51 protein-coding genes, 3 tRNA genes and 3 rRNA genes (2 of these 57 cut by a window edge) are annotated in these 57,671 nt (G+C 45.2%); 34 read left to right on the top strand and 23 right to left on the bottom strand.

The window, feature by feature from the left end; genetic code table 11:
• The 14 genes from mnmG to glmU all read left to right on the top strand — a co-directional run.
• Positions 1-1,709: the 3' portion of a tRNA uridine-5-carboxymethylaminomethyl(34) synthesis enzyme MnmG gene (gene mnmG / locus Vgang_RS12000; protein ID WP_105902960.1), read on the top strand. 187 nt of this gene lie to the left of the window's left edge; 1,709 of the gene's 1,896 nt are visible here — the last part of the coding sequence; the start codon falls outside the window, past its left edge; its stop codon occupies positions 1,707-1,709.
• Positions 1,706-2,359, top strand: coding sequence for a 16S rRNA (guanine(527)-N(7))-methyltransferase RsmG (gene rsmG / locus Vgang_RS11995; protein ID WP_105902959.1), 654 nt, complete (start codon positions 1,706-1,708; stop codon positions 2,357-2,359). The genes mnmG and rsmG overlap by 4 nt, the downstream gene beginning before the upstream one ends.
• A gap of 10 nt (positions 2,360-2,369) precedes the next feature.
• Complete coding sequence (locus tag Vgang_RS11990) at positions 2,370-3,152, top strand: ParA family protein (RefSeq protein ID WP_105902958.1); 783 nt, start codon at positions 2,370-2,372, stop codon at positions 3,150-3,152.
• A 74-nt stretch (positions 3,153-3,226) separates the two neighbouring features.
• Positions 3,227-4,111, top strand: a complete 885-nt coding sequence (locus tag Vgang_RS11985) for a ParB/RepB/Spo0J family partition protein (RefSeq protein ID WP_105902957.1) — start codon at positions 3,227-3,229, stop codon at positions 4,109-4,111.
• A gap of 164 nt (positions 4,112-4,275) precedes the next feature.
• Positions 4,276-4,623 (top strand): ATP synthase subunit I, encoded by a 348-nt coding sequence (locus Vgang_RS11980; RefSeq protein ID WP_105902956.1) that lies wholly within the window; start codon positions 4,276-4,278, stop codon positions 4,621-4,623.
• 12 nt (positions 4,624-4,635) lie between these two features.
• Positions 4,636-5,412 carry a F0F1 ATP synthase subunit A gene (gene atpB, locus Vgang_RS11975; RefSeq protein WP_105902955.1) on the top strand — a complete coding sequence of 259 codons (777 nt, stop codon included), beginning with the start codon at positions 4,636-4,638 and terminating at the stop codon, positions 5,410-5,412.
• A 46-nt stretch (positions 5,413-5,458) separates the two neighbouring features.
• Positions 5,459-5,701 (top strand): F0F1 ATP synthase subunit C, encoded by a 243-nt coding sequence (gene atpE, locus Vgang_RS11970; RefSeq protein ID WP_017024253.1) that lies wholly within the window; start codon positions 5,459-5,461, stop codon positions 5,699-5,701.
• Between the two features lie 49 nt (positions 5,702-5,750).
• Positions 5,751-6,221: a F0F1 ATP synthase subunit B gene (gene atpF / locus Vgang_RS11965; protein ID WP_105902954.1), complete on the top strand. Its 471-nt coding sequence runs from the start codon at positions 5,751-5,753 to the stop codon at positions 6,219-6,221.
• Between the two features lie 15 nt (positions 6,222-6,236).
• Positions 6,237-6,767, top strand: coding sequence for a F0F1 ATP synthase subunit delta (atpH, locus tag Vgang_RS11960; RefSeq protein WP_105902953.1), 531 nt, complete (start codon positions 6,237-6,239; stop codon positions 6,765-6,767).
• A gap of 13 nt (positions 6,768-6,780) precedes the next feature.
• On the top strand, positions 6,781-8,322 hold the full coding sequence (atpA, locus tag Vgang_RS11955; protein ID WP_105902952.1) for a F0F1 ATP synthase subunit alpha: 1,542 nt from the start codon (positions 6,781-6,783) through the stop codon (positions 8,320-8,322).
• 111 nt (positions 8,323-8,433) lie between these two features.
• The gene (gene atpG, locus Vgang_RS11950; protein WP_105902951.1) at positions 8,434-9,300 is read left to right on the top strand and encodes a F0F1 ATP synthase subunit gamma; all 867 of its coding nucleotides are present in this window, start codon (positions 8,434-8,436) and stop codon (positions 9,298-9,300) included.
• A gap of 53 nt (positions 9,301-9,353) precedes the next feature.
• On the top strand, positions 9,354-10,757 hold the full coding sequence (gene atpD, locus Vgang_RS11945; protein WP_105902950.1) for a F0F1 ATP synthase subunit beta: 1,404 nt from the start codon (positions 9,354-9,356) through the stop codon (positions 10,755-10,757).
• A 53-nt stretch (positions 10,758-10,810) separates the two neighbouring features.
• A complete protein-coding gene (locus tag Vgang_RS11940; protein WP_105902949.1) occupies positions 10,811-11,230 on the top strand; it encodes a F0F1 ATP synthase subunit epsilon in 420 nt (139 codons plus the stop codon).
• Positions 11,231-11,454: 224 nt separating this feature from the next.
• Entirely contained in the window at positions 11,455-12,813 is a 1,359-nt protein-coding gene (gene glmU, locus Vgang_RS11935; protein ID WP_105902948.1) for a bifunctional UDP-N-acetylglucosamine diphosphorylase/glucosamine-1-phosphate N-acetyltransferase GlmU, read from the top strand.
• Positions 12,814-12,920: 107 nt separating this feature from the next.
• On the opposite strand, the gene punC is transcribed toward glmU, so the two are convergent.
• Entirely contained in the window at positions 12,921-14,108 is a 1,188-nt protein-coding gene (gene punC / locus Vgang_RS11930; RefSeq protein ID WP_105902947.1) for a purine nucleoside transporter PunC, read from the bottom strand.
• Between the two features lie 142 nt (positions 14,109-14,250).
• On the opposite strand from punC, the gene punR reads away from it, so the two are divergent.
• On the top strand, positions 14,251-15,150 hold the full coding sequence (gene punR, locus Vgang_RS11925) for a DNA-binding transcriptional activator PunR (protein WP_105902946.1): 900 nt from the start codon (positions 14,251-14,253) through the stop codon (positions 15,148-15,150).
• 39 nt (positions 15,151-15,189) lie between these two features.
• On the opposite strand, the gene murQ is transcribed toward punR, so the two are convergent.
• The 6 genes from murQ to ilvG all read right to left on the bottom strand — a co-directional run bounded on the left by murQ (position 15,190) and on the right by ilvG (position 22,562).
• A complete protein-coding gene (murQ, locus tag Vgang_RS11920) occupies positions 15,190-16,089 on the bottom strand; it encodes an N-acetylmuramic acid 6-phosphate etherase (RefSeq protein ID WP_105902945.1) in 900 nt (299 codons plus the stop codon).
• Positions 16,090-16,220: 131 nt separating this feature from the next.
• Positions 16,221-17,771, bottom strand: a complete 1,551-nt coding sequence (gene ilvA, locus Vgang_RS11915) for a threonine ammonia-lyase, biosynthetic (RefSeq protein ID WP_105902944.1) — start codon at positions 17,769-17,771, stop codon at positions 16,221-16,223.
• 6 nt (positions 17,772-17,777) lie between these two features.
• Complete coding sequence (gene ilvD / locus Vgang_RS11910; RefSeq protein ID WP_105902943.1) at positions 17,778-19,619, bottom strand: dihydroxy-acid dehydratase; 1,842 nt, start codon at positions 19,617-19,619, stop codon at positions 17,778-17,780.
• An 83-nt stretch (positions 19,620-19,702) separates the two neighbouring features.
• Entirely contained in the window at positions 19,703-20,641 is a 939-nt protein-coding gene (locus tag Vgang_RS11905; protein WP_105902942.1) for a branched-chain amino acid transaminase, read from the bottom strand.
• Positions 20,642-20,661: 20 nt separating this feature from the next.
• The gene (gene ilvM, locus Vgang_RS11900) at positions 20,662-20,916 is read right to left on the bottom strand and encodes an acetolactate synthase 2 small subunit (protein WP_105902941.1); all 255 of its coding nucleotides are present in this window, start codon (positions 20,914-20,916) and stop codon (positions 20,662-20,664) included.
• A complete protein-coding gene (gene ilvG, locus Vgang_RS11895; RefSeq protein WP_105902940.1) occupies positions 20,916-22,562 on the bottom strand; it encodes an acetolactate synthase 2 catalytic subunit in 1,647 nt (548 codons plus the stop codon). The genes ilvM and ilvG overlap by 1 nt, the downstream gene beginning before the upstream one ends.
• A gap of 472 nt (positions 22,563-23,034) precedes the next feature.
• Between ilvG and Vgang_RS11890 the strand changes: the two genes are divergently transcribed.
• Both Vgang_RS11890 and Vgang_RS11885 read left to right on the top strand, forming a co-directional pair.
• Positions 23,035-24,558, top strand: a complete 1,524-nt coding sequence (locus tag Vgang_RS11890) for a YifB family Mg chelatase-like AAA ATPase (RefSeq protein WP_105902939.1) — start codon at positions 23,035-23,037, stop codon at positions 24,556-24,558.
• A gap of 56 nt (positions 24,559-24,614) precedes the next feature.
• Positions 24,615-25,559: an acyltransferase gene (locus Vgang_RS11885; RefSeq protein ID WP_105902938.1), complete on the top strand. Its 945-nt coding sequence runs from the start codon at positions 24,615-24,617 to the stop codon at positions 25,557-25,559.
• 66 nt (positions 25,560-25,625) lie between these two features.
• Here the strand turns inward: Vgang_RS11885 and Vgang_RS11880 are convergent, their stop codons facing one another.
• The 4 genes from Vgang_RS11880 to Vgang_RS11865 form a co-directional block, all read right to left on the bottom strand.
• On the bottom strand, positions 25,626-26,225 hold the full coding sequence (locus Vgang_RS11880; RefSeq protein WP_105902937.1) for a thiol:disulfide interchange protein DsbA/DsbL: 600 nt from the start codon (positions 26,223-26,225) through the stop codon (positions 25,626-25,628).
• Between the two features lie 52 nt (positions 26,226-26,277).
• Complete coding sequence (locus Vgang_RS11875) at positions 26,278-27,279, bottom strand: serine/threonine protein kinase (RefSeq protein ID WP_105902936.1); 1,002 nt, start codon at positions 27,277-27,279, stop codon at positions 26,278-26,280.
• 52 nt (positions 27,280-27,331) lie between these two features.
• A complete protein-coding gene (ccoG, locus tag Vgang_RS11870) occupies positions 27,332-28,714 on the bottom strand; it encodes a cytochrome c oxidase accessory protein CcoG (RefSeq protein ID WP_105902935.1) in 1,383 nt (460 codons plus the stop codon).
• Between the two features lie 183 nt (positions 28,715-28,897).
• Complete coding sequence (locus Vgang_RS11865) at positions 28,898-29,164, bottom strand: YihD family protein (RefSeq protein WP_105902934.1); 267 nt, start codon at positions 29,162-29,164, stop codon at positions 28,898-28,900.
• A 464-nt stretch (positions 29,165-29,628) separates the two neighbouring features.
• Here Vgang_RS11865 and Vgang_RS11860 point away from each other — a divergent pair, with 464 nt between their 5' ends.
• Both Vgang_RS11860 and trhA read left to right on the top strand, forming a co-directional pair.
• A complete protein-coding gene (locus Vgang_RS11860) occupies positions 29,629-30,414 on the top strand; it encodes a sporulation protein (RefSeq protein WP_105902933.1) in 786 nt (261 codons plus the stop codon).
• Between the two features lie 112 nt (positions 30,415-30,526).
• Complete coding sequence (gene trhA, locus Vgang_RS11855; protein ID WP_105902932.1) at positions 30,527-31,183, top strand: PAQR family membrane homeostasis protein TrhA; 657 nt, start codon at positions 30,527-30,529, stop codon at positions 31,181-31,183.
• A gap of 88 nt (positions 31,184-31,271) precedes the next feature.
• Here trhA and Vgang_RS11850 read toward each other — a convergent pair whose 3' ends face one another.
• The 5 genes from Vgang_RS11850 to def all read right to left on the bottom strand — a co-directional run bounded on the left by Vgang_RS11850 (position 31,272) and on the right by def (position 37,096).
• On the bottom strand, positions 31,272-32,717 hold the full coding sequence (locus tag Vgang_RS11850; protein WP_105902931.1) for a TrkH family potassium uptake protein: 1,446 nt from the start codon (positions 32,715-32,717) through the stop codon (positions 31,272-31,274).
• Positions 32,718-32,734: 17 nt separating this feature from the next.
• Positions 32,735-34,111 carry a Trk system potassium transporter TrkA gene (gene trkA / locus Vgang_RS11845; protein ID WP_105902930.1) on the bottom strand — a complete coding sequence of 459 codons (1,377 nt, stop codon included), beginning with the start codon at positions 34,109-34,111 and terminating at the stop codon, positions 32,735-32,737.
• An 87-nt stretch (positions 34,112-34,198) separates the two neighbouring features.
• A complete protein-coding gene (rsmB, locus tag Vgang_RS11840; protein WP_105902929.1) occupies positions 34,199-35,479 on the bottom strand; it encodes a 16S rRNA (cytosine(967)-C(5))-methyltransferase RsmB in 1,281 nt (426 codons plus the stop codon).
• Positions 35,480-35,563: 84 nt separating this feature from the next.
• On the bottom strand, positions 35,564-36,553 hold the full coding sequence (gene fmt, locus Vgang_RS11835; RefSeq protein WP_105902928.1) for a methionyl-tRNA formyltransferase: 990 nt from the start codon (positions 36,551-36,553) through the stop codon (positions 35,564-35,566).
• A gap of 30 nt (positions 36,554-36,583) precedes the next feature.
• Complete coding sequence (def, locus tag Vgang_RS11830; protein ID WP_211294093.1) at positions 36,584-37,096, bottom strand: peptide deformylase; 513 nt, start codon at positions 37,094-37,096, stop codon at positions 36,584-36,586.
• A gap of 139 nt (positions 37,097-37,235) precedes the next feature.
• Here def and Vgang_RS11825 point away from each other — a divergent pair, with 139 nt between their 5' ends.
• The 4 genes from Vgang_RS11825 to Vgang_RS11810 are packed head-to-tail and all read left to right on the top strand — an operon-like array spanning position 37,236 to position 40,674.
• Complete coding sequence (locus tag Vgang_RS11825; RefSeq protein WP_105903021.1) at positions 37,236-38,336, top strand: LysM peptidoglycan-binding domain-containing protein; 1,101 nt, start codon at positions 37,236-37,238, stop codon at positions 38,334-38,336.
• A complete protein-coding gene (gene dprA / locus Vgang_RS11820) occupies positions 38,333-39,517 on the top strand; it encodes a DNA-processing protein DprA (protein ID WP_105902927.1) in 1,185 nt (394 codons plus the stop codon). The genes Vgang_RS11825 and dprA overlap by 4 nt, the downstream gene beginning before the upstream one ends.
• A 24-nt stretch (positions 39,518-39,541) precedes the next feature.
• Positions 39,542-40,015: a DUF494 family protein gene (locus tag Vgang_RS11815; RefSeq protein WP_211294091.1), complete on the top strand. Its 474-nt coding sequence runs from the start codon at positions 39,542-39,544 to the stop codon at positions 40,013-40,015.
• A gap of 38 nt (positions 40,016-40,053) precedes the next feature.
• On the top strand, positions 40,054-40,674 hold the full coding sequence (locus Vgang_RS11810) for a DNA topoisomerase family protein (protein WP_105902926.1): 621 nt from the start codon (positions 40,054-40,056) through the stop codon (positions 40,672-40,674).
• 67 nt (positions 40,675-40,741) lie between these two features.
• Here Vgang_RS11810 and Vgang_RS11805 read toward each other — a convergent pair whose 3' ends face one another.
• Both Vgang_RS11805 and purE read right to left on the bottom strand, forming a co-directional pair.
• Entirely contained in the window at positions 40,742-41,878 is a 1,137-nt protein-coding gene (locus Vgang_RS11805; protein ID WP_105902925.1) for a 5-(carboxyamino)imidazole ribonucleotide synthase, read from the bottom strand.
• A 5-nt stretch (positions 41,879-41,883) separates the two neighbouring features.
• Positions 41,884-42,369: a 5-(carboxyamino)imidazole ribonucleotide mutase gene (purE, locus tag Vgang_RS11800; protein WP_105902924.1), complete on the bottom strand. Its 486-nt coding sequence runs from the start codon at positions 42,367-42,369 to the stop codon at positions 41,884-41,886.
• 231 nt (positions 42,370-42,600) lie between these two features.
• Here purE and Vgang_RS11795 point away from each other — a divergent pair, with 231 nt between their 5' ends.
• The 4 genes from Vgang_RS11795 to Vgang_RS11780 are packed head-to-tail and all read left to right on the top strand — an operon-like array spanning position 42,601 to position 45,208.
• Positions 42,601-43,158 (top strand): L-threonylcarbamoyladenylate synthase, encoded by a 558-nt coding sequence (locus Vgang_RS11795; protein ID WP_105903019.1) that lies wholly within the window; start codon positions 42,601-42,603, stop codon positions 43,156-43,158.
• An 8-nt stretch (positions 43,159-43,166) separates the two neighbouring features.
• Complete coding sequence (gene hemF, locus Vgang_RS11790; RefSeq protein ID WP_105902923.1) at positions 43,167-44,081, top strand: oxygen-dependent coproporphyrinogen oxidase; 915 nt, start codon at positions 43,167-43,169, stop codon at positions 44,079-44,081.
• 33 nt (positions 44,082-44,114) lie between these two features.
• The gene (gene aroE, locus Vgang_RS11785) at positions 44,115-44,942 is read left to right on the top strand and encodes a shikimate dehydrogenase (protein WP_105902922.1); all 828 of its coding nucleotides are present in this window, start codon (positions 44,115-44,117) and stop codon (positions 44,940-44,942) included.
• Positions 44,943-44,944: 2 nt separating this feature from the next.
• Positions 44,945-45,208, top strand: a complete 264-nt coding sequence (locus Vgang_RS11780) for a DUF1488 family protein (RefSeq protein WP_105902921.1) — start codon at positions 44,945-44,947, stop codon at positions 45,206-45,208.
• A gap of 11 nt (positions 45,209-45,219) precedes the next feature.
• Here Vgang_RS11780 and Vgang_RS11775 read toward each other — a convergent pair whose 3' ends face one another.
• Positions 45,220-45,759, bottom strand: coding sequence for a gamma carbonic anhydrase family protein (locus Vgang_RS11775; RefSeq protein ID WP_105902920.1), 540 nt, complete (start codon positions 45,757-45,759; stop codon positions 45,220-45,222).
• 551 nt (positions 45,760-46,310) lie between these two features.
• Here Vgang_RS11775 and Vgang_RS11770 point away from each other — a divergent pair.
• From Vgang_RS11770 to Vgang_RS11745, 6 genes are all read left to right on the top strand, one after another.
• A 16S ribosomal RNA gene (locus Vgang_RS11770) occupies positions 46,311-47,852 on the top strand.
• A 68-nt stretch (positions 47,853-47,920) separates the two neighbouring features.
• A tRNA-Ile gene (locus tag Vgang_RS11765) sits at positions 47,921-47,997 on the top strand.
• 36 nt (positions 47,998-48,033) lie between these two features.
• Positions 48,034-48,109 (top strand) — tRNA-Ala (locus Vgang_RS11760).
• A gap of 312 nt (positions 48,110-48,421) precedes the next feature.
• Positions 48,422-51,309, top strand: a 23S ribosomal RNA gene (locus Vgang_RS11755).
• A gap of 136 nt (positions 51,310-51,445) precedes the next feature.
• Positions 51,446-51,561 (top strand): 5S ribosomal RNA (gene rrf / locus Vgang_RS11750).
• The 16S, 23S and 5S rRNA genes sit together here with 3 tRNA genes alongside, the layout of an rRNA operon.
• Before the next feature lie 62 nt (positions 51,562-51,623).
• Positions 51,624-51,714 (top strand) — tRNA-Ser (locus Vgang_RS11745).
• A gap of 556 nt (positions 51,715-52,270) precedes the next feature.
• On the opposite strand, the gene Vgang_RS11740 is transcribed toward Vgang_RS11745, so the two are convergent.
• The 4 genes from Vgang_RS11740 to hemC are packed head-to-tail and all read right to left on the bottom strand — an operon-like array spanning position 52,271 to position 56,245.
• A complete protein-coding gene (locus tag Vgang_RS11740) occupies positions 52,271-53,449 on the bottom strand; it encodes a heme biosynthesis HemY N-terminal domain-containing protein (RefSeq protein ID WP_105903711.1) in 1,179 nt (392 codons plus the stop codon).
• On the bottom strand, positions 53,449-54,549 hold the full coding sequence (locus Vgang_RS11735; RefSeq protein ID WP_105903712.1) for a uroporphyrinogen-III C-methyltransferase: 1,101 nt from the start codon (positions 54,547-54,549) through the stop codon (positions 53,449-53,451). Before Vgang_RS11735 ends, Vgang_RS11740 begins: the two co-directional genes overlap by 1 nt.
• The gene (locus Vgang_RS11730) at positions 54,542-55,297 is read right to left on the bottom strand and encodes a uroporphyrinogen-III synthase (protein ID WP_105903713.1); all 756 of its coding nucleotides are present in this window, start codon (positions 55,295-55,297) and stop codon (positions 54,542-54,544) included. The genes Vgang_RS11735 and Vgang_RS11730 overlap by 8 nt, the downstream gene beginning before the upstream one ends.
• Positions 55,298-55,303: 6 nt before the next feature.
• A complete protein-coding gene (gene hemC, locus Vgang_RS11725) occupies positions 55,304-56,245 on the bottom strand; it encodes a hydroxymethylbilane synthase (protein ID WP_105903714.1) in 942 nt (313 codons plus the stop codon).
• Positions 56,246-56,496: 251 nt separating this feature from the next.
• Here hemC and Vgang_RS11720 point away from each other — a divergent pair, with 251 nt between their 5' ends.
• Positions 56,497-57,671, top strand: the beginning of a protein-coding gene (locus Vgang_RS11720) for a class I adenylate cyclase (protein ID WP_105903715.1). It continues 1,366 nt past the right edge of the window; the window shows 1,175 of its 2,541 coding nt (coding positions 1-1,175); its start codon is at positions 56,497-56,499; its stop codon lies beyond the right edge, outside the window.

The following is a 57,671-nucleotide window of genomic DNA, read 5'->3' as shown; positions in this document are numbered from 1 at the left end:
TGGATGCATTGGGTGGCCTTATGGCTCAAGCAATTGATAAAGCCGGTATTCAATTTAGAACCTTAAACGCTTCAAAAGGTCCGGCGGTTCGTGCTACTCGTGCACAAGCGGATCGTCTGTTGTATAAACATGCTGTCCGGACCACATTAGAAAATCAACCGAACCTGACGTTATTCCAGCAAGCGGTGGATGACCTGATCGTTGAGCAAGATCAAGTCACCGGTGTGATCACCCAAATGGGCTTAAAGTTCAAAGCGAAAGCCGTGGTATTAACGGTAGGGACTTTCCTTGGCGGTAAAATTCATATCGGTTTAGAAAACTTTTCTGGCGGCCGAGCTGGCGATCCACCATCGATTGCACTGGCTGATCGTCTCCGTGCCTTACCTTTCAGAGTTGATCGTTTAAAAACGGGTACGCCTCCGCGTATTGATGCTCGTACGGTTGATCTTGAAAGTTTAGAGAAGCAATACGGTGATAACCCGACCCCTGTATTTTCATTCATGGGTAAGCAAAGCGATCATCCTGCTCAAATTCCGTGTTTTATTACTCACACTAATGAGAAAACGCATGATGTTATCCGTGCTAACCTTGATCGTAGCCCAATGTATTCAGGTGTGATTGAAGGTATTGGTCCACGTTATTGCCCATCAATTGAAGATAAAGTGATGCGTTTTGCTGATAAAAACAGCCATCAGATCTTCATTGAACCCGAAGGTTTAACCACCACAGAGTTATACCCGAATGGTATTTCAACCAGTTTGCCGTTTGACGTACAAGTTAAAATTGTTCAATCAATGAAAGGCTTTGAAAACGCGCAAATCATGCGTCCAGGTTACGCGATTGAATACGATTTCTTCGATCCTCGTGATTTGAAGCAAAGCTACGAAACCAAATTTATTTCAGGTTTATTCTTTGCTGGACAAATTAACGGCACTACTGGTTATGAAGAAGCCGCAGCACAAGGTTTAATGGCGGGTTTAAATGCTTCGCTGTTCACTCAAGGCAAAGAAGCCTGGAGCCCACGTCGTGATGAAGCTTACATGGGCGTATTGATTGATGACCTTTCAACCATGGGTACCAAAGAACCGTACCGTATGTTTACTTCTCGCGCAGAATATCGCTTATTGCTACGTGAAGATAACGCAGATTTGCGTTTAACCGCGAAAGGTCGTGAGCTTGGTTTGGTAGATGATGAACGTTGGGCGCGTTTTAACCAAAAAGTAGAAAATATGGAATTGGAACGTCAACGTTTGAAAGAAACGTGGATTAATCCAAAATCAGCTAATGTAGCAGAACTTAATCAACTACTTAAAACACCCATTACGCGTGAAGCAAGTGGTGAGGATCTGCTGCGTCGCCCTGAAATGACTTACGAGAAATTGATCACCTTAGAAAACTTTGCTTCTAGCATGGATGATCCTCAAGCGACTGAGCAAGTGGAGATCCAAGTCAAATATGAAGGCTATATTGAGCGTCAAAAAGAAGAGATCGAAAAATCTTTACGTCATGAAAATACCAAATTACCCGTTGATCTTGATTACAAACAAGTGAAAGGCTTATCTAACGAAGTGGTATTGAAATTAAATAACGCCAAACCGGAAACCATTGGTATTGCATCACGTATTTCAGGTATTACCCCTGCTGCGATTTCCATTTTGTTAGTCCATTTGAAAAAACATGGTCAATTGAAGAAGGGAGATGCTGCGTGAATCCCACTTTAATCAATTCTGCATTGAGAGATAAACTTGATGCTTTATTATCTCAAACAGAACTGGATGTTTCTGAGCAGCAAAGAAATCAGCTTGTTGGCTATGTGGTACTGTTAGACAAATGGAATAAAGCCTATAACCTGACTTCGGTTCGTAACCCGATGGATATGTTAGTCAAACATATCATGGACAGTATTGTGGTGAGCCCTTATTTACCGGGTGACCGTTTTATTGATGTCGGTACAGGTCCCGGGTTGCCAGGTATTCCATTAGCGATTTTAAACCCAAGCGCTCATTTCACGTTGTTGGACAGTTTGGGTAAACGCATTCGTTTTATTAAGCAAGTTTTGCATGAGTTAGGCATAAGTAATGTTGAACCGATGCAAAGCCGAGTAGAAGAATATCAGCCAGAAATTGGCTATGATGCTGTTATCAGCCGCGCTTTTGCTTCTATGATGGATATGGTGGAGTGGTGTTACCATTTACCGAAAGAAGAAAGCGGAGTTTTTCTTGCGCTTAAAGGACAATTGCCTGAAGATGAGATGTCTCAGTTGCCTGATACGCTGACTGTATCGGCAATTCATATTTTGCAAGTTCCTGAATTAGAAGGTGATCGTCACTTAATCGTTTTGGAAAAAAAGGGATTATAACGGGGTTCTCGTGGGGAAAATCATTTCAATTGCAAACCAAAAAGGTGGCGTAGGGAAAACGACAACATGCGTTAACCTCGCGGCTTCTATGGCAGCAACCAAACGTAAGGTCTTGGTCATCGATCTTGATCCGCAAGGTAATGCCACCATGGCAAGCGGAGTGGATAAATACGATCTTGATTACACCGCTTACGACCTGTTAGTAGAGCAAACGCCTTTTGATGAAGTGGTATGTCGTAAAACCCCTGCCGGTTATGATCTTATTGCGGCCAATGGCGACGTTACCGCCGCAGAAATCAAATTGATGGAAGTATTCGCTCGCGAACTGCGTTTAAAAAATGCGTTAGAGCCTATTTGGGAGCAATACGATTACATTTTTATTGATTGCCCACCTTCACTTAACTTATTGACGATTAATGCGATGGCAGCTTCACACTCGGTATTAGTGCCGATGCAATGTGAATACTTTGCCTTAGAAGGTTTAACCGCTTTAATGGACACCATCAGCAAACTTGCTGCGGTGGTTAATCACGATTTAAAAATCGAAGGGATTTTACGGACCATGTTTGATCCGAGAAATCGCTTATCCAATGATGTTTCTGAACAATTGAAGAAACACTTCGGTGATAAAATGTATCGTACCGTGATCCCACGTAATGTGCGTTTGGCCGAGGCACCGAGTCACGGGAAACCCGCGATGTATTATGATAAATATTCAGCTGGTTCAAAAGCTTACTTAGCTTTAGCTGGAGAAATATTACGTCGAGAAGAAGCCAAAGCTGCGATGGTTTAAAGCAGTAATGGTTTAGTGGTTATATCGTTTTAGCGCTCATAAATTATTGATAGAAAAGAAAGGAAAACCCTCAGATGTCTAAACGTGGTTTAGGTAAAGGTCTTGATGCCCTACTTTCGACCAGTTCACTGGCGAGAGAAAAACAACAAAAAGCGGCACAAAGCCAAGCTTTATCTTCTGAAGGCCAACTGGCAGATATTGCCATTTCTCAACTCTCTCCAGGTAAATATCAGCCACGAAAAGATATTCAACCAGAAGCACTGGAAGAATTATCCGCGTCCATCCGTTCTCAAGGTATCATCCAGCCGGTTGTTGTTCGTAAAATTAACGAGTCTCAATTTGAAATCATTGCCGGTGAACGACGTTGGCGTGCGGCTAAATTAGCCGGTTTAACACAAATTCCGTGTGTAGTGAAAAATGTGCAAGATCGCGCGGCGATTGCAATGGCATTGATTGAGAATATTCAACGTGAAAATTTGAATGCGATTGAAGAAGCTCAAGCACTGGAAAGATTACAAAAAGAATTCGAATTAACTCATCAACAAGTGGCCGATGCGATTGGTAAATCTCGCACGGCAGTCACTAATTTACTGCGCCTCAATACGCTTGATGAAGAAGTAAAGCATTGCGTTATATCAAAACAATTGGAAATGGGGCACGCTCGAGCCCTGCTTTCACTGGAATTATGTGATCAAAGTAATGTTGCAAAAATTGTTATTGATAAGAAATTAACCGTTAGACAAACTGAAGCTCTAGTAAAAAAACATTTAGAGCCGGTAGAAGATAAACCGATGCAAGAAGACCTTCCTGCACAAGGATTAGCGGAGCAATTATCTGAGCGATTTGGTACTAAGGTAGTGATTCGCCGTAATGCTAAAGGTAAAGGCAAAATTACTATTGATTTTGAGGACATGGAGCAATTAGCTACTCTCCTTAACACAAACTTAGATAGAAATTAACTCTGTTATAAGAATATCGCTAAACAATTAACAGAATGTAAAAATAATCATTTTACACCTTGCTATGTTCTGTCATATGGACAAAGTAAGGTGTAGTATGTTCTGCGCATACAGCTGAGCTTAAAAAAAGAGCTAAAAAATAAATGTAATTGGGTGTAAATAGAATGTTTTTTTTAGTTTTAACTCAGTTTATTGTGATTGGCGCTTTTAGCTTGATCAGCTCGTATGTTCAGGGAGAGATGGCAGCGAACTCTGCCATTTATGGGGGGCTGGTGTACTGCATCCCGTATATCGTTACTCGTTTGTATTTAGACAAGCCAGGGGCGGATACGGCAGCAAAAGTGATGGCGAAAGCCTATATAAGCTTGGCGTACAAATTTGTGATTACCGGCGCTCTGTTTGTGTATTTTTTTAAATACATGGAAGTGCACCTTATCACCTTCTTTGTGGGCTATATCTTAGCTTTTGTTGTGCAATGCATTATGTCATTTGGTTTTATCAAACGTAATTAGACAGGATATCTAATGGCTGGTACAGGTGAATTAACTCCTCAGGAGTACATCTCACACCATCTACATAACCTTCAAGCAGGTAGCGGATTCTGGACGTTTAATATTGATTCATTGATCGTGTCGTTCGTACTGGGCGCTGCGATGTTATGGGTCTTTTATCGCGTTGGTCAAAAAGCCACTAGCGGCGTGCCAGGCAAGCTTCAATGCTTTGTAGAAATGGTCGTTGAGTTTGTTGATGCCTCAGTAAAAGATATTTTCCATGGAAAGAATGCATTAGTGGCTCCATTAGCGTTAACCGTCTTCGGATGGATTTTCCTAATGAACCTAATGGATCTTATTCCGGTCGATTTTCTTCCTCATACAGCAACACTTCTTGGTATTCCTTACCTACGTGTCGTACCAACGGCTGACGTAAACATCACTATGTCTATGTCACTTGGTGTCTTCATTTTAATCTTGTACTACAGCATTAAGATGAAAGGTATCGGCGGGTTTGCCAAAGAATTGGGCTTACAACCTTTCAACCACTGGGCTTTCATTCCAATTAACCTAGTGCTAGAAGGCGTAACCTTGCTGTCTAAACCAGTCTCTTTAGGTCTGCGTTTATTCGGTAACATGTATGCAGGTGAGTTGATTTTCATTTTGATCGCAGGGCTTCTGCCTTGGTGGTCTCAATGGCTTCTTTCCGTGCCATGGGCGATTTTCCACATTTTAGTAATCACCCTACAGGCATTTATCTTTATGATTTTGACGATAGTGTATCTATCTCAAGCATCAGAAGAACATTAATTAAAAAATTTTTTACATAACATTCAGATAAAACTTGGAGTTATAAATGGAAAACTTAAACATGGATCTGCTGTACATCGCTGCGGCTATCATGATGGGTCTTGCGGCAATCGGTGCGGCAATCGGTATCGGTATGCTAGGTGGTAAATTCCTAGAAGGTGCAGCTCGCCAACCAGATCTTATCCCTCTACTACGTACTCAGTTCTTCATCGTAATGGGCCTTGTGGATGCGATTCCAATGATCGCTGTTGGTCTAGGTCTATATGTGATGTTTGCGGTCGCCGGATAAAATTTAATCCCGGTATTTGTTTTAAATTGCAAACAAAGGAGAGTATGCGGTGAATATTAACGCAACTCTGTTAGGTCAAGCGATAGCGTTTGTGCTATTTGTGTGGTTCTGCATGAAGTATGTGTGGCCACCACTAATGGCAGCAATCGAAAACCGTCAGAAAAATATTGCTGATGGTTTAGCAGCCGCTGACCGCGCAGCTAAAGACTTGAGCCTGGCACAAGCTAATGCTTCAGACAAATTGAAAGAAGCGAAAAAAGCTGCTGCTGAGATCATTGATCAAGCGAACAAACGTAAAAGCCAAATTTTAGAAGAAAGCCAAATTGAAGCTCAAGCTGAGCGTCAAAAGATCCTAGATCAAGGCCGTGCTGAAATTGAAACTGAACGTAATCGCGCTCGTGATGAACTTCGCAAGCAAGTCGCTGTATTAGCGATCGCCGGTGCTGAGAAAATTTTGGAGCGTTCAATCGACGAAAACGCACACCAAGATATTCTTAACGATATTACTGCAAAACTGTAACTAGAGGGGCAGCATATGTCTGATTTGACTACAATCGCACGCCCCTATGCTAAAGCAGCTTTTGAATTTGCGGTCGAGAAAGAAGCACTAGGCCAATGGTCTGAAATGCTTTCTTTCGCTGCCGAAGTCGCAAAAAATGACAGCGTAGTGAGCTTATTGAATAAATCGGTTGCCTCCGATCAATTAGCTGAAATCTTCGTGTCAATTTGTACTGAGTTTGATGAACATGGTCAAAACTTCATTCGAGTTTTGGCTGAGAATGGCCGATTAAAAGCCCTTCCAGAAATTTGCGAAGAATTTTTGATTCTGAAAAAAGAATTAGAAAATCAAGTTGATGTAACAGTGACTTCTGCCAAAGAACTGACTGAAGCACAATGCGCAGATATCGTCAGCAAACTTGAGCAGCGTCTTGAGCGTAAAGTAAAGCTGAATTGCAGTGTAGATGAGACTCTACTTAGTGGAGTTATAATTCGAGCCGGAGACTTAATCATCGATAACTCAACTCGCGGTCGTTTGAACCGTTTGAGTGACGCATTAATGTCTTAATGGGGATTGGAGCATGCAACTTAATTCCACTGAAATTAGCGATCTGATTAAACAGCGCATCGAGAAATTCGACGTTGTTAGTGAAGCTCGCAATGAAGGTACTATCGTTTCTGTAAGCGATGGTATTATCCGCATCCACGGTCTAGCCGATGTGATGCAGGGTGAAATGATTGAACTACCTGGTGGCCGTTATGCACTAGCACTTAACCTTGAGCGTGACTCGGTTGGTGCGGTTGTAATGGGCCCATATTCAGATCTACAAGAAGGCATGAAAGTAACGGGTACAGGCCGTATCCTTGAAGTGCCAGTAGGTCCTGAAATGTTAGGCCGTGTGGTAAACACACTAGGTCAACCAATTGATGGTAAAGGCCCTATCGATGCAAAATTAACTTCTCCAGTAGAAGTAATTGCACCAGGGGTTATCGATCGTAAGTCAGTAGACCAACCAGTACAAACTGGCTATAAGTCTGTTGACTCAATGATCCCAATCGGTCGTGGTCAACGTGAACTTATCATCGGTGACCGTCAGACTGGTAAAACAGCGATGGCGATTGATGCCATCATCAACCAAAAAGATTCTGGTATTTACTCTATCTATGTTGCGATTGGCCAAAAAGCGTCAACTATCGCTAACGTAGTACGTAAATTAGAAGAGCACGGTGCACTAGCAAACACTATCGTGGTTGTGGCATCGGCGTCTGAATCTGCGGCACTTCAATACCTAGCGCCATACTCTGGCTGTGCGATGGGTGAATACTTCCGTGACCGTGGTGAAGATGCACTGATTGTTTATGATGATCTATCTAAACAAGCGGTCGCTTACCGTCAGATCTCTCTACTTCTAAAACGCCCACCTGGCCGTGAAGCTTTCCCTGGTGACGTTTTCTACCTTCACTCTCGTCTACTAGAGCGTGCTGCTCGTGTAAACGAAGAATACGTAGAACGTTTCACTAACGGTGAAGTGAAAGGTAAAACCGGTTCTTTGACAGCATTGCCTATCATTGAAACTCAAGCGGGTGACGTATCTGCATTCGTACCGACTAACGTAATCTCGATTACCGATGGTCAGATCTTCCTACAAACTGAGCTATTTAATGCCGGTGTTCGCCCAGCGGTTGACCCAGGTATTTCGGTATCTCGTGTAGGTGGTTCAGCGCAAACTAAGATCATTAAGAAACTGTCTGGTGGTATTCGTACTGCACTGGCACAGTATCGTGAACTTGCAGCGTTTGCTCAGTTCTCATCTGATCTTGATGCAGCGACTAAGAAGCAGCTAAACCACGGTCAAAAAGTAACTGAGCTGATGAAGCAGAAGCAATACGCTCCATTCTCAGTATTTGATCAGGCACTTGTGATTTTTGCAGCTGAGCGCGGCTATCTTGATGATGTCGAGCTTAACAAGCTAGCGGATTTCGAATCTGCACTACTGTCGTACGCTCATGGTCAATATGCTGATTTCGCAGCTGAAATCAACAAGACGGGTGCTTACAACGATGACATCGAAGCCAAGCTTAAAAAGCTAGTCGATGACTTCAAAGCAACCCAGACCTGGTAATTCGTAGGTGATGTTTTCTATGCTGATTTGTGAGGGTTACAACATGAGTCGACAAGTCACATCACCTTTAGCGAATATCCATTAATGGGCTCTTCATAAACGGAGAAAACGATGGCAGGCGCAAAAGAAATTCGTACCAAAATTGGTAGTGTGAAAAGCACACAAAAAATTACGAAAGCAATGGAAATGGTAGCAGCTTCTAAAATGCGTCGCTCTCAAGACGCAATGGAATCTTCTCGTCCATATGCACAAACAATGCGTAAAGTGATCGGTCACGTAGCCAACGCTAACCTTGAGTATAAGCATCCTTATCTTGAGGAGCGTGAAGCTAAAAAAGTTGGTTATATCATTATTTCTACCGACCGTGGTCTGTGTGGTGGTTTGAACATTAATTTGTTTAAAAAAGCCATTACAGACATGAAAGGTTGGTCTGATAAAGGCGCAAGTGTTGAGCTTGCTGTGATTGGCTCAAAAGCCACGGCCTTTTTCAAAAGTGCAGGCGCTAAAATTTCTGCTCAAATTTCAGGTTTAGGTGATGAGCCTAGTCTTGAAGCTTTGATCGGTAGTGTTGGCGTCATGCTGAAGAAATATGATGAAGGTGAGTTAGATCGCCTTTACGTGGTATTCAACAAATTTGTGAATACCATGGTTCAAGAACCAAAGATCGATCAATTGCTACCTCTGCCTAAATCAGATAGCGATGATATGAAACGCACTCATTCTTGGGACTACATTTATGAGCCCGAGCCGAAGCCATTACTCGATACATTATTGAAACGCTATGTTGAGTCTCAAGTGTATCAAGGTGTGGTGGAAAACCTTGCGTGTGAGCAAGCGGCGCGAATGATTGCGATGAAAGCTGCAACAGATAATGCCAGCAACTTGATTGAAGACTTACAACTTGTGTACAACAAAGCTCGTCAAACAGCGATCACACAAGAATTGTCGGAAATCGTATCAGGTGCAGCAGCAGTTTAATTTCGTTATTAAATTTAGTGCTTAGGTAATTAAATAGTTTAGAGGATTTAACGATGGCTACAGGTAAGATCGTACAGATCATCGGTGCGGTAGTCGACGTAGAGTTCCCACAGGACAGTGTACCTCGTGTATACGATGCCCTGAATGTAACTGAAGCGAAAGAACGTCTTGTTCTTGAAGTTCAGCAACAGCTTGGCGGTGGCGTAGTTCGCGCAATCGTTATGGGTAGCTCTGATGGTTTACGTCGTGGTTTGGAAGTGGTTAACACAGGCGCTCCAATCTCAGTACCAGTTGGAACAAAAACGCTAGGTCGCATCATGAACGTATTAGGTGATGCTATCGATGAGCGTGGTGACATTAACGCAGAAGAAACATACGGTATCCACCGTGCAGCACCAAGCTACGAAGAGCAGTCTAACGTGACTGAACTTCTAGAAACGGGTGTTAAAGTAATCGACTTGATTTGTCCGTTCGCTAAGGGTGGTAAAATCGGTCTATTCGGTGGTGCGGGTGTAGGTAAGACCGTTAACATGATGGAACTTATCAACAACATCGCACTTCAGCACTCTGGTCTATCTGTATTTGCGGGTGTAGGTGAGCGTACTCGTGAGGGTAATGACTTCTACTTTGAAATGCAGGAAGCGGGTGTTGTAAACATCGAAGAACCTGAAAAATCAAAAGTAGCAATGGTTTACGGTCAGATGAACGAGCCACCAGGCAACCGTCTGCGCGTAGCTCTGACTGGTCTAACGATGGCGGAAAAATTCCGTGATGAAGGCCGTGACGTACTATTGTTCATCGATAACATTTACCGTTATACCCTTGCAGGTACAGAGGTATCGGCACTTCTAGGTCGTATGCCATCTGCGGTAGGTTACCAGCCAACACTAGCTGAAGAAATGGGTGTGCTTCAGGAGCGTATTACCTCGACTAAACAAGGTTCTATCACCTCTGTTCAGGCGGTATACGTACCTGCGGATGACTTAACTGACCCATCTCCAGCAACGACGTTTGCGCATTTGGATGCAACGGTTGTACTTAACCGTAACATCGCGGCTATGGGTCTATACCCTGCAATCGACCCATTGGATTCATCATCTCGTATGCTTGATCCACTTGTGGTTGGTCAAGAGCACTATGACATTGCACAAGGTGTTCAAACGACTCTACAACGTTATAAAGAGCTAAAAGACATCATCGCGATCCTAGGTATGGACGAGCTTTCTGAAGAAGATAAGCAAGTCGTATCTCGTGCACGTAAGATTGAGCGTTTCTTAACTCAGCCATACCACGTAGCGGAAGTATTTACTGGCGACCCAGGCGTGTACGTTTCTCTAAAAGAAACACTACGCGGTTTTAAAGGTCTGATTGCTGGTGATTACGATGACATTCCAGAGCAAGCGTTCATGTACTGCGGTACGATTGACGATGCTGTTGAGAATGCTAAGAAGCTGTAAGTTTATAAAAGCATTAAGTTTAGACTAAACGATAAAGCTTATTAGGAGGCAACATGGCTATGACTTTTCACCTAGACATCGTAAGTGCTGAGAAAAAATTATTCTCAGGTACGGTCGAGTCTTTCATGGTGACAGGTAGTGAAGGTGAGCTAGGGATTTATCCTGGGCACACCCCGCTTCTGACTGCTATTAAGCCTGGCATGGTGCGTCTAGTGAAACAACACGGCCACGAAGAAATCATTTATGTTTCTGGTGGTATGGTAGAAGTTCAGCCGGGTACAGCGACTGTACTGGCTGATACCGCCATCCGTGGTGAAGACTTAGATGCAGCTAAGGCTGAAGAAGCCAAACGCAAAGCTGAGGAAAATATCCATAATCAGCATGGCGATATCGACTTCGCACAAGCGGCGAGTGATTTAGCGAAAGCTATTGCTCAGTTACGAGTAATCGAGCTAACTCGCAAACGTCGCTAATTATTAGCGTTAGTAGAGTAAACAAAGGCGGCCAATTGGTCGCCTTTTTGTTTATTTGCCTTGCCTAAAACTCGTTTTAATCTTGCTGAAACTCGCATCTTGAGGTTACTTGGGTATAAATTCCAATATTTTGATCTGTATTGACCAGAAATTCACGAGTAATTGCTCATTTTTTAATGAAATCATGTAGAATTCGCTCAACGTAAAAATAATAGGAAACCCCAATGAAATTTAGCGCTGTGATTCTTGCTGCGGGTAAAGGCACTCGTATGTATTCGGAAAAGCCAAAAGTTCTGCATACTTTGGCGGGTCGCCCAATGGCAAAACATGTGATTGATACTTGTGTCGGTTTAGGTGCGCAAAATATCCACCTTGTTTACGGTCACGGCGGCGATCAAATGCAACAAGCGCTGCAAGATGAACCAGTGAATTGGGTATTACAATCGGAGCAGCTCGGTACTGGCCATGCCGTCAACCAAGCGGCGCCGGATTTTGCTGATGATGAAAAGGTGCTAATCCTTTATGGTGACGTGCCACTGATTTCAAGCGAAACCATTGAAAACCTATTAGATGCGCAACCAACCGGCGGTATCGCTCTTCTTACTGTTATTTTAGATAAACCTGCTGGTTATGGCCGTATTATCCGTAAAAACGGCCCCGTGGTCGCGATCGTTGAGCAAAAGGATGCGACTGAAGAACAAAAGCTGATCAAAGAAATCAACACCGGTGTGATGGTGGCAACCGGTGGCGATCTGAAACGTTGGTTAGCTAATCTGAAAAATGAAAACGCACAAGGTGAATATTATCTCACTGACGTGATTGCTGCTGCGCATGATGAAGGCCGAGCGGTAGAAGCGGTACACCCGGCCAACCCGATTGAAGTGGAAGGGGTGAACGATCGCTCTCAACTGGCGCGTTTAGAGCGTGCTTATCAATCCATGCAAGCTCAGCTGCTGCTTGAGCAAGGTGTGATGCTACGTGACCCAAGCCGTTTTGACTTACGTGGTGAAGTGCAGTGCGGTATGGACGTTGAGATTGACATCAATGTGATTATTGAAGGCAATGTGTCGATTGGTGATAACGTGTTTATCGGCGCCGGTTGTATCTTAAAAGATTGCGAAATCGACGATAACAGTGTGATCAGCCCATATACGGTTATTGATGGTGCAACGGTAGGTGAAGAGTGTACTGTTGGCCCATTTGCTCGTCTTCGTCCTGGTTCTGAACTAAAGCAAAAAGCCCATGTCGGCAATTTCGTTGAAATGAAAAATGCCACGTTAGGTTTGGAATCGAAAGCGGGTCACTTAACGTATTTAGGGGATTCTGAGATTGGTGCTCGTGTGAATATCGGTGCAGGCGTGATCACATGTAATTACGATGGCGCGAATAAATTCAAAACCACCATTGGTGATGATGTGTTCGTAGGCTCTGACTCACAATTGATTGCACCAGTTAGCATTGCCAATGGTGCCACAATTGGTGCGGGCACGACGCTAACCAAAGATGTGAAAGACAACGAATTGGTGATCACTCGTGCTAAAGAGCGTGTGATTGCCGGTTGGAAACGTCCGACTAAAAAATAGAATTAAGTTTGAAAAAACCGTTGCTCTAAAAAGCAAAGCCCACAATTAAGTGGGCTTTGTTATATCTGGCTTCTCGATATGAGGAATAAGAAGCGAGAAATGAGAATCTAGACCTCTTCAGCAAGCTCCGAAGTAACTTCTAGCTTCGATTGCGAATAGAAGTAACCCGCTAGCAAACCTACAGTACATAATACCGCCGCATAACCTGTGGTTGGTAGCGCTTGGCTAGCAAAGGCAGCTACAAATGCGCTAGCAAGGCCACTGATACAAATTTGTAAGCTGTTTTGCAAACCTGCTGCCGTCGCTGGGCTATTTTTGCAGCTTGAAAGGGCGCGGTTAACCACGATTGGGTATAGCGCACCGTTAGCAACCGCGATAAAACAGAACGGGATCAGTACTGGCCAAATGTTGGTAATGTGCATTTGTGAAGCAGCAAACATTACAGCAGATGAAGCGGTAAACAGAACTAATAACGCTTTGAGTACTTTGCTATCACCCAGTTTGGCGACATAACGCTTACCAAAATAGCCACCTGCCATAAACGCGATGGTTTGAGGCACAAAGCTTAAACCAATGTCTTTGGCATCATAGCCCATTGAAGTCATGATCTCTGGCATGCCGGTGAGATAAGCAAAGAAGGTCGCAGAAGCCATCGCAAACATCAGCACGTTACCTAAGTAAACACGTGAAGCAAACAGCGCTTTAATATCTTGTTTAATTGACGTTTGTTTCGGTTCAGCCGCTTCATCTTTAGGTTGTGCTAGCGTCATCCAAGTTAATGCCGCGCCGACTACCGTTAAGAAAATAAAGATGCTTGACCAACCAAAGTGACTCATCAAGAACACACCTAATTGCGGTGCGATGGCGGGTGATAACGCCACTAACGGCATAATTGATGCAAAAACTTGTTGGCTCACTGAGCTCGAGTAACGCTTGATCACCATGGCCTGCCAAATAACCGCAGGTGCACACACACCAATCGCTTGTACAAAACGTAATGTTAATAATTGCCATACTTCTTGGCTAAAACCTAAACCTAGAGAAGCGAGAGAGAATAAAACCAAACCAACCGCCAAGGTATTACGATGGCCAAATTTATCGGATGCTAAGCCCCACAATAATTGACCCGAAGCCATACCCGCTAAAAAGATCGATAAAGACAGCGCGATCGATTCTGGCCCAGTGGCAAAGTGTTGTTCTAGGGTTTTAAATGCTGGCAAGTACATGTCGGTGGCTACAAAGCCCAACATGGAAAGTGCCGCTAAGTAAAACAGTTGTGTTTTGGCGATATTCATAAGACATCCAGTAAACAGTAATCGGTGATCAATGGCCAAATAGAGTCGGCCAAATTGGAATGAAAGCATTATAAATTCTTCAATCTAAGAAATTAAACGTTATAATTTTCAGGTATCGTTCAAAAAATTTGATAGGTTAGCTATGTACTCCAAACAATCGCTGCAAATGTTGGATACCGTCGCCCGAATGGGCAGTTTCACCGCTGCGGCTGAGCAGTTACATAAAGTGCCTTCCGCCATCAGTTATGCGGTTCGCCAGGTCGAGCAAGAGCTTGGCGTGAAATTATTTCATCGCTTAACGCGTAAGGTGGAATTAACCGAGGCTGGGGAACATTTCATTAAAGAAGCGCGACAGCTGTTACGTCAAATGGAAGAGGTCAAAGCGCAAACCAAGCGAGTGGAAAGTGGCTATCATAAAACCGTCAAACTCACGCTCGATAACATCGTTAAACTCGAACCACTCAAAGCTTTGATTGAAGATTTTTATACCACCTTTGATTACGCTGAATTGCAAATCAATATGGAAGTATTCAATGGATCATGGGAAGCAATTTCAGAAGGGCGAGCCGATGTGGTGATTGGTGCGACTTCTGCTATTCCGGTAAGTGGCGATTATGGGGTGAAATTGATGGGCAGCATTGATTGGGCTTATGTGATGGCAAGCGATCATCCGTTGGCCAGTCAAACCGAGTTGAGTGACGAAGATTTATCTCATATTCCGGCCATTTGTTTAGATGACACCTCGACCATTTTACCTAAACGACACACTTGGCATTCCGCCCAACAACGACGTTTATTGTTACCCAATTGGTTTAGTGCCATTGAATGCCTCAAAAACAAAGTCGGCATGGGCTATATGCCGCGCCACATGGCTAGCCATTTTATCGTCCAAAATGAGTTGATTGAAGTGAGCTTAAAAGGCGATAAACCACTCAGTGCTTGCTGTTTAGTGTGGAGAAAGCATCAAGATAATAAGCTGGTGGAATGGTTGATTGATTATCTCGGCGACAGTGAAAAACTGTATCAAGATTGGTTGAAGTAGGGGTTATAAAATGACACCGCAGTTAAGTGCGGCGTGGGGTTAATCTTGTAATGCGTGGCGGATAAAGCCGTTATGTTGCTCTAAGCGTTGCTTTGCTTGCTGGGCATCAATATTAGCCAATAACATTAAAATGGCTGTCTTACAGTGACGTCCGCAGGCATTGAGCGCTTGTTCCGCTTGCTCGACTGTTGCTCCAGTCGCTTCCACCACAATATTGGTTTGGCGTTGAATCAGCTTAGCGTTAGTGGCTTCGACATCAACCATAAGGTTACCGAACACTTTGCCACTTTTTATCATGGCACCCGTGGTGAGCATATTCAAAATGAGTTTTTGCGCTGTCCCTGCTTTCATACGTGAAGAGCCGGTCACTACTTCCGGCCCAACAACTGGTGTGATGACGATATGGGCATGTTCTTCCATTGGACAACCTGGATTACAGGCAATGGAAACGGTTTTTGCGCCAATGTGTTGAGCATACTGCATACCACCGATGACATAAGGCGTACGTCCACTGGCCGCGATGCCCACCACCATATCTTTTGAACTGAGATTGAGAGACGCAAGATCACTTTTGCCAAGCTCGCTATTGTCTTCGGCATTTTCTACCGCTTTTAAAATGGCTTGATGACCACCAGCAATTAGCCCAACCACTAAGTCAGGATTGGAACCATAGGTTGGTGGGCACTCACTGGCATCCAAAATACCTAATCGACCAGATGTGCCAGCACCCATATAAATTAAGCGACCCCCTTCAGAAAAAGCTTGAGTGATGGTATCGACGGCTTGCGCAATTTGAGGCAATTGACTTTGTACCGCGAGTGGCACTTTTTGATCTTCTTGGTTAATGACGGTCAGCATATCCAGTGTCGATAGATTATCTATTTCGGCACTGGCTTGGTTGCGGCTTTCGGTGACTAACTGGGTTAAATCGATTTTCATGCTCTCTCTCGCTCAAAACGGGTTTGGCATAACATAAGCCTGATGAAGCAGAAAGTAAACGCAGCAACGGACTTGGAAAAGTAAAGCGACCAAATTAGGTCGCTTTAAGAGGTAGGTTATTAATAGGTAGTTTATTTGGCCAAAAAGAACTTATACGACGGGCTGTCGTTTTCATCTTTGTATTGATAGCCGAGCTCTTTAAGATGCGCAGAGAAACGCTCTAAATCGGAATCTTCCAATTCAAAACCACATAATACTCGGCCATAGTCTGCGCCGTGGTTGCGGTAGTTAAATAGGCTGATGTTCCAATGGGTGCCGAGCGTGCTTAAAAATTTCAGCAGAGCGCCCGGTGATTCTGGAAATTCAAAGCTGTATAAACGCTCTTGTAATGGTTTGAGAGGCTTGCCTCCGACCATGTAGCGGATGTGCAGTTTAGCCATTTCATCATCGGATAAATCCGCCACTGGATAACCGCCTTGGCGCAAATCTTCCACAATATGATCCAGCTCGGCTTGGCCGTCTTGCAAGCGAACGCCGACAAAAATATTAGCTTGGCTGTCATCGTTATAGCGGTAGTTAAATTCGGTAACCGCGCGTCCGCCAATCAGGTTACAGAACTCAAAGAAAGCGCCTTTACGTTCTGGAATGGTGACGGCTAGTAAACCTTCTCGTTTTTCACCCAGTTCACAACGCTCCGACACATAACGCAGGCCGTGGAAGTTAGTGTTCGCACCCGATAAAACCGTACCCAATTGTTTGCCTTTGAGCTGGTTTTGCTCGGCAAACTTTTTCAATCCGGCTAAAGCAAGAGCGCCCGAAGGTTCGGCAATGGCGCGGGTGTCTTCAAAGATGTCTTTGACCGCGGCGCAGATTTCATCGCTAGAAACGGTAATGTGTCCATCTAGGTATTCTTGGCAAACGCGGAAGGTTTCATTACCGATGATTTTCACTGCCACGCCATCGGCAAACATGCTAACGCGATCCAGTGGTACTGGTTTACCTGCATCGAGCGCGGCTTTCAAACAGGCGGAATCTTCCGGCTCAACGGCAATCACTTTTATTTCAGGCATCAATTGCTTGATTAATACTGCGACGCCAGCGGCTAAACCACCACCGCCAACAGGCACAAAGATATAATCTAAATGGCCATTTTGTTGCAGCATTTCCATACCAATCGTGCCTTGACCTGCGATCACCAACGGATGATCAAATGGCGGCACATAAGAGTAGCTGTGTAGCTCGGCGAGACCTTCCGCTTCGGCTTTGGCTTCATCAAAATTGCTGCCATGTAGGAGCACTTCACCACCAAAGTTACGTACCGCCGTGACTTTAATATCAGGCGTGGTTTTTGGCATCACAATGATGGCTTTAATATTGAGTAAGCTGCCCGATAGCGCGATGCCTTGTGCATGGTTACCGGCAGATGCAGTGATCACGCCGGCTTGCTTTTGCGCATCGGTTAAACTGGCGACCATGTTATAAGCGCCACGCAGTTTAAAAGAATGCACCGGTTGGCGGTCTTCACGTTTGAGCTGAACCTTGTTGCCTAAGCGCTCCGATAAACGAGTCATGTCTTGCAATGGCGTGACTATCGCCGCTTCATACACAGGTGCGCGTAGAATGTGGCGCAGATATTCCGCGCCAGTGTAAGGTAAAGCTGTGGATTGTGTGTCTTCTGGCATAAAGGATTACTCCTCTAGCTTAGATTTATCACGCACTGCACCTTTATCGGCGCTGGTGGCGAGCATGGCATAGGCTTTCAGTGCGTAAGATACTTGGCGTACACGGTCAGCTGGTTTCCAACCTTTAGCATCTTGTTTTTCACGACGCTCAGCCAGTTCTGCTTCACTGATGTCGAGCGTGATAGAGCGGTTTGGAATATCGATGCTAATCGTATCTCCTGGCTCAACGAGGCCGATGGTACCGCCGTTGGCCGCTTCTGGTGAAACGTGACCAATCGATAAACCAGAAGTACCGCCAGAGAAGCGACCATCGGTTAATAGCGCGCATTCTTTACCTAGTCCCATGGATTTTAGATAAGTGGTCGGATACAGCATTTCTTGCATACCAGGGCCACCTTTCGGGCCTTCGTAGCGGATCACCACCACATCACCGGCTTTAACTTTTCCGCCCAAAATACCTTCAACCGCATCTTCTTGGCTTTCAAACACCACCGCTGGGCCTTGGAATTTAAGAATGCTTTCATCTACGCCGGCGGTTTTTACGATACAGCCATCAAGGGCGATATTACCGCTCAGAACCGCTAGGCCACCATCTTGGCTAAAGGCATGTTCTTTGGTGCGAATACAACCTTCAGCGCGGTCATCATCTAAGGTATCCCAACGGCAATCTTGTGAGAACGCTTTGGTGGTGCGAATACCAGCAGGACCGGCGCGGAAGAAGGTTTTGATATCATCCGACTGGGTTTGCATGATGTCGTATTGCGCTAATTGCTCGGCCATGGTCAAACCTAATACGGTTTTGGTTTGGTTATTCAATAGGCCAGCGCGATCCAGTTCACCTAGAATCGCCATCACCCCACCGGCGCGATGCACATCTTCCATATGGTATTTCTGAGTTGAAGGGGCCACTTTACATAAGTGCGGCACTTGGCGAGACATGCGGTCAATGTCGCTCATGTCGAAATCGACTTCACCTTCTTGCGCCGCAGCTAATAGATGCAATACGGTATTGGTTGAGCCGCCCATCGCAATGTCCAGCGCCATGGCATTTTCAAACGCGGCTTTATTGGCGATATTGCGCGGTAGGGCAGAAGCATCATCTTCTAGGTAGTAACGTTTAGTGAGTTCAACAATACGTTGACCGGCTTTTAAAAACAGTTGTTCACGGTCAGCGTGGGTGGCCAGCATCGAACCATTACCCGGTTGGCTTAAACCGAGCGCTTCGGTTAAACAGTTCATCGAGTTAGCGGTGAACATACCTGAGCACGAACCACAGGTTGGGCAAGCGGAACGTTCGACTTGCTGGCTTTGCTCATCAGACACTTTTGGATCGGCGCCTTGGATCATGGCGTCCACTAAGTCTAGCTTGATCAATTGATCCGATAACTTAGTTTTACCCGCTTCCATTGGTCCGCCTGAAACAAAGATCACTGGAATATTAAGGCGCAATGAAGCCATTAACATTCCCGGGGTGATTTTGTCACAGTTGGAAATGCACACCATGGCATCGGCGCAGTGAGCATTGACCATGTATTCGACTGAGTCGGCGATCAATTCACGAGAAGGTAAGGAGTACAACATGCCGCCGTGGCCCATGGCGATACCGTCATCAACCGCAATGGTGTTGAATTCTTTGGCAATGCCGCCGGCTTTTTCAATCTCAGCGGCAACCAGTTGGCCCATGTCTTTTAGGTGTACGTGGCCGGGTACGAATTGAGTAAATGAGTTTACCACAGCAATGATAGGTTTGCCGAAGTCTTCTTCTTTCACGCCAGTTGCACGCCATAAAGCACGAGCACCAGCCATATTGCGACCATGAGTGGTGGTGGCGGAGCGGTAGATAGGCATAATATAAAGTCCTTTTTAAATCTTAATAAATTGATAATACAGAGAAATTGTTCATCTACTGGGCGTTATTTACCTTGTGGATGCTATTTACCTTGTGGGTAGACAGGATCGAGCCAGCCCCATTTGTCTTCAGTGGTGCCGTTAAATAGGCCAAAGAAGGTGGATTGAATTTTCTCTGTGATTGGGCCGCGTTTGCCGGCACCAACCGTAATTTGATCGACGCTGCGTACCGGTACAATTTCCGCGGCTGTGCCTGTCATGAAGATTTCATCGGCAAGGTAAAGCGCTTCACGAGCAATATTTGCTTCTTCAATCTCGTAGCCTAAATCTTTGGCGAGAGTGACTATAGAATCACGAGTAATTCCCGGTAAAATTGAGCTGGTAGCAGGTGGCGTAATGATTTTGCCATTTTTCACCACAAAGATATTTTCGCCCGCGCCTTCTGAAATATAACCATTTACGCTTAGTGCAATACCTTCATCGTAACCATGACGGCGAGCTTCACCACCCACCAATAATGATGATAAGTAGTTACCACCCGCTTTGGCCGCGGTTGGAATAGTATTGGGTGCGGCGCGATTCCAGCTAGAAATCATGGCATCCACACCATTGGCTAGCGCTTCTTCACCTAGGTAAGCCCCCCAAGGGAAAGCAGCGATGATGAGCTCCATTTTAGTGTCAGTCGGAGGGCAAACACCCAAACCAACGTTGCCGACAAAACCCAGTGGGCGAATGTAAGCCGAATCGAGTTTGTTGGCACGTAGCGTTTCACGACACGCTTCCATCATTTCTTCAACAGAATAAGGAATAGGAAAACGATAAATCTTGGCGGAATCTTCTAAGCGCTGCATGTGCTCTTTATGGCGAAATACAATTGGACCATTTGGGGTGTTGTAGCAACGGATACCTTCAAAAACAGAAGTACCATAGTGCATGGCATGAGTGAGTACGTGAACGTTAGCGTCCGCCCAAGGCACCATTTCGCCATTGAACCAAATGAAATCAGCAGTATTCGTAGCCATAGTATTATTCCTTTAATTTTTTATTCTGATAGATGTGTTTGCAGCAGTTCGGTCTCAACGGTGCGAATGTCCCACAATTTCTCAATTTGATTGATCAGGATTGAGATTGGGCGGCTGCTGTCGACAATGATCTCGACGCTAGCGATATTACTTTCGTGGTTTACGGTGGCGATCACTTGTCGGATTATAAAACCACGATGTCGAATCACGCGCAACACTCGTTCAAGTAATACTGGCTTGTCGTCGGCTTTTATATTTAATTGATATCTGTCCATTAGGTATTCTCCAACATATCTTGGTTTGCTGCGCCCGGTGGCACTAATGGCCAAACATTTTCTTCTTCTGAAATCAGTACGTGCAGTAAGTAAGAGGTTTCACTGGCGAGCATTTCTTTTAGTGCCGGCTCGACTTCCTCTTTACGAGTAATGGTTTTGCCCGGAATATCAAAGGCTTTGGCTAGCATGATGAAATCAGGGTTGTCATCTAGGATGGTTTCACTGTGGCGGCCATCAAAAAACAGCGATTGCCATTGACGCACCATGCCTAAACGTTGGTTGTTGAGTAGCACCATTTTGACTGGAATTTGGCGACGTTTTAAGGTGCCAAGTTCTTGAATGTTCATCATAAATGAACCATCGCCAGTGATCAGAATAGATTCATCTTGCGGACGAGCGACTTTCGCCCCCATCGCGGCAGGCAAACCAAAGCCCATGGTGCCAAGACCGGCAGAAGTGATGTAGTTTTGTGGCGCGCGAGGTTGAATATGCTGCGCGGCCCACATTTGGTGTTGTCCTACGTCGGTCGATACCATGGAACTGTCTGGCATCATATCGCTTAGCTGTTTTAATAGCTTAGGTGCGTAGATCAAATCGCCAGGGTGATCATAACGCCATTTGAATTTCTTTCTTAGGCGATCGCAGTGTTCGGTCCACTCCGACACATCGTTGCTGACTTCCAGTTGTGGCAGCAGGACATTCAAATCACCACGTAATGGCGCATGAGCATGGCGTAATTTGTTGAATTCGGCGGCATCAATATCAAGATGGATAACTTTGGCGTGTGGGGCAAAGGTATCTAGCTTGCCGGTTACTCGGTCATCAAAACGCGCACCAACCACAATCAACAAATCACACTCTTGTACCACTAGGTTAGCGGCTTTAGTGCCGTGCATGCCTAACATGCCGAGGTAGTGTGGGTAATGACGCTCAATCGTCCCTAAGCCTTTCAAGGTGCTGACCGCAGGAATTGGGTTCAGATTTAAAAACTCACGTACCGTCTCGGTCGCTTTGGCTAGTTGCACCCCTCCGCCAACGTACAATACTGGCTTGCGGCTTTTGGCTAAGACTTGTTGTGCTTGGGTAATGGCGTTTTTGCTCGCAATTGGCAGTGCCGGTGGCGTGAATTCCGGTAAGATTTTGGTCGGCGCTTGGGCCAGTTGCACATCTTTGGCTATATCAACCAATACTGGGCCAGGACGACCAGATTTCGCAAGTTCAAAAGCTTCAGAAAGGGTTGGGGCAAGTTCGTTAACGTCAGTGACTAGGTAGCTGTGTTTACAACAAGAAAGCGACATGCCAATCACATCCATTTCCTGAAACGCATCGGTACCTATGTGGCTACTGGCGACTTGTCCGGTGATGGCAACAATAGGAATGGAATCCATTAATGCATCGGCAAGGCCAGTGACTAAGTTAGTTGCACCTGGACCTGATGTTGCCATGCACACCGCCACATCTTGAGTGGAACGTGCCATACCGATAGCCGCCATTGCCGCACCTTGCTCGTGTCGACATAAAATATGCTCTACGCCGCCATCATAAAGCGCATCGTAGATTGGCATGATGGCACCGCCTGGGTAACCAAATACGGTTTTGATGCCTTCTTGTTGTAGTGCGCTGACTACCAATTCTGCTCCTGTCATTGGTGTGCCTCCTGCGCGCGGGTCGAATGTTTCTGTGGTGCTGTTTGCATGGCTCTCTTCCTTGTCCTGCTACTGGCTGTCTATTTTATTATTCTGTCATGGCCATAAGTGTGTATTTGGTTTTAAAGTGTGTTTCGGATTTTAAGCTGTGTCTCGGATTTTAAAAATGGATAAAAAAAGCCCCCGACTTAAAGTGCGGGGGCTTAATAGTGTCTGGTGTTACTTTTCGCTCACTAATCCCCGCGCGGACTGAATAATGACCACGACAAGGAGAATAATCAGAGTACGAATACGAGCGATAAAGTTCATTTCAATTCCATTTGAAGGTGTAACTCAGTTCCTACTGTTAGTGGTATCACAAAGACTGTTCAGATTACAAGCAAAAACTCACACTTTTTTCACCGACAAGCTAAGCGCAAAGTTTGTATATAGGAAGTGATAGATTGAAATGAATCACTAAAGGATAGATAAAATGGAGTTAGCAATCATACACAGTCGCGCTTGTGTTGGGGTAGAAGCGCCAGAAGTCACTGTCGAAGTCCACATAAGCAACGGCATGCCCGGTTTTTCGCTGGTGGGGTTGCCAGAAACCACGGTCAAAGAATCCAAAGATCGAGTGCGCAGCGCCATTCTTAATTCCAATTTTGAGTTCCCCGCCAAACGTATCACCGTCAATTTAGCGCCGGCGGATCTGCCCAAAGAAGGTGGACGTTTTGATTTGCCTATTGCTTTGGGGATTTTAGCGGCGTCACAACAAATTGCGATCAATAAACTCGATAGTCATGAATTTGTCGGAGAGTTGGCGTTATCGGGCGAATTACGCAAAGTGAAAGGTGTGCTTCCGGCAGCCTTAGCGTGTTTGAAAATTGAACGCAGTTTAGTCGTGCCCAATGATAATGGTGATCAAGCGGCGTTGGTGGGGCAAGGTTTGCATAAATCAGCCGCGGCCTTATTGGAAGTATGCGCGGATTTATGTGGTCAGCAAACCATGGGGTTATTTACCTCGCCTGATGCACTAACAGAGCCAAATAATGAACGCGATCTGCAAGATATTATTGGCCAGCAGCAAGGAAAGCGTGCGTTAGAAATCGCCGCCGCCGGTTCACATAACTTGTTATTTTTAGGCCCGCCGGGAACGGGGAAAACCATGTTGGCATCGCGTTTGTGTGATTTATTACCTGAAATGAATGACGATGAAGCGCTAGAAAGTGCCTCGGTTGCGTCTCTCACCGATGTGGAAATCAATCATCATAATTGGAAGAATCGTCCGTTTCGCGCTCCTCATCACTCCAGTTCAATGGCGGCATTGGTGGGCGGTGGTTCGATTCCAAGGCCGGGTGAAATATCACTGGCGCACAATGGCTTATTGTTCTTAGATGAGATGCCTGAATTTGATCGCAAAGTTCTTGATTCATTACGTGAGCCATTAGAATCGGGCGAAATTATCATATCGCGCGCGGCTGGTAAAACGCGCTTTCCGGCTCGCTTTCAATTAGTCGGTGCGCTAAATCCAAGCCCTACCGGTTATTATGAAGGCTCGCAAACTCGCGCCAATCCACAAATGATTTTACGTTATTTAAGCCGCTTATCAGGCCCATTACTGGATCGATTTGATATGTCGATAGAAATTCCAGCTTTGCCGAAAGGCACATTATCGCAAGGTGGTGATCGAGGAGAGCCGACTCAAGTGGTGAAACAGCGAGTGTGGCAAGCCAGACAAGTGATGCTCAAGCGCAGCGGCAAAGTTAATGCTCTGCTTAATAGCCGTGAAATCGAGACCGTTTGTGTATTATCTAAGCCCGATGCGGAATTTTTAGAACATGCTTTGCATCAATTAGGTTTATCAGTACGGGCGTATCATCGCATTTTAAAAGTAGCGCGCACCATTGCAGATTTATCACAATCTGACACCATTCAAAAAGCGCATTTGGCCGAAGCATTGGGTTATCGAAATATGGACCGCTTACTCAAGCAATTGACAGCGCAAGCGGTATAGCGATCTGGATCAAGCGTAGATGAAATACACTCAACAATGGGCGATAAAAGTATATAATGCCGTGTTTTTTCTGCGTCTATAAGGGTGAGAATGTTGTGACGGCTATTCGTTTTATTATCAGTTGCTTTATTGTGATCATGAATACCGCAATAGTATCACTAGGCATTTGTTTGACTGCAGTGGTGAAATGTTTACTGCCTCTTGCTCCGGTCAAGCGCGCGATGACGTTTGTTGCCAACCGAATGATGTGGATATGGGCAACCATTAATAATGCCACCTTGAATGTGATTAACCCGGTGGAATGGCAGATTGAAGGTGGTGAGCAATTAACCCAAAAGGGTTGGTATTTGGTGATTTGTAACCATCAAAGCTGGGCGGATATTGTGGTGTTGTGTAGCGTGCTGCGTCATCGCATACCGATGCCGAAATTTTTCTTAAAGTATGAATTGTTATTTGTGCCGTTTGTCGGCATGGGGTGTTGGGCGCTGGATATGCCGTTTATGCGTCGCTATAGCAAAGAGTATTTGGCAAAACACCCAGAGAAAAAAGGCCAAGATTTACAAACCACGCGCCGTTCATGTGAAAAGTTTCAGTACACGCCAACCACAGTGGTGAACTATGTGGAAGGCACGCGTCATAGTTATGATAAAGCCGCGAATCGCCGTTCACCTTATCAGCACTTGTTATCACCTAAATCGGGCGGCATAGCCTATACATTAGCGGCGATGGGGGAGCAGTTTGAATATGTGGTGGATGTAACATTAGCCTATCCAGAGAACATTCAAACGCCATTTCGCGATATGTTGACAGGAAAGCTGACTAAGATTGTGGTGAAGATTGATGTGGTGCCGATGTCACAAGTGCCGCAAGGGGATTATTTCAATCAGCCGGCCTTTAAGCGAGAGTTTCAGTCTTGGCTCAGTGGTCGTTGGAAAGACAAAGATGCCTACCTTGATGAACTATACCAGCAGCATCAAACCTTTTCAGATGTGAAAAATTAGATGAAAAATAGCACAATAAAAAAACGGGAAGCTTAATGAGGCTTCCCGTTTTGCATTAGAAGAGGGTTACTTTTTCAATAAGAAATCAATCAAATCAAAGTATTCGTTAATGTCTTTTACCTTACCCGCATCAACCACGTATTTATTGTTGACCACAACGGTTGGTACACCAGATAGACCAGCTTCTTGGAATGACTTATCAAAGCGACGCACCATAGAATCAACCGCAAAGCTGTTGTAGGTACCATCATAATCTTCAGCAGAAACACCGTGATCTAAGAAGATTTGACGTAATTCAGCTTCGTCTTTTGGTGGGTTACGTTGATCGTGAATGCGTGCAAACATCACCGGCACCATTTTGTCTTCTACGCCAAGAGAAACCATGGTGGCATAAGCTTTACTCATTGGTTTACCCATGTTGCCACCCATAAATGACACAGAGACTTTTTCAAACTCAGCGTTACCATCAAGGTGTTTTTTCAGTGCGCCGATCATAGGCTCAAACGCGTGACAATGTGGGCAGTAGAAAGAGAAAAACTCGGTCACGGTTGGTGAGCTGGCTTTTGGAAGATCGAGAACCTTGTAGTAATCACCTTCAGGAAAGCGTTCTGCGTGAGCGGCGAAGCTCAGTAGCAGTGTGGCACAGAGGGCAAAAATTTTTTTCATTGTTGAATTCACTCCATTTCATTTCAGGTGAGTTACGACCAGTTTTCAATCATCACCATTGAGGGGTCAGGGTGAGCGCTGGTTGTTGTAACGCAGATAGTTGTTCTTTAAAACTGAGCACTTGGTTTTCCCAGTATTTTGCATCGTTAAACCAAGGAAATGCAATTGGAAACGCCGGATCATGCCAACGTTTTGCCAGCCAAGCCATGTAGTGCACCATTCTGAGACCACGTAAAGGCTCGATCAGTTTCAATTGGTTATGATCAAATTCGCAATATTCGGAGTAGGCTTCCAAAATAATGTCGAGCTGCATGAGTTGATCTTGACGCTCACCACTGAGCAGCATCCATAAATCTTGTACTGCCGGGCCATTACGCGCGTCATCCAAATCAACAAACATCGGCCCATCGCGCCATAAGATATTGCCGGGATGACAATCACCATGCAATCGAATTTGCGATGAAGGTGTAAACCAATGTTGCTCAATTTGCCCTATCAAGCTATCGAGATCGCTAAAAAAGCTATTTTCTAAGTAGCTAGGAATAAAACTCGACTGTTGCAGGATTTGCCTTGGTTGGTATAAATACTCTTCCAATCCCATGCTTGGGCGATGAGTAAAAGGTTTCGATTGACCCACTTGGTGAATGCGTCCCATAAATCGGCCAACCCATTCCAGTTGATCGAGATTATCCACTTCAAATTGTCGCCCGCCGACACTATCAAATAAGGCGAATAGGTAACCTTGATAATGGTGCAAGGTAGAACCATTGATCACACACGGTGGCGCAACGGGAATATCTTGTTCGAGTAATTCTTGGGTAAATTGATGTTCTTCAAGAATTTGTTCTTGGCTCCAACGTTGTGGGCGGTAGAATTTGACCACATAGCGTTTTTTGTCTTCATCGACAAATTGATACACGCGGTTCTCATAGCTATTGAGCGCTAATAAGCCCGATTCTGTGCGAATGCCAATACTTTCCAAGGCATACCACATAAAGTCGGGAGTCAGTCCATCAAAATTAAACGCGAGTTCAGCTGAGTCAGGATGATTCATAGAATAATAAAAAAGGCCAATTACTCAGCCTTTCCTTAATTAAGTTTCTCAATTAGAGCTTTTTGATAAAGCGACTTTCAACCGCTAAGGTAAAGCCATCATTGTCGGTGAGTATAAACTCAAATTTGACAATCGGCGAGGTTAACTCCCCAGGGCTAACCGCGAGGCTGATAGGCTGACTAATGAGTTGCCCTGCAGGTACGCTAATGGTTTGGCTACCGTACCATTTCACATCGGTTAAGCCTTTCACATCAATGTGGTATTGCTGAGTTTGTTGGGTTTTGTTCATCACTTTTAAGGTGTAGGTGTTTTCAATCCAACCTTGATTATCCACTCGATACATTTGATTGCGATCGCGCAGTACGCTCATATTGGCTGGATCAACCCCAGCAACTTGGGTGATGAACAGGCCAACAATCAAGATTAAAGCGGCGCCATAACCCAGTAGTTTAGGGCGCATGACTTTGGTCTTGTTGCCCGCCAATTTGTGTTCTGTGGTGTAACTGATGAGGCCGCGTGGGTAGCCCATTTTATCCATGGTTTCATCACAAGCATCGATACAAGCGCCACAGTTTATGCATTCATATTGCAGCCCATTTCGGATATCTATCCCGGTTGGGCACACTTGCACGCATAAGTTACAATCAATGCAATCTCCAAGGTGGGCCGGTTTTTCCGCTTTACGTGAACGAGGGCCACGTGGCTCACCGCGTTTTACATCATAGCCAACAATGTAGGTGTCTTTATCGAACATTGCCGATTGAAAACGTGCGTAAGGGCACATGTGCAAACACATAATGGAACGCATCCATCCCGCATTGCCATAAGTACAAGCGGCAAAGAACCACACCCAAAAAGCAGGCCAAAAGCCCAATTCAAAAGTGAAAAATTCAGTAAAAAGTTCACGTACAGGAATGAAGTATCCGACAAACACTAAACCGGTAAAAATAGAAATCACCCACCAAGCAATGTGTTTGATGGCTTTTCTCGCCATAAGGTTACCAGTGTATTTGCTGTTATCTTGCTTGCGGCGTTTATTGGCGGGGCCTTCGAGCTTTTCTTCGAACCAGATAAAGATAAAGGTCCAAACGGTTTGTGGGCACAAATAGCCACACCAAACTCGACCTAAAAAAGTAGTTAAGAAGAACAAGCCAAAAGCAGCAATGACAAAAATTAACGCTAATAAAGTGAGATCTTGCGGAAAGAAGCTAGCACCAAAGAAGAAAAATTGTTGCTTAGCGAGATCAAACAAAATGGCCTGGCGGTCTTGGTAAGTGATCCAAGGCAGAGCAATAAACAGCAGTATAAGAAACCAGCCACCATAACGGCGTAGCTTTTGAAAAGTACCTTGGCTTTTACGAACGTAAATTTTACCGTTCGCATCTCGGTTGGTTTTAGGGTCGATGACTTTGACATCGATTCTTTCATTGCTCATGTCACTTCCTTGCTGGCCACTGTTCACAGTGTTTGATTTTTATTATGTGAAACGAATGTGCCACAGTATACCGAGGATAAAAAAATGAAGCCGCAATGGGCTTCAAGATTTGTCACTTTGATATTGAAATAAGTACAAAATAACGTCAACCTAGCCTATAGCTAAGCTGAGTTAATTGCTTGATTATTGAATAATACCGCGAGCGCGAAGTAAGGCGGTTTTGAAGTCATCTTCTTTGTCTTTGGCAAGGCCAGGGATCATTTCATCTTTAGCCGAATTGCGCATTTTGAGGTGATAGATTAAAACGTCGTCGGTGAGTTCTTCTAGTTTGCCTTGATAACCCGCTTCTTGGCTTAATTTAACCAGAAACTCAAGCAGATTGAGGTCGGGATCTTTTTGCCATTCAGGGTGGAGCAGTTCGATCAGTTCATTAACGCGATGGCATTTCATATTTTCACCATATATAAAGTAAGGATTATTAGGCTACGGTAGCAAATTCTAAAAAAAAGCGCAGCACCTAAATGATGCTACGCTCTTAGATAAGGTTTGTTGGAGCGAAACTATTTCTGTTCGTTTGCTGTTGCCGGCGTTTGAGGAGTTTTTGCTACAGGGACTGCAACGAAACTGTGACGACGACGTGATGCTGAACCACGAGAAAATGATGCTCTAACAGGAACGGGACGCATAGAATTTATTGCCTATAAAAACGCACATCCATGGCAATTGTTACCTGATCCAACCATTATGTATTTAGATTGTTTGTCCTAATAATGACCAGTAATCGAACAATTTTTCGACTGTGTAATAGTATAGTCACAATGATTTGTTAAAGCGATAAGCTTTTTATCAATAAACACAGAATTTAACTGAATTGACAATAATTTAAAAAAACCAATGAAAAGCGAGGAATATGTATGTCGTTTTTTAAAAAGACGTTGGCGAGTTTGGGTATAGGTTCGGCAAGAGTCGATACCATTTTGAAGCAAGATGTGGTTTACCCAGGGCAAACTGTTGCGGTGGACGTGCATGTTTATGGTGGCTCGACAGCACAATCCATTGACAATATTTATCTCAAGTTATGCTGCCGTTATCGCGCGGAAAGAATGAACCCGGAAGGGCGTAAGGTTCAAGGCAGTAAAGAAGCCAAAACATTTGTGTTGGATAAATGGTCTCTGCCGTACGCGTTTGATATTGAACCGCATCAAGATAAAGTCTTTGAAGTTGAGCTACAGGTGCCGTGGAATACGCCGATCACACTGGGTGATTCCAAAGTATGGCTGGATACAAAACTCGATATTGCGTTAGCTTCGGATCCGAAAGATACCGATATTTTAACTGTGCGTCCTGATCCATTAGAAGATGGTATTTTCTCTGCGTTAGAAGAGGCTGGTTTGCGTATTCGTCAGGTCGAGTGTGAAGCGGTCGATGGGTTTGAACTGCCTTTTGTTCAGGAGTTTGAATTTGTGCCTGTGCGTGGGGAATTTCATGGCCGTTGGCGTGAATTAGAAATCGTGACATACCGGACGGAACATGATCTTAAAATTTGGTTTGAAGTGGATCGCCAGAAAAAAGGCATGGGCGGCATGTTATCGAGTTTCATTGGCAGCAATAAATTGAAGCGTGAATTAGTACTGCAGCATGATGAAGATCCACAGCAAGCAGGTAAAAAGGTGCTTGAGTTTTTAGATCAAACCACTTGATCGAACGCGGTACGCTTTGTCATAAAAAATAAAATAAATTAAATTGGGCTTACATGTGTAAGCTCAATATGCCAAAATATTGCTCTATCTTGTTATTGCAAAGGTGAGTGACATGTCATCTCAGGAATATACCATTCGTGAAGAAGTGGCGAATAGTATTAGCCACGGCTTAGGTGTGATTTTTGGTATTGTGGCTTTGGTGGTATTGCTGTTAAAAGCCGCTAATTTTGGTGCGGATACATTAACCTATGTCAGCATGAGCATTTATGGCGCGAGTGTGATTGTGCTGTTTCTTGCTTCTACACTATACCATGCGATTCCTCATCCTCCTGCTAAACGCTGGCTGAAAACGCTCGATCACAGTGCGATTTATTTTTTGATCGCGGGCAGTTACACACCATTTTTATTAGTCGGTTTGCGTACGAACTTAGCCATTGGTTTGATGGTGGTGATTTGGCTGATCGCCATTCTTGGTGTGATCATGAAAGTCGCGTTTGTTTATCGCTTTAAAGCCTTTTCTTTGATCAGCTATTTGATTATGGGCTGGTTATCTTTAGTGGTGGTGTATCAACTCGTGGCCCACCTTGATATTCGTGCCGTGGTTTGGCTGGTGGCTGGTGGGTTGATTTACTCATTGGGTGTGATTTTCTACACGGTCAAACGTATTCCTTATAACCACGCTATTTGGCATTTATTTGTGTTGGCTGGCTGCGTATGCCATTTCATTGGTATTTATTTCTATGTAGAACCGGTAGTCGTGGCAGGTTAATGCGTTTATAGCTTGGATAAAATAATGGCGAGATCGCTTGAATGCGGCTCGCCATTTTTATTTCTTGATGCTTGTGTAGATGAAAATCTTAGGTACGCCAAAACGCAGGAAAGAAAATCACTAAGATGGTCAGAATTTCTAATCGTCCCATTAGCATTCCAAAACTGAGTAACCATTTTGCGGCATCAGGTAGTGGCGCAAAGTTACCGGTTGGGCCAATCACACTGCCCATGCCCGGTCCTACGTTCGCCACTGCCGTCATGGAAGCACTAATGCTGGTAATGGGATCGAGCCCCATGGCACTGAGTGAGCCTGCAATAAAAATAACGGTAAGAATGAAGGTCAGCACAAATGCCACCACGGAACGCACGATATCGTCATTGACTGGACGCTGGTTATAACGTTGTACGAAAACGCCTGATGGGTGAATCAATTTCATTATTTGTTTGTTGAGAAGGGTTGCTGCAATTTGAAAGCGGAATATTTTGATGCCGCCTGCGGTTGAGCCAGAACATGCTCCCACTAACATTAAGAAAGCAAACACCACTGATGGCAAGCCACCCCAAGAGGTAAAGTCATCCAAGCCAAACCCAGTGGTGGTTAAGACCGATATGATATTGAAGGTGGAGATGCGAATGGCATCAATAAATTGATAGTGATCTTGAAAGGTCATCCATAATGCCACCAGCAAACTGGTCACTGCTACCAAATAGAAAAAGCCTTGTACCTGGGCATCTAATATCAACGTTTTGGGGTCTTTTTTACGTAATGCGGTGACAAACAATAAGAACGGCAACCCCCCTAAGAACATAAAGAGTGAGCCAACCCAGTGCGCCCCATTGGAGAAATGGTTCATCGATTGATCGGTGGTGGAATAGCCACCCGTTGAAAGGGTGGTGAAAGCATGGTTGATGGCATCAAATAGACCCATGCCCGTGTACAAATAGCCTAAGGTACACAGCAGAGTTAAAGTGATGTACACAATCACGATATTCTTGGCGACGTTTTTGGCGCGAGGGCTACTTTTGTCTGACCAGTCGGAGGATTCCGTTTGGAACAGTTTCATGCCCCCAACGTTGAGCATAGGTAGAATCGCCACCGCCATCACGATAAAGCCCACCCCACCAATCCATTGCAGAGTTGAGCGCCATAATAAAATACTCGGCGCCATAGTATCGAGCCCACTTAATACCGTTGAACCTGTGGTGGTTATGCCTGACATGGTTTCAAAATAGGCATCGGTAAAACTAATGTGGTTGATGAATACAAAGGGGAGTGCGGCAAAACAGCTGGATACGGTCCAAACCAGAGTGGTGATTAAGAACATATCCCGCACGCCAAGGCGAAAATGTTTGGTACGACCGATGGATAAGAAAACAAACGCGGCAAAATGAGTAATAATTAAGGCTTGGCCAAACTCAATAAAGCCATCGGTACCGGTAAAAAAGGCCATAAGCGTTGGCACATACATGAACAAGGCAATTTTGGATAACACCAGTCCGAGTACAAACGATATGGGGCGATAGTTAACCATAAGACGACAAGTACCTGTTATAAGAAGAATGGGCTTGGTTGGAATAAGCGTTCAACGTCAGGCACATATTTCTTATCTACCAAGAACATTACTACGTGGTCATCTTGTTCAATGACGGTGCGGTCGTGGGCGATCAGAACTTCTTCACCACGCACAATGGCACCAATGGTGGTACCCGGTGGCAGTTTGATATCACCAATCGCTTTACCAACTACTTTTGAGGTGGTTTCATCGCCGTGGGCAATGGCTTCGATCGCTTCGGCCGCGCCACGACGTAAAGACGAAACATTCACAATATCCGCACGACGAACGTGAGTCAGCAAGGCTGAAATCGTGGCTTGTTGCGGTGAAATTGCCACATCAATGGTGCCGCCTTGTACGAGATCGACGTAAGCACTGCGCTGGATCAGCACCATCACTTTCTTGGCACCAAGACGTTTGGCGAGCATAGCGGACATGATGTTGGTTTCATCTTCGTTTGTCAGTGCGATAAACACGTCCACTTGGTCGATGTTTTCTTCATTGAGCAATTCTTGATCGGCGGCGTCGCCACAAAAAACAATGGTGTTTTCTAGCTCTTCAGATAAACGCTCTGCACGTTGGTAGCTGCGTTCAATCAATTTAACGCTGTAATCTTTTTCTAAGCATTTGGCCAGACTTGAACCGATATTACCGCCACCGACAATCATGATGCGGCGGTAGGTTTTTTCTAGGCGTTGCAATTCACTCATTACCGCGCGGATGTGGTTACTGGCCGCGACAAAGAAGACTTCATCATCGGCTTCAATAATGGTGGTGCCTTGCGGACGAATCGGGCGACCTTGACGGAAAATGGCGGCCACGCGGGTATCAATGTGCGGCATGTGCTCACGCAGTGTTGAGAGCGCATTACCGACTAATGGACCACCGTAGTAGGCTTTTACCGCAACCAGGCTGACTTTTTTGTCGGCAAAACTGACCACTTGCAATGCACCTGGGTAATGAATTAAGCGTTCAATGTAATTGGTGACCAACTCTTCTGGTGCGATGAGGTGATCGACCGGAATCGCGCCCGATTGGAATAAGGCATCTTTTTCCGCTAAGTATTCAGGAGAACGAATTCGAGCAATGCGGCTTGGGGTGTTAAATAAGGTAAACGCCACCTGACACGCGGCCATGTTGGTTTCATCCGAGTTGGTGACCGCTACCAACATGTCGGCATCTTGCGCGCCGGCTTCACGTAATGTATCGGGATGGCTGGCATAACCATTCACCACACGTAAATCATATTTATCTTGCAGCTCACGCAGGCGGTCAGTGTTACGATCAATAACGGTAATATCGTTGTTTTCACCCACTAGGTTTTCAGCCAGTGTGCCACCAACTTGTCCAGCACCAAGAATAATGATTTTCATAATATTTCGTGAACCTTGATTTAACTTTCATCAACGGTGATATGCATTTCACCTGTTAGCATCATGTAGGGTCTGTTGAACCTGGGATTACGCGGTTTTTCGTAAGACTGCGTAATAGAAACCATCCATGTTTTCTTCACCAGGAAGAATTTGACGACCTGGATTATCCGTTTGTGAGCCAATTAATTCTACATTATCAGTACGTTTTAAGAAGGCTTTCACTTGTTCTACGTTTTCTTGTGGTGTGATGGAACAAGTGGCATAAACTAAAGTGCCTTGTGGTTTTAATTGTTTCCACATGGCATCTAGGATTTCTTTTTGCAGCTCAGCCAATGCGGCAATATCGTTACCGCGACGTAGCCATTTGATGTCTGGGTGACGACGAATGACACCGGTTGCCGAACAAGGGGCATCAAGCAGAATGCGATCAAACTTCTCGCCATTCCACCAATCTTGCGGATAACGGGCATCGCCACAAATCACTTGCGCTTGTAAATTCAAACGCTCAAGGTTTTCGTGTACACGTTTTAAACGAGTGTCATCACAATCAATTGCCACCACTTGGGTGTTTTGGGTGTGTTCTAAAATGTGCGCGGTTTTACCACCGGGTGCGGCGCAGCAATCTAAAATCAATTCACCATCTTGTGGTTGTAAGTAATCGACCGACAACTGCGCGGCAGCATCTTGTACTGAAACCCAGCCTCTATCAAAGCCCGGTAGTGTCATGACATCACACGGCGATAATAAACGCAGCGCATCTTGAGCTTGAGGGTGAGTTTCCGCTTCAATGTTCTCTTGTTCAAGTAGGGTGAGGTATTCATCTCGAGTGTGATGCTGACGATTCACACGTAGCCACATCGGCGCTTTGCTGTTATTGGCTTCAACGATGCTTTGCCACTCATTTGGGTAAGCCTCTTGCAGCAATTTTAACAGCCAACTTGGATGTACATATTTACCTGCGTTGTGGGCCAATGCTTTAGCATCTAATTGTTCTTGGTTGCGTTGATAATTACGCAGAACGGCATTGATTAAGCCGCGTAACCTTGGGCCTTTCAGCGCTTGTGTGCCTTCTACGGTTTCGCCAACCGCAGCGTGCGGCGGAATGCGCATAAAACTTAATTGGTAAATGCCTACTAAGATCAGATGGTGAAAAACACGTTGTTTGCCTTTCAGTGGCTTATCCATCAATTCATTGGCAATGGATTCTAAACGCGGTAAGTAACGTAGCGCGCCGTAGCAGATTTCTTGTAATAACGCGTGGTCGCGAGGACGAATGGTTTGCTGTGCCGCAGGAAGAGCAGCAGAAAGTGAATAGCCTTGGTCGACAACTTCAAATAAGACTTTGGCAGCAGCGGCACGAACGTTCATGGTGTTTTCTCTTGTTTAAATCACAAGTGGTCATTGTGTGAATAATAAAAGCAAATAAGGCACATTTCTGCGCCTTAGGTTGGATTAAGCTAATGTGTTACCTACTGCAAACCATTGGCTGCGAGCATTAAGAATATCTTGTACTGGCAGGGCTTTTTTGCCCGGGATTTGCAGTTGCTCTAGTACCAGAACCTCTTTGCCTGTCGCGACATAAATACCGGTTTTATCGGCGCGGATAATTTGGCCGGCAGGCGCTTGGCTAGAGTCTGTCTCGACTCGAGATTGCCATACTTTGATGTTATGCAGTTCGCCATTGTCATCTTGTATTGAGAAAAAGCTCATCGGCCAAGGGTTAAACGCGCGCACGCAACGTTCGATGCGCTTGGCATCATCATTCCAGTCAATTTTGGCTTCTTCTTTGCTGAGTTTTTTGGCGTAATTGGCATACTCGTCATTTTGTTTTTGTGGCAATGCTTTGCCTTGACGAATATCTTCTACACATTCAAGTAAGGCTTGTGGGCCAAGCTCCGCTAACTTCTCATACATCGACGCGCTGGTGTCTGTGCTTTCAATCGGTAGGGTAGCTATTTTCAGCATGTCGCCGGTATCAAGACCAATATCCATTTGCATGATGGTGACACCCGTTTCCGCATCGCCCGCCCAAATTGCACGTTGAATTGGGGCTGCGCCACGCCAACGCGGTAAGATCGAACCGTGCACATTGATACAGCCTAAACGTGGGGTATCAAGTACGACTTGTGGCAGCAATAAACCATACGCAACCACGATCATTAAATCGGCATTGAGGGCTTTTAACTGCTGCTTAGCCTCATCCGATTTAAAGTTCTCGGGTTGAAAGACTGGGATATCATGCTCAAGCGCGAGTTGTTTGACTGGGCTGGCGGTGAGCTTTTTACCGCGTCCTGCTGGACGATCAGGCTGGGTATAAGCGGCGATGATTTGGTAATCGGAATTTTGCTGCGCAGAACCTTTCTGGGAAGAAAGTAACGCCGCCAAGTGACGGGCGGCGAAATCTGGCGTACCTGCAAAGACAATACGTAAAGACTGGCTCAAGGTAACCTCGTTAATTAACGTGTGACGTGATTATTGGTTCTTTTCATTAAAGCGTTTAATTTTCTCAAGCTTGTCTTTAATACGCTTGCGCTTTAATGGTGATAAGTAATCGACGAACAGCTTGCCTTGTAGGTGATCCAGTTCGTGTTGCACACAAATTGCCAATAAATCATCCGCTTCAAAGGTGTATTCTTCACCATCACGGTTTAAGGCTTTGACCGTAACTTCCGCTGCGCGAGGCACCAAAGCTCGTGCGCCAGGGACAGAAAGACAACCTTCTTCAATGCCATCTTCACCGCGTTTTTCGATGATTTCTGGGTTGATAAGCACCATAGGTTGATCGCGCTCATCTGAAATATCAATCACTACAATACGTTGATGGATATCGACTTGGGTGGCCGCAAGACCAATACCTTCTTCGTCGTACATGGTTTCAATCATGTCATCGACGATCTTTTGGATTTCTGGGGTGACTTTTTCCACCGGTTTCGCCACGGTGCGTAGGCGATCATCAGGGAACGTTAATACATTTAATACAGACATATACACTCTAAATATTGAACTGTGCCGAAACAGCTTAAACCTTATTGGCTCAATTCTAGACATTTTATAAGGCAAATGACAGCATCCAATCACATTATGCGACAAAATGTCGACCAAGGAATCAAAGGTCATGCCAAACATTAGACACTCAATTTTTAAGTTATTTCTCTTTTTTGTGGTGAGTTTTTCTGTTGTTGCTGCCACATCCACTACGCCGCCTTTAGTATTAAAAGAAGGGGCGCCAAACACTTATACCGTGAAAAAAGGCGATACCTTATGGGATATTTCAGCCTTGTTTCTTGATAGCCCGTGGTTATGGCCGCGTTTATGGCAAGTGAATCCAAGCATTGAAAACCCGCATTTAATTTATCCTGGCGATAAGCTCACATTGACTTGGCAAAATGGTCAGCCACTTTTGAGTTTAAAACCAATGAAGAAAATCAGCCCTCATGTGCGTAAAAGCGATAAAGATGCGATTTCGACGTTGGATGATGGCTTAGTGATGCCGTACTTGAAATCCGATCAATTATTGACGGATGCCGATGAAGATAATGCTTTGCGAGTCTTAGGCACCAGTGAAGGTCGTCAATTCTTAAGCAGCAATGAGCGCATTTATATTGATGGTCAAGTGTCGTACCCAGATTGGGCGATTTATCGCTTAGTGGAAGAGTATGAGCGCAGTGGCGATGATGTGGATGCCAGTGCTTACTCTCTACGCCTAGTGGCCAAGACCAAGTTGAAAGAATCGAATGATAAAGTCAGCGCGTTGCAAGTGGTCACTCAGCATCAAGAAGTGAAACAAAACGATATTGCGCTACCAATTATGGGCGACGATATGATGCTCTCAACCACCTTTATGCCAACGCCTGCGCCACAAGGTTTGGTCGCCAATATTAAAGGCTCGATGGATAACCATCAATTTATGGCTAAGAATCAAGTGGTGATCATCGACCGTGGTTCTGATGATGGCTTAAAGCAAGGCAGCAGCTTTAATCTTGCCAAAGCGGGCGCGGTGATTTATGGCGGTAAAGGCGATTATCGTTACGAAAAAGAAGTCGGCGTGAATGGTTTTAGCTCAGCAGAACTGCCACCTATCTCAATTGGTCAAATGGTGGTGATTCGCCCGTACGCGAAGTTTAGCCTGGCTTTGATAACCCAAAGTTTAGAGCCGATCCGCACGGATTCCATTGCCGTCTCGCCGTTAGCGTCTCAATCACAAGATGTTAATATCGCCGGATGAATGAAGAGCAACTCAGTGCGTGGCTCAGGTTGAGCTTCGCACCTAAGTTAGGCGGAGTGGCATTGTCGCGTTTGATGAGTGTCGACTCCCCGCAAAACTTGGTGCGATATTCAGTTCAGCAATTACAGCATCTCGGCTTAAAAGACACGCAGATTCAATACATTCAACAAGATTCCAATCGAGAAGTGGAATCTTGTTTGCAATGGCAAGCTGACTCTGATGAACACCATATTCTTTCCCCACTTGAGCCTGATTATCCTTATTTACTCAGCCAAATGTCTTCACATCCGCCGGTGTTGTTTATTAAAGGAAATTTGGCCGCATTGAATACTCCACAAGTGGCGATAGTGGGTAGCCGTCATGCCAGTGTTGATGGGTTAAAGGCTGCCAAGGATTTTGCTTTTCAACTCGCACAACAAGGGTTAACTATTACCAGTGGTTTAGCATTAGGTATCGATGGTCACGCTCATGATGGGGCCTTACTTGCCAATGGCACTACGGTTGCCGTATTGGGTTCGGGTGTGGAGCAAGTTTACCCTGCGCGGCATAACGGTTTGGCGCAGCGGATTATGCAAAATGGCGGAGCTTTGGTGTCGGAATTGCGACCCGATGCCAAACCGCGTGCCGAACATTTTCCTCGCCGTAATCGCATTATTAGTGGGCTATCGCAAGGGGTTCTCGTGGTTGAGGCAGCGGAACGCAGTGGCTCTTTGATTACTGCGCGTTATGCAATTGAACAAAATCGCGATGTGTTTGCTTTACCTGGATCGATTTATCAATCCGGTTTTGCCGGCACCAATCGTTTATTGCAGCAAGGGGCGTATTTGGCCTTAAACCCACAAGATATCATGGATGAGTTAAACCCTCATGTTTCATCGCTTCAATCTCATGCACAACATTCGCAACCACAACTCGACTTAACTTACGCTGCAGATGGCACTCAAACCGCAAATAAAACGCAGACCGAAAATAAAACCTCAGCATTTACTCGCCAAGCATTGCCATTTCCACAACTGTTAGCTAACGTAGGAAATGAGGCTACTCCAGTTGATATCTTGGCAGAGCGTACCCATATACCGGTACATGAAGTCATGATGCAAATATTAGAGCTGGAATTGGCTGGGCATGTGGTTTCTGTGCCAGGTGGTTATGTTCTTAATACAGGGAACAAACCAAAGTAACGTGTTGCCGTGGAGGGTAAAATTATGATGGACATTTTGATGTATCTGTTCGAAACCTATATCCATAGCGACGCAGACCTCACTATCGATCAAGATGAGCTGGAAGAAGAGTTATTGCGAGCGGGATTTCACCAACAGGAAATCTATAAAGCCTTGCATTGGCTTGAGGGCTTAGCCGCATTGCAACAAGGCGGCGCACGTCTTGATATGGCGACCAGTTCAGCCACATCTACCCGTATTTTCACTCAAGACGAAATGTTACGTTTGGATGTGACTTGTCGCGGCTTTTTATTGTTTTTAGAGCAAGTACAAGTCTTGACCACGGAAACCCGAGAAATGGTGATAGATCGTGTTATGGGCTTGGAAACCAATGAATTCACATTGGATGATCTCAAATGGGTGATTTTAATGGTGCTGTTCAATGTGCCCGGCAATGAAAGTGCTTATACCCAGATGGAAGAGTTACTTTATTCGACCGAACAAGGCTTAGTGCATTAACAGAGTGCATTAATTTAAGGCGCTCAATTTAGGATGTTATGAGTAATAAAATCGATCAGCAGTTATTTTCTGCTCATGAACACGCGCTAGAACATGAAGCTTGCCCTAAATGTGGCACTGAGCATCAAGGTGAGCTTCAATTGCGTCATGGGAAGCGAGGTCCATTTTTAGGTTGTCATCGTTATCCTGATTGCGATTACATTAAGCCTCTGCATAAAAATGACGGCCATATCATTAAAGAGCTTGGTGTCGCTTGCCCTGAATGTGGCGAGACGTCTTCTGATGAGCACGTTTCTGGTCAACTGGTATTGCGTCAAGGCCGATTTGGTATGTTTATTGGTTGCAGTCGTTTTCCTGAGTGTCACCACATTGAATCGCCCATCGCACCGCCTCAAAATGAAAGTCATGAGCAACAGTTGGTATGCCCTGAATGTCACTCTGGCCACTTGGTGGAGCGTCAATCTCGTTTTGGAAAAAGCTTTTATGCTTGTGATGCCTATCCTAAGTGTAAGTTTTCAATCAACCTGCCGCCAATAGAAGGCAAGTGCGAACACTGTGGTTTCCCATTGCTGGTGGAAAGGCGATTAGCCAGTGGCAGTAAAATTCAGTGCGCTGATCGTAAGTGTCAGCATACTCAAAGCGAAACCGAAACAGAGTGAATACGAAAGTGTCATTTATAAAAAAACCGCCTGTGAATGAGGCGGTTTTTTGTTGAATCGTATGCGATTACAGTTTCGCTACGTGCGCTTGAAGTTCAGGAAACGCAGCCGGATCGAGTACGTTCACTAATTCCGTTAGATTTCGTTTTAATTCATCTTTGCTTTGAGCGCATACATTAATATGCCCCATTTTGCGTCCTGGTCGTTTTTCTTTACCGTACCAATGCACATGACATTGTGGCATGGCTAATACCGATTCAGGTAGGCTGTCTTGACCTAAGATATTTAGCATCGCGGTATGACGAATGGCTTGAGTACTGCCAAGGGGTAAATTGCACACCGCGCGTAAGTGGTTTTCAAACTGACAAACCTCTGCGCCTTGTTGTGTCCAGTGACCAGAATTGTGGACGCGAGGAGCAATTTCATTCACCAGTAATTTGCCTTGCACATCAAAAAACTCAATCGCTAAAATGCCCACGTAGTCAAGCTCGTTTGCTACCGCGCTGAACATTTGTGCCGCTTGAGTTTGTAACTCTGGTTCATCAATGGCGATAGATAAGCTGAGCACGCCACCGACATGGACGTTTTCCGCCAGTGGGTAAATGGCGATTTCTCCGCTAGCGCGACGCGCACCGACTAAAGACACTTCACGATCAAATCCAACAAACTCTTCAGCAACCACGGCTTGTTCTGGTGTCGCTTCTAAGCTGGCGCTGATTTTGTTCCATAGTGAGTCGATTTGGTTGCTATCTGTTAAGCGCCATTGTCCTTTTCCATCATAGCCGCCTAATGCGGTTTTTAGCACCATTGGAATACCGACATATTCAATCGCAGCGTCAAAATCAGAGCGTGTATTAATAATGGCGTATTTGGCATTGGCTACGCTGGCGTCATCCAATAATTGCTTTTCAATACGACGGTCACCGCCTGCCTTGATCGCTTGGGTACTTGGTAGGAACTTTCCGCTTTGTTCACAAATGTCTAAGATTGAATGAGGAATATGTTCAAACTCTGCAGTGATGACATCAGCCGCCGCAATGGCATTATTCAAACCATGGCCAATCACATTTTTAGTCAACGGATGCACAATATGTTCGCTGCCTACATCAAAGGCAGAAATATCAATATTCAGAGGTGCACCTGCTAAAGACATCATCCGTGCCAATTGGCCTGCACCTAATACTAAAACTTGTTTGTTCGCCATCAGTATTAATCCTCGGCTGGGTTTGGATTTGCCAGTACAGTGTCAGTTTGTTCTTTGCGGAAGGCTTCTACTTTTGCCATTACGGATTGATCAAAAGTACCAATGATTTGTGCCGCTAAAATGCCCGCATTGGCCGCGCCTGCTTCGCCAATGGCTAACGTGCCCACTGCGATGCCTTTTGGCATTTGTACGATGGAATATAAAGAGTCTACGCCAGATAAAGCTCGTGATTGAACCGGTACACCGAGCACAGGTAGGCTAGTAAATGCGGCGGTCATCCCCGGTAAATGCGCTGCACCACCGGCCCCTGCGATGATCACTTTGATGCCGCGTTCTTTGGCAGATTCAGCGTATTCCGCAAGTAGGTGAGGTGTTCTGTGGGCAGAAACCACTTTGGTCTCGTATGGCACGTTAAAACGGTCTAACATTTCAGCAGCCAGTTTCATGGTTGGCCAATCAGATTTTGAACCCATGATGATTCCAACAGTCATCGAACACTCCTTAACAACTAATGATGAGTAGACCTTGTAATAGCAAGGTCATTACTAATGAATTAGCGCCATTATACTGAGAAAAAACCACAAGGAAAACGTTTGCGTCAGCTTGTTTGTCGATACAAAGCCGATTAAGCACTCCGAACGTTAAAAACTTTTAGTCATTGTTCGTTAGGTTTTATACACTGACGAAGTTGCAATAATATGAAAGGCAAGGAAGAAGCAAACGTGGATAATTTTGAATCGGTATTACAGGCTTTACAGCAAGGTGAAGTGATCGCCTATCCAACTGAAGGGGTGTTTGGGGTGGGTTGTGATCCAGATAATCAACAAGCGATAGACAAACTTTTGACGCTCAAGCAGCGCCCGATTGAGAAAGGCTTGATTTTAATTGCAGCCAGTTATCAGCAAATCTTACCTTATATCGATGAAAATCAATTAACGGCTGAGCAACTACAAACGGTAAAAAGTACCTGGCCAGGCCCTGTCACTTGGGTGATGCCGGTTAAAGCTGGAATTTCTTCTCATCTTACTGGCCAATTTGACTCGATTGCCGTGCGCATCACCGATCATCCTTTAGTGCAAAAGCTGTGTTTGGCCTTTGGTAAGCCGATCACCTCTACCAGTGCTAATTTAACTGGACTAGAGCCTTGTCGCACTACGGAAGAGGTAGAACAACAACTCGGTGATAAGTTGGTTGCCATCTTACAAGGTAAAGTTGGCGGTCGAACTCAGCCAACTGAGATCCGTGATGCGAAAACTTGCGCGGTATTAAGACAAGGATAAATAACGTAATGAATGCTCAAAACCAACAAGTTGATAAAGACGCCGTCAAAGCGTTTCTTATGTCTCTGCAAGATTCCATTTGCTCGCAATTAGAAGCGGTTGATGGCGGCAAGTTCATTGAAGATGCATGGCAACGTGAGCAAGGTGGCGGTGGACGTAGTCGAGTGATTCGCCATGGACAGGTGTTTGAGCAAGGTGGGGTTAACTTTTCCCATGTCTTTGGTGACCAAATGCCAGCTTCTGCGACGGCGCATCGTCCTGAATTAGCCGGTCGTCGCTTTGAGGCGATGGGGGTTTCGTTAGTTTTGCATCCTCATAATCCGTATGTTCCTACCTCGCATGCTAATGTGCGCTTCTTTATCGCAGAAAAGGAAGGCGAAGCGCCGATCTGGTGGTTTGGTGGTGGATTTGATTTAACCCCGTTTTATCCTTTTGAAGAAGATTGTCAACACTGGCATGATACTGCCAAAGCCATCTGTGCGCCGTTTGGTGAAGAAGTTTACCCTGAGCATAAAGCCTGGTGTGATCGCTATTTCTTCTTACCGCATCGTAATGAAACTCGCGGTGTCGGGGGCTTATTCTTTGATGATCTAAACCAATGGGATTTCTCTGTGTGTTTTGACTACCTCAAAGCGGTAGGAGAGGGATTTACCCAAGCTTACTTACCGATCGTACAAAAGCGCCATGAAACGCCATTTGGTGAGCGTGAGCGTCAATTCCAGCTTTATCGCCGTGGTCGTTATGTTGAGTTTAATTTGGTGTATGACCGCGGGACGTTATTTGGATTGCAAAGTGGTGGTCGCACGGAATCGATTCTAATGTCGATGCCGCCATTGGCCCGTTGGGAATATGATTATTCACCACACAGCGAGTCAGCAGAAGCGAATTTATATCAAAACTATTTACAACCGCGCGATTGGTAAGCGCGAGTACAGCCGGCAAGGAAAGGCCATAATATGAGTAATCTTGATCAATACGCGGTATTTGGGAATCCGATCTCACACAGTAAGTCACCATTCATACACACCTTGTTTGCTCGTCAAACTAATCAAGCGATGGAGTATGGCATTGTTGAAGCGCCAGTAGACGGCTTTAACGATGCAGCGTACCAGTTTTTTACCTCGGGAGGTAAAGGCTGTAATGTCACTGCGCCGTTTAAGCTCGATGCGTATCAATTTGCTGACCGATTAACCGAGCGTGCGCAATTGGCTCAAGCGGTGAATACGCTTAAAAAGTTAGATGATGGGCAAATCATTGGTGATAACACCGATGGTGAAGGCTTAGTGCAAGATTTATTGCAAAACCAAGCGCCGCTGCAAGATAGTCGAATCTTACTCCTGGGAGCTGGTGGAGCAGCGCGTGGTGTTATTAAGCCGTTATTGGATCAGAATCCTCAGCAATTGGTGATTACCAATCGTACCTTGAGTAAGGCTCAAGCGTTGGTGGATGTATTTCAAGGATATGGTTCGGTCTGTGCTCAAGCCATGGACAGTATTAATGGCCCGTTTGATGTAGTGATAAATTCAACGTCAGCCGGTTTAACGGGTGGCTTGCCTGAAATCAGCCCAAGCATCTTTTCTCCTCAGACTGTCAGCTATGATATGAGCTACGGTGGAGATAAGACGTTATTTAATCAATGGGCAAAAGAGAATGGTGTCTTGCATGCCTATGATGGTTTAGGAATGCTCGTGGGGCAAGCGGCTGAAAGTTTTATGCTGTGGCGAGGTTTGCGTCCCAGTATTCGCCAAGTGCTGCGCGAGCTGCGTAAAAATTTAGAGAGTTAAGCGTGAATCAAAATATTTTGTTTTCAGATGATAAAAAGTGGGATGACTCTCGTCAGTGTGTGATCTTTTTTGCGCAGCAAGCTGGTCAGCTTATTCCTTGTACCGCGTCACTAGGTTTGCTATCTGAGTTAGATGGCAATTCAGTGACATCCCAACAACAAGCACTAGAGGCTTTTTCAAGAGTACAGTTTGATTTAGAAGAAATGGCTGAAGAGGCAATTGAGGATGAAACATTTAGCCCAAATGGAGAGGTCATTCTGGGCTAAACGATAGATGACTACTTTAGTTCATTAAGGTAGTCATTTTTATTAACCACGTAATTATCCGCTGATTTAAGCAAAAAGGCTTTTTCGGCTTCATTTAAAGGGCGAGCTTGCTTAACTGGGCTGCCAATATAAAGATAACCGCTTTCCAATGTCTTATTCGGCGGCACCAAACTGCCCGCACCGATCATGACATCAGATTCAATGATTGCGCCATCTAATACAATGGCGCCCATGCCGACCAGCACTCTATCGTGAATGGTACAACCATGTAACATGACTTTATGACCAACAGTGACATCATTACCAATAATAAGAGGAAAACCGACAGGATTGTCTGCATTCTTATGGGTGACATGTAATATACTGCCGTCTTGAATGTTGGTTCGCTCACCAATATGAATATGGTTTACATCGCCACGAGCAGCCACTAAAGGCCAAACGCTAGAGTTGTCACCAATTTTAATATCACCGACAAGAACAGAAGAGTCATCAATATAAACTTTATTACCTAATTGCGGGGTAATGCCTTTATAGCTACGAATATTGTTCATTTTTACTCCTTATCTAGTCTAATTATGAAGAAATATAGAGTCGAAACTAGCTAAAACAGTCGTTTTTGGCGCAAAAGTAATCAAACGATCAAAAAAACAAAAAAAAGTGAAAAAAGGGCTTGCCAATGTGACTCAGGTCTCTATAATGCGCCCTCACTGACACGGAGCACGCAGCCAGGCTGCAGCACGGTTCAGAGGTCAAAACCTTCTCAAAAAGGTTTGCGAGAACAGCTTTGAGCTCGTTTGATTTCACTTTTCAAAGTGAATGAAATAAAAGTTTTAAAAAAGTGTTTGACACGAACTTTTAAATCGCTAAAATGGCCGCCCTGTTCAACGAGATGCGCTAAGTAATCTCAATAAGAACAACGCTCTTTAACAATTTAAACCTATCAATCTGTGTGGGCACTCGTTGATGATAATCAAAGAAGATTTATCAATGAACTGAGTGACCAATTTGATACTTCGGTATCGAGCACAGTCAATTCAACATTACTTAGTAATGCTAAATATCAGAATTCATTGAGCCGAAGCTTTTAGCTTCAACAAAACTTTAATTGAAGAGTTTGATCATGGCTCAGATTGAACGCTGGCGGCAGGCCTAACACATGCAAGTCGAGCGGTAACAGGAGAAAGCTTGCTTTCTCGCTGACGAGCGGCGGACGGGTGAGTAATGCATAGGAAGTTGCCCAGTAGAGGGGGATAACCATTGGAAACGATGGCTAATACCGCATGACCTCTTCGGAGCAAAGCAGGGGACCTTCGGGCCTTGCGCTATTGGATACGCCTATGTGGGATTAGCTAGTTGGTGAGGTAAGGGCTCACCAAGGCGACGATCCCTAGCTGGTCTGAGAGGATGATCAGCCACACTGGGACTGAGACACGGCCCAGACTCCTACGGGAGGCAGCAGTGGGGAATATTGCACAATGGGCGAAAGCCTGATGCAGCCATGCCGCGTGTATGAAGAAGGCCTTCGGGTTGTAAAGTACTTTCAGTTGTGAGGAAGGCGGTAAGATTAATACTCTTATCGTTTGACGTTAGCAACAGAAGAAGCACCGGCTAACTCCGTGCCAGCAGCCGCGGTAATACGGAGGGTGCGAGCGTTAATCGGAATTACTGGGCGTAAAGCGCATGCAGGTGGTTTGTTAAGTCAGATGTGAAAGCCCGGGGCTCAACCTCGGAAGGTCATTTGAAACTGGCAAACTAGAGTACTGTAGAGGGGGGTAGAATTTCAGGTGTAGCGGTGAAATGCGTAGAGATCTGAAGGAATACCAGTGGCGAAGGCGGCCCCCTGGACAGATACTGACACTCAGATGCGAAAGCGTGGGGAGCAAACAGGATTAGATACCCTGGTAGTCCACGCCGTAAACGATGTCTACTTGGAGGTTGTGGCCTTGAGCCGTGGCTTTCGGAGCTAACGCGTTAAGTAGACCGCCTGGGGAGTACGGTCGCAAGATTAAAACTCAAATGAATTGACGGGGGCCCGCACAAGCGGTGGAGCATGTGGTTTAATTCGATGCAACGCGAAGAACCTTACCTACTCTTGACATCCAGAGAAGCCAGTAGAGATACAGGTGTGCCTTCGGGAACTCTGAGACAGGTGCTGCATGGCTGTCGTCAGCTCGTGTTGTGAAATGTTGGGTTAAGTCCCGCAACGAGCGCAACCCTTATCCTTGTTTGCCAGCACTTCGGGTGGGAACTCCAGGGAGACTGCCGGTGATAAACCGGAGGAAGGTGGGGACGACGTCAAGTCATCATGGCCCTTACGAGTAGGGCTACACACGTGCTACAATGGCGCATACAGAGGGCAGCGAACTTGCGAGAGTAAGCGAATCCCAAAAAGTGCGTCGTAGTCCGGATTGGAGTCTGCAACTCGACTCCATGAAGTCGGAATCGCTAGTAATCGTAGATCAGAATGCTACGGTGAATACGTTCCCGGGCCTTGTACACACCGCCCGTCACACCATGGGAGTGGGCTGCAAAAGAAGTAGGTAGTTTAACCTTCGGGAGGACGCTTACCACTTTGTGGTTCATGACTGGGGTGAAGTCGTAACAAGGTAGCCCTAGGGGAACCTGGGGCTGGATCACCTCCTTACGTAAAGATTGTGCATTGATGAGTGTTCACACAGATTGATTAGGTTTAGAAAGTAAGAGTTTCATGTTGGGTCTGTAGCTCAGCTGGTTAGAGCGCTCGCCTGATAAGCGGGAGGTCGGTGGTTCAAGTCCACTCAGACCCACCAATCTTTCCTAAAAGATTGGCTGACATGAATTTCGATGGGGTTATAGCTCAGCTGGGAGAGCGCCTGCCTTGCACGCAGGAGGTCTGCGGTTCGATCCCGCATAGCTCCACCATCTTTAAGTGTTTTCACTGAAAATATTTAAAAATGGTTAATTCGAAAGACTTAACTTGCTCTTTAACAATTTGGAAAGCTGACTGATAAAACATTTTATGTTTTATCAAATAAAAGTTCTCAATGTTTATCTTAAAGATAAACACACAACACACATTCAAGTGTCTTGTATTCTGGTTTTTATCTACTTTTTCATAAAAGTAGGCAAAAACATCTATTGAGTCCGGCAACGATGACTAAGACTAACCCTCTTAATCATCAAAAACTAAAACCTTATTTAGTTGAACATACATAAGACCCTTTTGGGTTGTATGGTTAAGTGAATAAGCGTACACGGTGGATGCCTAGGCAGTCAGAGGCGATGAAGGACGTAGTAACTTGCGATAAGCGTAGATTAGGCAGTAACAGCCACTTGAGTCTACGATTTCCGAATGGGGAAACCCACATGCATAAGCATGTATCTTAACATGAATACATAGTGTTAAGAGGCGAACTCGGGGAACTGAAACATCTAAGTACCCGAAGGAAGAGAAATCAACCGAGATTCCGAAAGTAGCGGCGAGCGAAATTGGATTAGCCCTTAAGCTTTATATGCGTCAGGTGAAGGCTCTGGAAAGTGCCGCGATACAGGGTGATAGCCCCGTAACCGACAACGTATACTAAGTGAAATCGAGTAAGGCGGGACACGTGATATCCTGTCTGAACATGGGGGGACCATCCTCCAAGGCTAAATACTCCTGACTGACCGATAGTGAACCAGTACCGTGAGGGAAAGGCGAAAAGAACCCCTGTGAGGGGAGTGAAATAGAACCTGAAACCGTGTACGTACAAGCAGTAGGAGCACCTTCGTGGTGTGACTGCGTACCTTTTGTATAATGGGTCAGCGACTTATATTTAGTAGCAAGGTTAACCGTATAGGGGAGCCGTAGGGAAACCGAGTCTTAACTGGGCGTCGAGTTGCTAGGTATAGACCCGAAACCAGGTGATCTAGCCATGGGCAGGTTGAAGGTTGAGTAACATCAACTGGAGGACCGAACCGACTAATGTTGAAAAATTAGCGGATGACTTGTGGCTAGGGGTGAAAGGCCAATCAAACCTGGAGATAGCTGGTTCTCCCCGAAAGCTATTTAGGTAGCGCCTCGGACGAATACTACTGGGGGTAGAGCACTGTTAAGGCTAGGGGGTCATCCCGACTTACCAACCCTTTGCAAACTCCGAATACCAGTAAGTACTATCCGGGAGACACACGGCGGGTGCTAACGTCCGTCGTGGAGAGGGAAACAACCCAGACCGCCAGCTAAGGTCCCAAAGTATAGCTAAGTGGGAAACGATGTGGGAAGGCTCAGACAGCCAGGATGTTGGCTTAGAAGCAGCCATCATTTAAAGAAAGCGTAATAGCTCACTGGTCGAGTCGGCCTGCGCGGAAGATGTAACGGGGCTAAGCTATACACCGAAGCTGCGGCAGCATACTTTAGTATGCTGGGTAGGGGAGCGTTCTGTAAGCCGTTGAAGGTGAACTGAGAAGTTTGCTGGAGGTATCAGAAGTGCGAATGCTGACATGAGTAACGATAAAGGGAGTGAAAAACTCCCTCGCCGGAAGACCAAGGGTTCCTGTCCAACGTTAATCGGGGCAGGGTAAGTCGACCCCTAAGGCGAGGCCGAAAGGCGTAGTCGATGGGAAACGGGTTAATATTCCCGTACTTCTTACAAATGCGATGGGGGGACGGAGAAGGCTAGGTGGGCCTGGCGATGGTTGTCCAGGTTCAAGTGCGTAGGCTGATTTCTTAGGTAAATCCGGGAAATCTTAAGGCCGAGACACGACGTCGAGCGCCCAAGGGCGTGAAGTCATTGATGCCATGCTTCCAGGAAAAGCCTCTAAGCTTCAGTTTGTAAGGAATCGTACCCCAAACCGACACAGGTGGTCGGGTAGAGAATACCAAGGCGCTTGAGAGAACTCGGGTGAAGGAACTAGGCAAAATGGTACCGTAACTTCGGGAGAAGGTACGCTCCTAGCGGTGATGAGACTTGCTCTCTAAGCTGCCGGGAGTCGCAGATACCAGGTGGCTGCAACTGTTTATTAAAAACACAGCACTGTGCAAAATCGTAAGATGACGTATACGGTGTGACGCCTGCCCGGTGCCGGAAGGTTAATTGATGGGGTTATCTTCGGAGAAGCTCTTGATCGAAGCCCCGGTAAACGGCGGCCGTAACTATAACGGTCCTAAGGTAGCGAAATTCCTTGTCGGGTAAGTTCCGACCTGCACGAATGGCGTAATGATGGCCACGCTGTCTCCACCCGAGACTCAGTGAAATTGAAATCGCTGTGAAGATGCAGTGTACCCGCGGCTAGACGGAAAGACCCCGTGAACCTTTACTACAGCTTGGCACTGAACATTGACCCTACATGTGTAGGATAGGTGGGAGACTTTGAAGCAATCACGCCAGTGGTTGTGGAGTCGTCCTTGAAATACCACCCTTGTAGTGTTGATGTTCTAACTTAGCCCCGTTATCCGGGGTGAGGACAGTGCCTGGTGGGTAGTTTGACTGGGGCGGTCTCCTCCCAAAGAGTAACGGAGGAGCACGAAGGTGGGCTAAACACGGTTGGACATCGTGTGGTTAGTGCAATGGCATAAGCCCGCTTGACTGCGAGAATGACAATTCGAGCAGGTGCGAAAGCAGGTCATAGTGATCCGGTGGTTCTGAATGGAAGGGCCATCGCTCAACGGATAAAAGGTACTCCGGGGATAACAGGCTGATACCGCCCAAGAGTTCATATCGACGGCGGTGTTTGGCACCTCGATGTCGGCTCATCACATCCTGGGGCTGAAGTCGGTCCCAAGGGTATGGCTGTTCGCCATTTAAAGTGGTACGCGAGCTGGGTTTAGAACGTCGTGAGACAGTTCGGTCCCTATCTGCCGTGGGCGTTGGAAGATTGAAGGGGGCTGCTCCTAGTACGAGAGGACCGGAGTGGACGAACCTCTGGTGTTCGGGTTGTCATGCCAATGGCATTGCCCGGTAGCTAAGTTCGGAATCGATAAGTGCTGAAAGCATCTAAGCACGAAGCGAGCCCTGAGATGAGTCTTCCCTGGCGCTTTAAGCGTCCTAAAGGGTTGTCGGAGACTACGACGTTGATAGGTTGGGTGTGTAAGCGCTGCGAGGCGTTGAGCTAACCAATACTAATTGCCCGTGAGGCTTAACCATACAACACCTAAAGGGTTTTGATGGACTCAAAAGAATACAGATAAGCACTTGAATGAGTGATGAGACTTTAGCTAGAGATAGCAAACAGCTTTCCGAATTAAGTTAAGCGCCTAACGGCGATTAACAAAAGAATTTGCTTGGCGACCATAGCGCTTTGGACCCACCTGATTCCATGCCGAACTCAGAAGTGAAACGAAGTAGCGCCGATGGTAGTGTGGGGCTTCCCCATGTGAGAGTAGGACATCGCCAGGCTTTAATTTAAGACCTTTGGGTCGAATATTATTGGTTTACCAAACCAGTAATAACAATTTGTTGGAGGGATGGCTGAGTGGTCGAAAGCACCGGTCTTGAAAACCGGCAGTCGTTAATAGCGGCTCTAGGGTTCAAATCCCTATCCCTCCACCACCATTTAAAAGCCCGCTAAGAAATTAGCGGGCTTTTTGTTATTTGTGAAATATTTAGTTGTGCTTTTACCCTTATTACTTGAACCAATAAGGTTAACTAGATGAGAATATGAATTGTGTCATTGGTATAAATCTATTTAACCTCAGCTTGTCCTCAAATCCTTATCGGCGGTTTCAATTACTGCAAACATAATCAGTGTTATTGGATTGATTATCTAAACCCTTAAGAAACTCTAATCTGACCTACTTAAAGATGAAGTATTTTATCAACGATGGTGTTAATTCTTTTGGATAGGATGGATTTCTTATCATCTTGATGTTGAAAGCTATATTCGTATTCCGAGCAGCTATATTTTTCATAGCGACAGCTTTGAGCTTATAGGAGGTGGGCTGAGAATGATTTGTTTTGTATTGAGTAGGGAAAGGCTGGGTAGAAAATACTTGTCTAAGACCTTCCGTGATTACAATTAAATGGTGTGTATGAGAAGAGATCGGTTAGTTAAGAAAAAGCCAATGTAGGTCGTACATTGGCTTTTGGTTCGGAAAGAGATATTAAATTAGCTCTTATCAATCAATGATAATGCCTTACGAGAGACTTCTCCCGCCGCTTGTTTCATATTTTGATGTTCAAGTGCATTGGCAAGGTAAGAATAGTCGGCAATGCTTACGCGTTGATTTAGTGCGGTTTCAAATTCGCCCTGTGCTTCTGCCCATTTTTGTTCTCTTAGATAGAATTGACCAAGAACACTGTTTATCTCAGGGTTGTTGTGCTTTTTCGCCAGCCCTTCGAGTAAGACAATGACAGGATGAACATCGGGTAAATCGAGTTGTGCCAGTAGAGGTAAGATCTCTTCGGATGGTTGCTGTTTGATAGAATCACGCAAGATGATATAGGCTTCAGAGTCACCTTTATGTAAGATCAATTGTTCAACCATCATTCGAATCATGTGATCATCTTGTTTGTACTTTTTGTTCAGTTGGCTCCAATAAGACAATAACCCACTGACTCCTTTTTGTTCTGCAACTTCTTTCATTTTTCCAAGTTGGGTTTGGTAGAACAATTCTTCATACTCTTCTTGGATGATGAGTTTTGCTTTTTTGAGCTTGGGCAGCAACTCATCAAGAGCACTCCATAACTCTAAACCTAGATATGTTTTTTTCAGTAAATTGAGGACAATCGTATTATTGGGATAGCGACCTTTTAATTGCTCTAATTGGCTATGAGCGTCAGCATATTGCTTATTGCGGACTAGTTGCCGGATCTTAGTCATCTCAACGGCCAGCGAATAGCCTTCTTGTTGTTCAGCTAGAGCGAGGTACTTTTCTCGTTTACTTTCATCCCCCATGCCTTGCGCGGCTTCTGAAGCAATTAAATAACATAAAAGCGGCATATCATGGTGATTGGCCCAGCGAGTGACTTTCTTTTCAGCGCCTTTCCAGTCACCTTCTAATAGTTTGATAATGCCTTCGTTGGTATAGCGACGTGCACGCTTAAGTTTACGTACGCTGAACCAGTTCCAAGTGGCGTTGGTTGCACGTAATCCTTTCTTGATTAGGAATTCCAGCAAAAATAAGATAGCTAAGGCTGCAACGACAAATATCACCAGTGTGGTGACACTCATTTCCGTGGTCGTGTTAGCAAAGGATATGAGAACATAGCCTTGTTGCTCAGAAAATTGTGTACCGACAAATAAGCCTAGGCCGAGTACGACAAAGATAAATATTAATCGAAACATTATTTATCTCCTTCGCCAAGTGTTGTTATAGAACGACGTAAACGATCAGATATGAGATCGGTTAATGGCTTCTGACTTTGCAGTTTCACTGGGTAGTCAACGGTGATGTCTTTTTCTTGTAGTTTCGCGAGTTCTTGCTCGAAATTTTTTACTTTGGTGGATTGCTGATTAAAGTATTTCTTTGACCACTCCTGAGTGACATTGAGCGCCGTTTGGTAGATGTCGTTATTCTCCGCGTATACACCTTTGATGGCGGTTTCTAGCTTAGCTTTTACATTTTCTTTTAGATAGAAATGCTGGCTTGGTGATAGAAGTGGAGTGGCATTTCCATCTCTGGTTCTAAAGGTAATAAAATGCCCTGCAAAGTTTTTTAATGAGGTCATTAAGTTGCTTTGCCAATCATTAATATCTTCTGAGACCACTTCTTGCTGTTGGACTTCTTCTTTAGGTAATAAAGCGTTGGCGAGCGGTAATTGATCAACTTCTTGTTGAAGACTGATTAATTTTAGAATGAGGCCTTCACGGTCGATGATAGGTAATGATTTTAACTGAGTAATATCTTTCGCCATGGCTTTGCGGAGTGGTACCAAGCTCGGATCATTCAGGGCGGCAATGCGTTGATCGGCTGAGACCATTAATTGCGTGGCTGACTCTATATCATGCTCTAAAAATAACTTACGCCCTGCCATTTTAACCAGGTAATCGGCTTCAGCCAGTAACCAATCATTAGGTCGGCGGCCTTTGATATCGGTAATGGCAAGTTGCAAGCTCTTGATTGATTTCTCTTGCTGCTCGGCTTGCGTATCTAATTTGTGTTGTAGCGTAGTGGTTTCTTTTTTTACATTGTTTTGTGCCTGCTCTAATTGAGCGGAAACTTGCGCATTAAGTTGGCTGACTTGGTTTTGTAGCTGACTGATGGTCTGCTGACCTTGAGTATATTGATAGCCTTCGAATGCAATGACAGCGCCAGCCACGAGTAACGCGAGAACGATGGCTGCAGTGGCTCGCTTTTGGCCTTTTTGTTTTGCTTTGCTGTTGTTTTGATTCGAAGCGTTGACTTCCGTTGTGGTGTCATTTGTATTGTTATAATTATCAGTCATGATTTGGTCCTGTAAAAAATGTCTTACTGAGGTAATCCAATAACACAAGATTAGCGGCGCTTCCTGTATTGATTATATGTGAAAACCCAATTTGTTCAGCCTGTTGGTATATTCTCTGGCTAGGAACATAAAGGATCAGTTGGGTTACCCACAGCAAATACGACTTGGGTACTTGCGACATAAAAAATGCGAGTTGTTCACCACTGGTGATGACGAGATGGGACACACCTTGCGCTTTCCATTGCGCCCAAGTGTTTAATGGGGGTATCGGCAACGACACTCGGTGATAAATTTCATTGTATTCTACTTGAGCACCGCGCTGAGTGAGCGTTTGATGAATCAGCTCCCTGCCACCATTTCCTCGCAATATCAAAATACGCTTGTTTTTCACTAACTTCAAAGCTGGTAAGTCCAGTAAGTGTTCGCTGTCACTGATTTTAGGTGAAATGACGTTTTTTAGCTGATGTTGTTGGAGAAATTGCGCGGTTCTGTCACCGATAGCAATATAGTTTAGATGGGGTGGAAAAGTATGGTCATGCTGTTGCAATACCTCCCACGCCCAAGTGACAGCATGTTGGCTGACGGCAATCACGATATCGCATTGAGCTAAAGCCGAGATCAGTTTTTCACTATCGCGGCCTTGCTTAAATTCGATTAAAGGATGGTGCAGGCTTTGAATATGGCGTTGTTGTAACAAATGACAAAGCGCTTCGCCATCCTTTCCTGGGCGAGTGACCAGAACCGTCATTATTGGCTATGAATCTTGTTCGTCATGGTATAGTCGCTCGAGAATATCTTTGGCACCCTCATTAAGGAGTTGGTTGGCCAATTGAATCCCTAGTTGTTCCGCATCTTTTCTAGCGCCTTTGATTTCACCGCGAATAATTTGGCTACCATCAGGTTCGCCGACGAGGCCACGTAACCAAATATTGTCACCATCTACTAGTGAATAGCTACCAATCGGGACTTGGCAGCCACCTTGTAGAGTGAGGTTCATTGCTCGCTCACATAGAACGCGATCAGCCGTATCGGTATCATTTAATGGTGCGAGAAGTTCACGCAGACGGGTATCGTCTAAACGGCATTCAATACCGACAGCACCTTGACCAACGGCTGGAAGTGATTCTTCAGGTTCAATAAAGCTACGAATGCGTTCTTCTAAGTTTAATCGTTTTAACCCTGCTGCGGCTAAAACGATGGCATCAAATTCTCCAGCATCCAATTTACCCAAACGAGTACCGACATTGCCACGTAATTCTTTAATGATGAGATCAGGACGACGCTCTTTAAGCTGGCATTGACGGCGTAGGCTACAAGTTCCGACGATGGCGCCTTGAGGTAGCGCATCCACATTATCATAGGTATTGGAAACAAAGGCATCACGCGGATCGCCACGCTCGCAGATAGTGACCAGACCTAACCCTTCAGGAAAGTCGACTGGCACGTCTTTCATTGAGTGAACCGCAAGATCGGCTCGCCCTTCAAGCATTGCAACTTCTAGCTCTTTAACGAATAATCCTTTCCCGCCCACTTTCGCCAGTGGGGTATCAAGAATAATGTCACCTTTGGTCACCATGGTGACGAGTTCAACTTCAAGTCCAGGGTGTGCTTGTTGCAAAGCGTCTTTGACAAAATGGGCTTGCCACAATGCTAAAGGACTTTTGCGAGTAGCGATACGGATAGGTGTAGTTGACATAAAGTGACCTTTTATTCCTTGATATTGAGTGGTTATCCTACCATTCATTGTATGAAAAACTTACTGCTGAACAGTAAAATTGTGGAAAAATCAGAAGAATTTGATGAGCTTCATACTGGACTAAAGTGGCATATGTCATCGAATTGTATAATGTTTACCCACAGAAGAAAAAGTGTTAAATTGATCACGTTTTTAGTCTGAAACTGATTCAGGCTTCCGTGTTTATTTCTCCATGCGTTTAGGAAGTTATCTTGCGAGCATATACCACAGTATTAATAGAGAGATTAGATAAGCTCAATCAACAAAGGATTGAGCGAGCGCTGTCTATTATGGATACTCAAAGCCAGCAAGTATTTCATCTGCTTCCGGTGTTATTGCATTTCAACCATTCAAATTTACCGGGCTTTAGCGATAATGCACCGTTTGGCGTGAGTGACTTCTCATTAACTCATGATCAATTACAAGCGCTACAAGAATTCGATTTAGATCAGTCTTTTGAATTATCGACCTTAGTACAAGACGCTGAGGATTCCACTGATATCTTAGCTCTCTATACCATGGGTAGCACTTCCTCGGTCGGTCAAAGTTCATCCAGTGATTTGGATATTTGGGTGTGTGTGTCACCCGCGATGCCGCAAGAAGCCAGAACCAAGTTAGTGAATAAGTGTTTATTGATCACTGAATGGGCGAAGGACTTGGGTGTCGAAGCGAACTTCTTCTTGATGGATGAAACTCGTTTTCGCACCAACCAATCTGAAGAAATGACCGGTGATAACTGTGGCTCTTCCCAGCACTTATTGTTGCTTGATGAATTTTACCGTTCAGCTGTGCGCCTAGCTGGGCAGCGTTTGTTGTGGCAAATTGTTCCGCCAGAGATGGAGGAATGCTACGACGAGTATGTCGAAAAACTATGCCAAAGTGGCCATATCGATTGTTCTAAATGGATTGATTTTGGCCAGCTACACCATATTCCTGCTGAAGAATATTTTGGTTCTAACTTGTGGCAACTGTATAAGAGTATCGATTCTCCTTATAAATCAGTCTTAAAAGCGATTTTGCTTGAATCTTATTCTTGGGAATACCCTCATCCACAGTTATTGACTGTCGATACTAAACGTCGTTTCTTTGCCCATGAGCAGAAAGAATATGGCATGGATAGCTATTATCTGATGCTGCAAAAAGTGACGCATTACCTAGAGCGTATTGGTGATGAGCGTCGTTTGGAACTGGTGCGTCGTTGTTTCTATTTGAAAACACACGTTAAACTTTCTCGTGAGACCAACGCCAGCACGGTAGCTTGGCGTCATTCTGCTTTACAAGAATTGGTAACGAGCTGGGGTTGGAGTAAAGAGTTAATTGAGACACTGGATAACCGCCGCCATTGGAAAGTGGAACTGGTGAAGCGTGTGCATCATGAACTACTTGA

The sequence above is a fragment of the Vibrio gangliei genome (genome assembly GCF_026001925.1).
GTDB lineage: Bacteria > Pseudomonadota > Gammaproteobacteria > Enterobacterales > Vibrionaceae > Vibrio > Vibrio gangliei.
The sequence above is the reverse complement of the archived record's forward strand: the minus strand, read 5'-3'. Positions and strand labels throughout refer to the sequence as shown.

Excerpts from the sequence above, each read along its gene's own strand:
- Vgang_RS11985 (WP_105902957.1), top strand. The coding sequence starts at position 3,227 with ATGTCTAAACGTGGTTTAGGTAAAGGTCTTGATGCCCTACTTTCGACC.
- Vgang_RS11980 (WP_105902956.1), top strand. The coding sequence starts at position 4,276 with ATGTTTTTTTTAGTTTTAACTCAGTTTATTGTGATTGGCGCTTTTAGC.
- atpB (WP_105902955.1), top strand. The coding sequence starts at position 4,636 with ATGGCTGGTACAGGTGAATTAACTCCTCAGGAGTACATCTCACACCAT.
- atpE (WP_017024253.1), top strand. The coding sequence starts at position 5,459 with ATGGAAAACTTAAACATGGATCTGCTGTACATCGCTGCGGCTATCATG.
- atpH (WP_105902953.1), top strand. The coding sequence starts at position 6,237 with ATGTCTGATTTGACTACAATCGCACGCCCCTATGCTAAAGCAGCTTTT.
- atpA (WP_105902952.1), top strand. The coding sequence starts at position 6,781 with ATGCAACTTAATTCCACTGAAATTAGCGATCTGATTAAACAGCGCATC.
- atpG (WP_105902951.1), top strand. The coding sequence starts at position 8,434 with ATGGCAGGCGCAAAAGAAATTCGTACCAAAATTGGTAGTGTGAAAAGC.
- atpD (WP_105902950.1), top strand. The coding sequence starts at position 9,354 with ATGGCTACAGGTAAGATCGTACAGATCATCGGTGCGGTAGTCGACGTA.
- Vgang_RS11940 (WP_105902949.1), top strand. The coding sequence starts at position 10,811 with ATGGCTATGACTTTTCACCTAGACATCGTAAGTGCTGAGAAAAAATTA.
- glmU (WP_105902948.1), top strand. The coding sequence starts at position 11,455 with ATGAAATTTAGCGCTGTGATTCTTGCTGCGGGTAAAGGCACTCGTATG.
- punC (WP_105902947.1), bottom strand. The coding sequence starts at position 14,108 with ATGAATATCGCCAAAACACAACTGTTTTACTTAGCGGCACTTTCCATG.
- punR (WP_105902946.1), top strand. The coding sequence starts at position 14,251 with ATGTACTCCAAACAATCGCTGCAAATGTTGGATACCGTCGCCCGAATG.
- murQ (WP_105902945.1), bottom strand. The coding sequence starts at position 16,089 with ATGAAAATCGATTTAACCCAGTTAGTCACCGAAAGCCGCAACCAAGCC.
- ilvA (WP_105902944.1), bottom strand. The coding sequence starts at position 17,771 with ATGCCAGAAGACACACAATCCACAGCTTTACCTTACACTGGCGCGGAA.
- ilvD (WP_105902943.1), bottom strand. The coding sequence starts at position 19,619 with ATGCCTATCTACCGCTCCGCCACCACCACTCATGGTCGCAATATGGCT.
- Vgang_RS11905 (WP_105902942.1), bottom strand. The coding sequence starts at position 20,641 with ATGGCTACGAATACTGCTGATTTCATTTGGTTCAATGGCGAAATGGTG.
- ilvM (WP_105902941.1), bottom strand. The coding sequence starts at position 20,916 with ATGGACAGATATCAATTAAATATAAAAGCCGACGACAAGCCAGTATTA.
- ilvG (WP_105902940.1), bottom strand. The coding sequence starts at position 22,562 with ATGACAGGAGCAGAATTGGTAGTCAGCGCACTACAACAAGAAGGCATC.
- Vgang_RS11890 (WP_105902939.1), top strand. The coding sequence starts at position 23,035 with ATGGAGTTAGCAATCATACACAGTCGCGCTTGTGTTGGGGTAGAAGCG.
- Vgang_RS11885 (WP_105902938.1), top strand. The coding sequence starts at position 24,615 with ATGCCGTGTTTTTTCTGCGTCTATAAGGGTGAGAATGTTGTGACGGCT.
- Vgang_RS11880 (WP_105902937.1), bottom strand. The coding sequence starts at position 26,225 with ATGAAAAAAATTTTTGCCCTCTGTGCCACACTGCTACTGAGCTTCGCC.
- Vgang_RS11875 (WP_105902936.1), bottom strand. The coding sequence starts at position 27,279 with ATGAATCATCCTGACTCAGCTGAACTCGCGTTTAATTTTGATGGACTG.
- ccoG (WP_105902935.1), bottom strand. The coding sequence starts at position 28,714 with ATGAGCAATGAAAGAATCGATGTCAAAGTCATCGACCCTAAAACCAAC.
- Vgang_RS11865 (WP_105902934.1), bottom strand. The coding sequence starts at position 29,164 with ATGAAATGCCATCGCGTTAATGAACTGATCGAACTGCTCCACCCTGAA.
- Vgang_RS11860 (WP_105902933.1), top strand. The coding sequence starts at position 29,629 with ATGTCGTTTTTTAAAAAGACGTTGGCGAGTTTGGGTATAGGTTCGGCA.
- trhA (WP_105902932.1), top strand. The coding sequence starts at position 30,527 with ATGTCATCTCAGGAATATACCATTCGTGAAGAAGTGGCGAATAGTATT.
- Vgang_RS11850 (WP_105902931.1), bottom strand. The coding sequence starts at position 32,717 with ATGGTTAACTATCGCCCCATATCGTTTGTACTCGGACTGGTGTTATCC.
- trkA (WP_105902930.1), bottom strand. The coding sequence starts at position 34,111 with ATGAAAATCATTATTCTTGGTGCTGGACAAGTTGGTGGCACACTGGCT.
- rsmB (WP_105902929.1), bottom strand. The coding sequence starts at position 35,479 with ATGAACGTTCGTGCCGCTGCTGCCAAAGTCTTATTTGAAGTTGTCGAC.
- def (WP_211294093.1), bottom strand. The coding sequence starts at position 37,096 with ATGTCTGTATTAAATGTATTAACGTTCCCTGATGATCGCCTACGCACC.
- dprA (WP_105902927.1), top strand. The coding sequence starts at position 38,333 with ATGAATGAAGAGCAACTCAGTGCGTGGCTCAGGTTGAGCTTCGCACCT.
- Vgang_RS11815 (WP_211294091.1), top strand. The coding sequence starts at position 39,542 with ATGATGGACATTTTGATGTATCTGTTCGAAACCTATATCCATAGCGAC.
- Vgang_RS11810 (WP_105902926.1), top strand. The coding sequence starts at position 40,054 with ATGAGTAATAAAATCGATCAGCAGTTATTTTCTGCTCATGAACACGCG.
- Vgang_RS11805 (WP_105902925.1), bottom strand. The coding sequence starts at position 41,878 with ATGGCGAACAAACAAGTTTTAGTATTAGGTGCAGGCCAATTGGCACGG.
- purE (WP_105902924.1), bottom strand. The coding sequence starts at position 42,369 with ATGACTGTTGGAATCATCATGGGTTCAAAATCTGATTGGCCAACCATG.
- hemF (WP_105902923.1), top strand. The coding sequence starts at position 43,167 with ATGAATGCTCAAAACCAACAAGTTGATAAAGACGCCGTCAAAGCGTTT.
- aroE (WP_105902922.1), top strand. The coding sequence starts at position 44,115 with ATGAGTAATCTTGATCAATACGCGGTATTTGGGAATCCGATCTCACAC.
- Vgang_RS11775 (WP_105902920.1), bottom strand. The coding sequence starts at position 45,759 with ATGAACAATATTCGTAGCTATAAAGGCATTACCCCGCAATTAGGTAAT.
- Vgang_RS11740 (WP_105903711.1), bottom strand. The coding sequence starts at position 53,449 with ATGTTTCGATTAATATTTATCTTTGTCGTACTCGGCCTAGGCTTATTT.
- Vgang_RS11735 (WP_105903712.1), bottom strand. The coding sequence starts at position 54,549 with ATGACTGATAATTATAACAATACAAATGACACCACAACGGAAGTCAAC.
- Vgang_RS11730 (WP_105903713.1), bottom strand. The coding sequence starts at position 55,297 with ATGACGGTTCTGGTCACTCGCCCAGGAAAGGATGGCGAAGCGCTTTGT.
- hemC (WP_105903714.1), bottom strand. The coding sequence starts at position 56,245 with ATGTCAACTACACCTATCCGTATCGCTACTCGCAAAAGTCCTTTAGCA.